At 70.7% G+C, this 57465-nt stretch carries 51 protein-coding genes and 1 riboswitch (1 of these 52 only partly in view); of the genes, 22 read left to right on the top strand and 29 right to left on the bottom strand.

The window, feature by feature from the left end; translation table 11 throughout:
• Positions 1–272, bottom strand: the 5' portion of a protein-coding gene (locus AB0H62_RS34175) for a hypothetical protein (RefSeq protein ID WP_360590681.1). The gene continues 160 nt to the left of window position 1, outside the view; 272 of the gene's 432 nt are visible here — the first part of the coding sequence; the start codon lies at positions 270–272; its stop codon lies off the left edge, out of view.
• A 194-nt stretch (positions 273–466) separates the two neighbouring features.
• Between AB0H62_RS34175 and AB0H62_RS34170 the strand changes: the two genes are divergently transcribed.
• Together AB0H62_RS34170 and AB0H62_RS34165 are read left to right on the top strand one after the other, a co-directional pair.
• Positions 467–1459 carry a hypothetical protein gene (locus tag AB0H62_RS34170; protein WP_360590914.1) on the top strand — a complete coding sequence of 331 codons (993 nt, stop codon included), beginning with the start codon at positions 467–469 and terminating at the stop codon, positions 1457–1459.
• A gap of 96 nt (positions 1460–1555) precedes the next feature.
• Positions 1556–1852, top strand: a complete 297-nt coding sequence (locus AB0H62_RS34165; protein ID WP_220244044.1) for a hypothetical protein — start codon at positions 1556–1558, stop codon at positions 1850–1852.
• A gap of 39 nt (positions 1853–1891) precedes the next feature.
• Here AB0H62_RS34165 and AB0H62_RS34160 read toward each other — a convergent pair whose 3' ends face one another.
• Both AB0H62_RS34160 and ahcY read right to left on the bottom strand, forming a co-directional pair.
• Complete coding sequence (locus AB0H62_RS34160; RefSeq protein ID WP_360590679.1) at positions 1892–2794, bottom strand: acetoacetate decarboxylase family protein; 903 nt, start codon at positions 2792–2794, stop codon at positions 1892–1894.
• A gap of 298 nt (positions 2795–3092) precedes the next feature.
• Complete coding sequence (ahcY, locus tag AB0H62_RS34155; RefSeq protein WP_360590677.1) at positions 3093–4565, bottom strand: adenosylhomocysteinase; 1473 nt, start codon at positions 4563–4565, stop codon at positions 3093–3095.
• Positions 4566–4663: 98 nt separating this feature from the next.
• Between ahcY and AB0H62_RS34150 the strand changes: the two genes are divergently transcribed.
• Positions 4664–6937 carry a hypothetical protein gene (locus tag AB0H62_RS34150; RefSeq protein ID WP_360590912.1) on the top strand — a complete coding sequence of 758 codons (2274 nt, stop codon included), beginning with the start codon at positions 4664–4666 and terminating at the stop codon, positions 6935–6937.
• A gap of 96 nt (positions 6938–7033) precedes the next feature.
• On the opposite strand, the gene AB0H62_RS34145 is transcribed toward AB0H62_RS34150, so the two are convergent.
• From AB0H62_RS34145 to AB0H62_RS34110, 8 genes are all read right to left on the bottom strand, one after another.
• On the bottom strand, positions 7034–7735 hold the full coding sequence (locus AB0H62_RS34145) for an LPXTG cell wall anchor domain-containing protein (protein WP_220244047.1): 702 nt from the start codon (positions 7733–7735) through the stop codon (positions 7034–7036).
• A gap of 335 nt (positions 7736–8070) precedes the next feature.
• The gene (locus tag AB0H62_RS34140; RefSeq protein WP_220244048.1) at positions 8071–9621 is read right to left on the bottom strand and encodes an amino acid permease; all 1551 of its coding nucleotides are present in this window, start codon (positions 9619–9621) and stop codon (positions 8071–8073) included.
• 82 nt (positions 9622–9703) lie between these two features.
• Entirely contained in the window at positions 9704–10618 is a 915-nt protein-coding gene (locus tag AB0H62_RS34135; protein ID WP_220244049.1) for a cation diffusion facilitator family transporter, read from the bottom strand.
• Between the two features lie 181 nt (positions 10619–10799).
• Complete coding sequence (manA, locus tag AB0H62_RS34130) at positions 10800–12032, bottom strand: mannose-6-phosphate isomerase, class I (RefSeq protein ID WP_220247101.1); 1233 nt, start codon at positions 12030–12032, stop codon at positions 10800–10802.
• A 107-nt stretch (positions 12033–12139) separates the two neighbouring features.
• Complete coding sequence (locus tag AB0H62_RS34125) at positions 12140–13234, bottom strand: SIS domain-containing protein (protein ID WP_220244050.1); 1095 nt, start codon at positions 13232–13234, stop codon at positions 12140–12142.
• The gene (locus AB0H62_RS34120; protein ID WP_360590673.1) at positions 13218–13454 is read right to left on the bottom strand and encodes a Trm112 family protein; all 237 of its coding nucleotides are present in this window, start codon (positions 13452–13454) and stop codon (positions 13218–13220) included. The genes AB0H62_RS34125 and AB0H62_RS34120 overlap by 17 nt, the downstream gene beginning before the upstream one ends.
• A gap of 86 nt (positions 13455–13540) precedes the next feature.
• Positions 13541–14896 carry a phosphomannomutase/phosphoglucomutase gene (locus AB0H62_RS34115; protein WP_354864517.1) on the bottom strand — a complete coding sequence of 452 codons (1356 nt, stop codon included), beginning with the start codon at positions 14894–14896 and terminating at the stop codon, positions 13541–13543.
• 75 nt (positions 14897–14971) lie between these two features.
• A complete protein-coding gene (locus tag AB0H62_RS34110; RefSeq protein WP_204093559.1) occupies positions 14972–15325 on the bottom strand; it encodes a DUF3499 domain-containing protein in 354 nt (117 codons plus the stop codon).
• Positions 15326–15440: 115 nt separating this feature from the next.
• Between AB0H62_RS34110 and AB0H62_RS34105 the strand changes: the two genes are divergently transcribed.
• Positions 15441–15869 (top strand): metallopeptidase family protein, encoded by a 429-nt coding sequence (locus AB0H62_RS34105; protein WP_220244053.1) that lies wholly within the window; start codon positions 15441–15443, stop codon positions 15867–15869.
• 80 nt (positions 15870–15949) lie between these two features.
• Here AB0H62_RS34105 and AB0H62_RS34100 read toward each other — a convergent pair whose 3' ends face one another.
• Positions 15950–19315 (bottom strand): glycosyltransferase family 2 protein, encoded by a 3366-nt coding sequence (locus AB0H62_RS34100; protein ID WP_220244054.1) that lies wholly within the window; start codon positions 19313–19315, stop codon positions 15950–15952.
• Positions 19316–19980: 665 nt separating this feature from the next.
• On the bottom strand, positions 19981–20238 hold the full coding sequence (locus AB0H62_RS34095) for a WhiB family transcriptional regulator (protein ID WP_220247102.1): 258 nt from the start codon (positions 20236–20238) through the stop codon (positions 19981–19983).
• 320 nt (positions 20239–20558) lie between these two features.
• Between AB0H62_RS34095 and AB0H62_RS34090 the strand changes: the two genes are divergently transcribed.
• Positions 20559–21317, top strand: coding sequence for a site-2 protease family protein (locus AB0H62_RS34090; RefSeq protein WP_220247103.1), 759 nt, complete (start codon positions 20559–20561; stop codon positions 21315–21317).
• Positions 21318–21353: 36 nt separating this feature from the next.
• Here AB0H62_RS34090 and AB0H62_RS34085 read toward each other — a convergent pair whose 3' ends face one another.
• Genes AB0H62_RS34085 through mshB form a run of 3 tightly spaced genes read right to left on the bottom strand, consistent with a single transcriptional unit; the run spans position 21354 to position 23371 of the window.
• A complete protein-coding gene (locus AB0H62_RS34085; protein WP_360590670.1) occupies positions 21354–22151 on the bottom strand; it encodes a hypothetical protein in 798 nt (265 codons plus the stop codon).
• Positions 22144–22509 carry a hypothetical protein gene (locus AB0H62_RS34080; protein ID WP_220247104.1) on the bottom strand — a complete coding sequence of 122 codons (366 nt, stop codon included), beginning with the start codon at positions 22507–22509 and terminating at the stop codon, positions 22144–22146. The genes AB0H62_RS34085 and AB0H62_RS34080 overlap by 8 nt, the downstream gene beginning before the upstream one ends.
• Before the next feature lie 34 nt (positions 22510–22543).
• The gene (gene mshB, locus AB0H62_RS34075) at positions 22544–23371 is read right to left on the bottom strand and encodes an N-acetyl-1-D-myo-inositol-2-amino-2-deoxy-alpha-D-glucopyranoside deacetylase (protein ID WP_220244056.1); all 828 of its coding nucleotides are present in this window, start codon (positions 23369–23371) and stop codon (positions 22544–22546) included.
• A 544-nt stretch (positions 23372–23915) separates the two neighbouring features.
• Between mshB and AB0H62_RS34070 the strand changes: the two genes are divergently transcribed.
• From AB0H62_RS34070 to AB0H62_RS34045, 6 genes are all read left to right on the top strand, one after another.
• Complete coding sequence (locus AB0H62_RS34070; protein WP_220244057.1) at positions 23916–25664, top strand: ABC transporter family substrate-binding protein; 1749 nt, start codon at positions 23916–23918, stop codon at positions 25662–25664.
• Positions 25665–25859: 195 nt separating this feature from the next.
• Complete coding sequence (locus AB0H62_RS34065) at positions 25860–26840, top strand: ABC transporter permease (RefSeq protein WP_360590667.1); 981 nt, start codon at positions 25860–25862, stop codon at positions 26838–26840.
• Positions 26833–27786, top strand: coding sequence for an ABC transporter permease (locus AB0H62_RS34060; protein WP_360590665.1), 954 nt, complete (start codon positions 26833–26835; stop codon positions 27784–27786). The genes AB0H62_RS34065 and AB0H62_RS34060 overlap by 8 nt, the downstream gene beginning before the upstream one ends.
• Complete coding sequence (locus AB0H62_RS34055; RefSeq protein WP_220244060.1) at positions 27783–28868, top strand: ABC transporter ATP-binding protein; 1086 nt, start codon at positions 27783–27785, stop codon at positions 28866–28868. The genes AB0H62_RS34060 and AB0H62_RS34055 overlap by 4 nt, the downstream gene beginning before the upstream one ends.
• On the top strand, positions 28868–29899 hold the full coding sequence (locus AB0H62_RS34050; protein WP_360590663.1) for an oligopeptide/dipeptide ABC transporter ATP-binding protein: 1032 nt from the start codon (positions 28868–28870) through the stop codon (positions 29897–29899). The genes AB0H62_RS34055 and AB0H62_RS34050 overlap by 1 nt, the downstream gene beginning before the upstream one ends.
• Positions 29900–29976: 77 nt before the next feature.
• The gene (locus tag AB0H62_RS34045) at positions 29977–30429 is read left to right on the top strand and encodes a tetratricopeptide repeat protein (RefSeq protein WP_360590661.1); all 453 of its coding nucleotides are present in this window, start codon (positions 29977–29979) and stop codon (positions 30427–30429) included.
• Positions 30430–30449: 20 nt separating this feature from the next.
• Here AB0H62_RS34045 and AB0H62_RS34040 read toward each other — a convergent pair whose 3' ends face one another.
• Positions 30450–32174, bottom strand: coding sequence for an ABC transporter family substrate-binding protein (locus AB0H62_RS34040; protein ID WP_220247105.1), 1725 nt, complete (start codon positions 32172–32174; stop codon positions 30450–30452).
• Between the two features lie 260 nt (positions 32175–32434).
• On the bottom strand, positions 32435–34363 hold the full coding sequence (gene typA, locus AB0H62_RS34035) for a translational GTPase TypA (RefSeq protein WP_220244062.1): 1929 nt from the start codon (positions 34361–34363) through the stop codon (positions 32435–32437).
• Positions 34364–34594: 231 nt separating this feature from the next.
• On the opposite strand from typA, the gene AB0H62_RS34030 reads away from it, so the two are divergent.
• Positions 34595–34762, top strand: a complete 168-nt coding sequence (locus AB0H62_RS34030; protein WP_220247896.1) for a hypothetical protein — start codon at positions 34595–34597, stop codon at positions 34760–34762.
• 127 nt (positions 34763–34889) lie between these two features.
• Here AB0H62_RS34030 and AB0H62_RS34025 read toward each other — a convergent pair whose 3' ends face one another.
• Complete coding sequence (locus tag AB0H62_RS34025) at positions 34890–35189, bottom strand: YciI family protein (protein ID WP_220244063.1); 300 nt, start codon at positions 35187–35189, stop codon at positions 34890–34892.
• A 207-nt stretch (positions 35190–35396) separates the two neighbouring features.
• On the opposite strand from AB0H62_RS34025, the gene trpS reads away from it, so the two are divergent.
• Positions 35397–36362 (top strand): tryptophan--tRNA ligase, encoded by a 966-nt coding sequence (gene trpS / locus AB0H62_RS34020; RefSeq protein WP_360590658.1) that lies wholly within the window; start codon positions 35397–35399, stop codon positions 36360–36362.
• Between the two features lie 61 nt (positions 36363–36423).
• Here trpS and AB0H62_RS34015 read toward each other — a convergent pair whose 3' ends face one another.
• Genes AB0H62_RS34015 through AB0H62_RS34005 form a run of 3 tightly spaced genes read right to left on the bottom strand, consistent with a single transcriptional unit; the run spans position 36424 to position 38878 of the window.
• Entirely contained in the window at positions 36424–36816 is a 393-nt protein-coding gene (locus AB0H62_RS34015) for a (deoxy)nucleoside triphosphate pyrophosphohydrolase (RefSeq protein ID WP_220244065.1), read from the bottom strand.
• A gap of 23 nt (positions 36817–36839) precedes the next feature.
• Complete coding sequence (locus AB0H62_RS34010; protein WP_220244066.1) at positions 36840–38171, bottom strand: ATP-binding protein; 1332 nt, start codon at positions 38169–38171, stop codon at positions 36840–36842.
• Positions 38168–38878, bottom strand: coding sequence for a response regulator transcription factor (locus tag AB0H62_RS34005; protein WP_220244067.1), 711 nt, complete (start codon positions 38876–38878; stop codon positions 38168–38170). The genes AB0H62_RS34010 and AB0H62_RS34005 overlap by 4 nt, the downstream gene beginning before the upstream one ends.
• 145 nt (positions 38879–39023) lie before the next feature.
• Here AB0H62_RS34005 and AB0H62_RS34000 point away from each other — a divergent pair, with 145 nt between their 5' ends.
• Genes AB0H62_RS34000 through AB0H62_RS33990 form a run of 3 tightly spaced genes read left to right on the top strand, consistent with a single transcriptional unit; the run spans position 39024 to position 42003 of the window.
• Positions 39024–40118, top strand: coding sequence for a sigma-E factor regulatory protein RseB domain-containing protein (locus AB0H62_RS34000; RefSeq protein ID WP_360590654.1), 1095 nt, complete (start codon positions 39024–39026; stop codon positions 40116–40118).
• A complete protein-coding gene (locus AB0H62_RS33995; RefSeq protein WP_220244069.1) occupies positions 40115–41128 on the top strand; it encodes an ABC transporter ATP-binding protein in 1014 nt (337 codons plus the stop codon). Before AB0H62_RS34000 ends, AB0H62_RS33995 begins: the two co-directional genes overlap by 4 nt.
• On the top strand, positions 41125–42003 hold the full coding sequence (locus AB0H62_RS33990; RefSeq protein WP_360590652.1) for an ABC transporter permease subunit: 879 nt from the start codon (positions 41125–41127) through the stop codon (positions 42001–42003). Before AB0H62_RS33995 ends, AB0H62_RS33990 begins: the two co-directional genes overlap by 4 nt.
• 12 nt (positions 42004–42015) lie before the next feature.
• Here AB0H62_RS33990 and AB0H62_RS33985 read toward each other — a convergent pair whose 3' ends face one another.
• From AB0H62_RS33985 to AB0H62_RS33975, 3 genes are read right to left on the bottom strand one after another with little or no spacing between them, the layout of a single operon-like run.
• Complete coding sequence (locus AB0H62_RS33985) at positions 42016–43026, bottom strand: ABC transporter ATP-binding protein (protein WP_220244071.1); 1011 nt, start codon at positions 43024–43026, stop codon at positions 42016–42018.
• The gene (locus tag AB0H62_RS33980; RefSeq protein ID WP_360590650.1) at positions 43027–44667 is read right to left on the bottom strand and encodes an iron ABC transporter permease; all 1641 of its coding nucleotides are present in this window, start codon (positions 44665–44667) and stop codon (positions 43027–43029) included.
• Positions 44643–45701, bottom strand: a complete 1059-nt coding sequence (locus AB0H62_RS33975) for a thiamine ABC transporter substrate-binding protein (protein ID WP_220244073.1) — start codon at positions 45699–45701, stop codon at positions 44643–44645. The genes AB0H62_RS33980 and AB0H62_RS33975 overlap by 25 nt, the downstream gene beginning before the upstream one ends.
• Before the next feature lie 23 nt (positions 45702–45724).
• Positions 45725–45838, bottom strand: a riboswitch (TPP riboswitch).
• Positions 45839–45871: 33 nt separating this feature from the next.
• Between AB0H62_RS33975 and AB0H62_RS33970 the strand changes: the two genes are divergently transcribed.
• Together AB0H62_RS33970 and AB0H62_RS33965 are read left to right on the top strand one after the other, a co-directional pair.
• Positions 45872–46159 (top strand): 4a-hydroxytetrahydrobiopterin dehydratase, encoded by a 288-nt coding sequence (locus AB0H62_RS33970; RefSeq protein ID WP_220244074.1) that lies wholly within the window; start codon positions 45872–45874, stop codon positions 46157–46159.
• Positions 46160–46576: 417 nt separating this feature from the next.
• Positions 46577–46984 carry a hypothetical protein gene (locus tag AB0H62_RS33965; protein ID WP_220244075.1) on the top strand — a complete coding sequence of 136 codons (408 nt, stop codon included), beginning with the start codon at positions 46577–46579 and terminating at the stop codon, positions 46982–46984.
• Between the two features lie 129 nt (positions 46985–47113).
• Here the strand turns inward: AB0H62_RS33965 and AB0H62_RS33960 are convergent, their stop codons facing one another.
• Together AB0H62_RS33960 and ychF are read right to left on the bottom strand one after the other, a co-directional pair.
• A complete protein-coding gene (locus AB0H62_RS33960; RefSeq protein ID WP_220244076.1) occupies positions 47114–47434 on the bottom strand; it encodes a hypothetical protein in 321 nt (106 codons plus the stop codon).
• 25 nt (positions 47435–47459) lie between these two features.
• Complete coding sequence (ychF, locus tag AB0H62_RS33955) at positions 47460–48542, bottom strand: redox-regulated ATPase YchF (protein ID WP_220244077.1); 1083 nt, start codon at positions 48540–48542, stop codon at positions 47460–47462.
• 102 nt (positions 48543–48644) lie between these two features.
• Between ychF and AB0H62_RS33950 the strand changes: the two genes are divergently transcribed.
• Complete coding sequence (locus AB0H62_RS33950) at positions 48645–50075, top strand: AlkA N-terminal domain-containing protein (protein WP_360590647.1); 1431 nt, start codon at positions 48645–48647, stop codon at positions 50073–50075.
• On the top strand, positions 50072–50572 hold the full coding sequence (locus AB0H62_RS33945) for a methylated-DNA--[protein]-cysteine S-methyltransferase (protein WP_360590645.1): 501 nt from the start codon (positions 50072–50074) through the stop codon (positions 50570–50572). The genes AB0H62_RS33950 and AB0H62_RS33945 overlap by 4 nt, the downstream gene beginning before the upstream one ends.
• Before the next feature lie 223 nt (positions 50573–50795).
• On the opposite strand, the gene AB0H62_RS33940 is transcribed toward AB0H62_RS33945, so the two are convergent.
• Positions 50796–53759, bottom strand: a complete 2964-nt coding sequence (locus AB0H62_RS33940; RefSeq protein WP_360590643.1) for an SMC family ATPase — start codon at positions 53757–53759, stop codon at positions 50796–50798.
• Positions 53756–54910 carry an exonuclease SbcCD subunit D C-terminal domain-containing protein gene (locus AB0H62_RS33935; RefSeq protein ID WP_360590641.1) on the bottom strand — a complete coding sequence of 385 codons (1155 nt, stop codon included), beginning with the start codon at positions 54908–54910 and terminating at the stop codon, positions 53756–53758. Before AB0H62_RS33935 ends, AB0H62_RS33940 begins: the two co-directional genes overlap by 4 nt.
• A 249-nt stretch (positions 54911–55159) precedes the next feature.
• Here AB0H62_RS33935 and rmuC point away from each other — a divergent pair, with 249 nt between their 5' ends.
• Both rmuC and AB0H62_RS33925 read left to right on the top strand, forming a co-directional pair.
• Positions 55160–56074 (top strand): DNA recombination protein RmuC, encoded by a 915-nt coding sequence (gene rmuC / locus AB0H62_RS33930; RefSeq protein ID WP_360590639.1) that lies wholly within the window; start codon positions 55160–55162, stop codon positions 56072–56074.
• A 767-nt stretch (positions 56075–56841) separates the two neighbouring features.
• A partial coding sequence (locus tag AB0H62_RS33925) for a DUF6542 domain-containing protein (RefSeq protein ID WP_360590637.1) occupies positions 56842–57465 on the top strand: 624 nt, incomplete at its 3' end.

Genomic DNA, 57465 nt, shown 5'->3' with positions numbered 1-57465 from the left:
TCACCGGAGGCCGACTGCGGAACGAGGTGGGCGTTGCCGACGCCGGAGGGCTGCGCCGCGCTCGCGCCCGGTGCCGACGTCAGCAACGCCATGCCGACGAGCACCACGAGGGCCAGGACCCGGCCTGTGGTGCGTACTCTCTCGATCCGGACCCGGCCACGGTGGACGGCCGCCCGGGTGGTGACGTGTAACTGCTCGGCGAACACCGGCATGGACCTCCCCACCCCCACGACGTGACCCTCGGTCGTCACAACGGTGAACAGTGCGGTCACGCGGAGCAAGATGCTCTTCCGGTGATCAACGCGTTCCGGGTCAGTCCTGGAACACGGAATGGGCACCCTTGCGTGGCCAACCACCCCGAACGGGGGTCGGAGCGGCTACCGTGCGCTGCTAACGTGAACGTTCCGCGGTGTTCACGGCCGGCGCACGCAGTGATCTCCACACTGGTCTGGTGAAGGGACAAGCGGTGTCTCGAGACGGGGAAGGCGCACTGATCATCGAACCTGTTCGCCGTGGCTCGGGCGATCTGCCCGCGGAGCTGGCCGACGCGTTGCGCACCGGCGAGTTCCACCACGCCCTGCGCACGGCCATCTCGCTCCGCGGACTGTCGCTGGCCCGCCTGCGCGCCCACCTGGCGCTGCGCGGCGTCCAGATTGGACAGTCGACGCTCAGCTACTGGCAGCGGGGGCTGCGCCAGCCCGAGGTACCCAAAGCGTTGCCGGCCGTGCGCGCTCTGGAGTCGGTGCTGCAGCTGCCGTCCGACTCGCTGGTGGTGCTGATCGGCCCGCGCACCTCCCGCCCGCGCGGCCACCAGGCCGCGGTGTCGTTCCACGACCTGCGCTCGGGCGACATGGGCTCGATCGTCGACCAGCTGCTCGCCGACCTGGGCGTGCTGCCCTCGTCGAACCACTCCAACGCCGACCTGGAACTGCTCTCGGTCCACGACCGCATCACGGTCGACGAGCGCCGCCGCCAGGTCAGCATCCGCACGCGCTTGGTCACGCGCGCACGGCGGCACGGCCCCGACCGCTACGTGACCGTGTACAACGGCGACCCCGGCTGCAAGATCGACGACGTCGAGCTGATCACCGCCGAGGGCTGCCGCGTCGGGCGGATCCGGCGCCACCCCGGCGGCGAGACGATGGCGACCGAGCTGCTCTTCGACCGCAAACTCGGCGAAGGTGACATCCACGTCTTCTGCTTCGAGGTGCGCGACGACTCCAGCGCGTTGTTCCCCGGCTACTACCGCATGCTGCGCGACCAGGCCGCGAGCTACCTGCTGCAGCTGCAGTTCGCGCCCACCGCGATGCCCGCGCGCTGCACCCGCCAGGTCCGCGCGCGCGACGACGCCCTGCCTGTCGAGGCCGAAGAGCTCCCGCTCGACACGGGCGGCGTGACGAGCGGCTATTTCCGCGACGCGGGACCGGGGCTGGCCGGCATCGCCGTCGAGTGGAACTGAGGCGACCGGTGAACAACGGGGCCCCCGACCTGCGTTGACGGGCCCCGGTGCCGCGCGCACGATGAGTTTTCGGGGCAGCCTCACCGGGAGCCGGATATGAGTTTCGTACAAGTCATCGAGTTCAAGACCTCACACCCGGACGAGCTGAACGAGCTCATGGACGAGTGGAAAACCGCGACGCAGGGCAGTCGCACGGCCACCCACGCGGTGGTGATGAGCGACCGCGACAACCCCGGGACGTACATGGAGTTCGTCGAGTTCCCGTCGTACGAAGAGGCGATGCGGAACTCGGAGCTGCCGGAGACCGCGAAGTTCGCCGAGCGGATCGGCAAGCTGTGCGACGGACCGCCGGTGTTCCACAACCTCGAGGTGATGCGGGACGAACGGCTCTGAGCGGCCGGGCGCCGCGCGGGCGACCCGGCCGCCACCGCGTCAGAGGACGATCAGATCCGTGACGCTGTAGGACAACGAGCCGCGGAAGCCCGCGCCGGTGCGCTGCGGCGCCAGGTCGGCCAGCTCCTCGGCCTGCGCCGGGAAGAACGACAGCTCACCGGTGCCGGTCCACGTACCGGCCACCTGCGGAGTGTCCAAAACGGACTGCGTCAGCTCGTGCACGGCGGGGTTCTGCTGCTGCCCGGCCGTGAGCCGCGGGAAGTAGCGCAGGTTCACGATCGGCCGCCCCAGCGCCGGGATGGTCGGCGCGGTCTTCTCGAGCGTCACGCGCGCTTCGGCCAGCTGCCGGCCGTTCGACGACAGCGTGGCACCGAACCGGCCGCCGGGGCCGACCACCGGGCCGGCCTGGCTCGGCACGCCGAACGCGCGGGTCTGGTGCACGGCCCCGATCTTCTTCGGGAAGCCCTGGATCCAGCCACGGGCCAGAGCCTCGTCGTTGTCCACGTAGATGAACGGGCACCACGCCACGGGCGAACCCTTGTGCACGGCGTCGAGCAGCACGAGGAACTCGCTGTACTGGCTGCGCACCGGGTCGAGGTACTCGTTGTCACTGGCGGAAAACTGCCAGTCGATGAACAGTGCGTAGCCGTGCCCGGAGCTCGTCGGGTCCGGGTCCAGACCGGTCGGCAGCGACGCGGCCGCCGCAGCCGGCGTGGTCCAGAACTCGACGCCGACCACGTCACCCACGTAGTGCCACGGCGGCGTCGGCGCGAGGTTGGCCACCCCGCGGGCGCTGAGCGGATAGCTGTAGCCCTTGAGCCGTTCGTTCACCGGCGTGGTCGTGGTCCCCTCGGCGAACGCGGGGGTGCTCATCGCCCCCGCCGCCACCGCGGCCAGCCCTCCGGCGAGTACCCCTCTTCGGCCCACTTCTCCTGCGGACAAGGCAGATCCCCTTCACTTCGACAATCCCCCGGCCGCCGTACGCGGCCGCTCCTCTTCGAAGGAACCACGGGAGGGCTCCGGACGGGTCCGGACGCGAAGAGGCCGGAGCCCAGGAGGCAGAACCGAAGCGGATCTTCGGGCACATCGGGCGTCGTGGACTTGTCATCGATCGGGGAACCGGAGTGCACTACGGGGTGGTCCGAACCAGCCGGGCGTCCACTATGGATGGCCGGCGCTCCCGGAACACCGAAGCGGCACCCGGAAACACTCCGGGCGCCGCTTCGGCTGTGCTGAACGCTCAGTAGCGGTAGTGATCCGCCTTGAACGGGCCTTCCACGTCCACGTCGATGTACTCCGCCTGCTCCTTGGTGAGCTTGGTCAGCTCGCCGCCCAGCGCCTGGAGATGGATGCGCGCCACCTTCTCGTCGAGCTTCTTGGGGAGGCGGAACACCTCCTTGTCGTACTCCTCGTGCTTGGTGAACAGCTCGATCTGCGCGATGACCTGGTTCGAGAAGCTGTTGGACATCACGAACGACGGGTGCCCGGTCGCGTTGCCGAGATTGAGCAGCCGGCCCTCGGACAGCACGATGATCGTGTTGCCGTTGGGGAACACCCACTCGTCGACCTGCGGCTTGATGTTGATCCGGTGGATGCCCGGGTAGCGCGCGAGGCCGGCCATGTCGAGCTCGTTGTCGAAGTGGCCGATGTTGCCGACGATCGCCTGGTGCTTCATCTTCGCCATGTGCTCGACCATCACCACGTTCTTGTTGCCGGTGGTGGTGATCACGATGTCGGCCTCGGGCAGGACGTTCTCCAGCGTCTTGACCTGGTAGCCGTCCATCGCCGCCTGCAGCGCGCAGATCGGGTCGATCTCGGTGACGATCACGCGCGCGCCCTGGCCGCGCAGCGACTCGGCCGCGCCCTTGCCGACGTCGCCGTAACCGCAGACCACGGCCACCTTGCCGCCGATGAGCACGTCGGTGCCGCGGTTGATGCCGTCGATCAGCGAGTGGCGGATGCCGTAGCGGTTGTCGAACTTCGACTTGGTCACGGCGTCGTTCACGTTGATCGCCGGGAAGAGCAGCTCACCCGCGGCGGCCAGCTGGTAGAGCCGCAGCACGCCGGTGGTGGTCTCCTCGGTGACGCCGCGGATGCCCGCGCCGATGGTGGTCCACTTGGAGTTGTCGGCAGCGACGGACGCGCGGACCAGCTCCAGGAAGACCTTCCACTCGTCCGAGTCGTCCTCGTCGGCGGGCGGCACGACGCCGGCCTTTTCGTACTCGGTGCCCTTGTGCACGAGCATGGTGGCGTCACCGCCGTCGTCGAGGATCATGTTCGGACCCTCGCCGTCCCAGGTGAGCATCTTCTCGGTGCACCACCAGTACTCCTCCAGCGACTCGCCCTTCCAGGCGAACACCGGTACGCCCTTGGGCTCCTCGGTGGTGCCGTGCGGGCCGACGACCACGGCGGCGGCCGCGTGGTCCTGCGTGGAGAAGATGTTGCACGAGGCCCAGCGGACCTCAGCACCCAGCGCCACCAGCGTCTCGATGAGGACAGCGGTCTGCACGGTCATGTGCAGCGACCCGGAGACCCGCGCGCCCCGCAGGGGGTAGACCTCGGCGTACTCACGGCGCAGCGACATCAGGCCCGGCATCTCGTGCTCGGCGAGGCGGATCTCCTTGCGGCCGAACTCGGCGGCCTCGAGGTCGGCGACGGCGAACTCGATGCCGCCCCGGGTGTCGTGCCGCTTGGCAACGCTTTCGGGGGTCATAGTGCGGTTCCTCCAAGGATTGATGGCATCTGAACAGTACCGTTGTCGGCTTGACGTGCCCCCGACCGGCTTAGGAGACCCTTACCGTGCCCGCCCCGCTGCCCGGCCCCGACACCCGCATCGTCGAGCTCAGGGTGGCCGGACTCGCGGGCACGAGCGGCGAGACGCTGCTGGACGCCGTGGCCACCGTCGACGTCGCCGGCGACGGGATCGGCAGGGTCGTGCGCCCGGCGGACCGGCTGCGGCGCCCGGCCCCCGGTCCGATGGTGCCCGCGCTGGGCCGGTCCATCCCACGCACGCTCGAAGGATACCTGTGGAGCCGCATGACCTCGGGCGGCGCCGCCAAGGCCACGTGGGCGCTGCTGTTCCCGTTCTCGCTGGCCAACGTCGCGTTCTGGATGCTGCCGCCGGTGCACCGCGCCCGGTGGCTCGGCGGGCTGTGCCGTGGGTTGCTGCGTGTGGTCGCCGTGCTGCTCACGATGCTGCTGATCGGGCAGGTCGCCGCGACCGCGCTCGACCTGTTCGCCACACAGTGCCTCGCGCCGGGCAGCGGTTGCCTGCTGTGGGTGCCGTCGTGGCTGCGCTCGGACCCGGCGCGGCTGACGATCGGCGTCGCCGTGCTGTTCGCGGTGATCCTCTTGCTGCACCGGATCTCGTCGTCGAACTGGCAGGTCAAGGCTCCTGAACCGCGCGCCCGGCGCGGCTCGCCGCTGCAGCTGCTCGCCGACCCGGAGGCACCCGGGATGTCCGCGACGCACACGGTCGCGGCCCTGGCCTGCGTCGCGTTGCTGCTGCTCGGCGGACCACTGAACGTGCCCGACGACGTGCCCCGGTTGATCGGCTGGATCTGCGGGCTGGGGCTGGTGGTCGCGGTGATCGTCGGCGCGGCGATCGGGAGCGACCCCGGACGCATCGCCCGGCGCACGCTGATGACCTTCGCCGCGGCGCTGGTGGTTTTCGCGGCCGTGCTCGCCGCGCCGCTGCCCGCGCATGGAGGCCTGCGCGGCACCGACGGCATGGTCGAAGGACTCGGCGCGGCGCTGGTCGCGATCACCGTCCTGTTCGCACTGGCCCTCGTGCCGATGGCGCTGCTCGCGCGAACGACCTGGAAGACGCGGCCGAAACGGCTGCGTCCGTGGCTCGGCGGCTGGGCGGCGGCTCCCGTCGTCACTCTCGCGGGCTTGCTCGGCGGTGGCTTCGGCGCCGGGCTGGGCATCGCCGTCCGGCGGCTGCTGGGCACGAGCGGGCTGCGGCTGCCCGACACCTACGAGCTGATCACCGTGCTGTGGGGCGCCGGGCTCGCGTTGATCGCGGTGCTCGCCGTGGCCGGATACGCGATCGCGGTGCCGCTGCGCCGGCGTCGCCGCGGGATCCCGGCGCTGGTCGAGCTGGTGCAGCCCGACGCGAAGCAGGAGGAGGTCGCAGCTCGCGCGTGGGCCCGATCTGCGTGGGAACGCCGGCACCTGCACCAGCTGGCGATGATCGTGGCCATCGGGCTCGGCGTCGCCGGGCTCGCGTTGCTGGTCGTGCGCTTCGGCTTCGACCTGCGGCCCGCGTGGTTCACACCGGTGTCGGCCGTCGGCGTGTTCGCGCTCGGCGCGTTCGCGGCGGGCCTGCTGCGGGTGGTCTACTCCGCTGCGCGCACACCGGAACGCAACCGGCACCTCGGCGCGCTGTCGGACCTCGTGTCGTTCTGGCCGCGCGCGGCGCACCCGACCGTGCCGCCGTGTTACGCGCTGAAGGTCGTGCCCGAACTGGCCGAACGCGTGAAGGAACACCTCACCGAACCGGGGACGCGCGTGGTCCTGTCCGGACAGAACCTCGGCAGCCTGCTCACCGTGCTCACGGCCGCGCGCCTGTTCACGGAGCTGACGCCCGAGGAACGCGACCGCGTCGGCCTGCTCACCGCGGGGTCGCCCCTGCAGTGGGGTTACCAGCGCGCGTTCCCCGCGGTGCTGCCGCAGGATTCGCTCGCGACGCTGTTCGGCGACCTCGACGGCCGCTGGCGCGCACTGTGCCGCGGCACGGACATCTTCGGCGGCGGCGTCACAACCTGGCGGCACAACGTCTCCGGCCGCCACCTCATCGGCGACGGGTACCTGCCCGAAGGCGGCTCGGGCGCGCTCGAAGCGACGCCCGAGGAGTCCGGCGTGCTCGTGCTCGGCGGCGACCACTGGCTGCCCGACCCGCTGCGCGCGCCCGACGGCCGCCACCGCTGGGCCCCGGGCGTACTCAAGCACACCGACTACCTGGCCGACGCCGAATGGGACCAGGCGCTGGCGATGGCCGCGGGGCTCGGCCGCCCGAACGGACGCTCGCGGCTGCTCGGCGAGCAGGGCTCACTGTTCGGCGACCTGCCGCGCCCGCGTTGAAAACCCTTGCCCCTGTAACAAAAAGACCGGAGGGGATCCCCACCCGTGGGCAAACGGGCGAGGATCCCCTCCGGCTTCAGGAACCCGAAAAGCAGATCAGTTGGCGCTGCGGCGACGGAACTTCAGCAGCGCGAGCAGGCCACCACCGACGACGAGCAGCGCCGCGGCGATGTAGAACAGCCACGCGTTGTCGAAGCCCGTGTTGGCGAGCTGGCCGCCGGTGCCACCGGTCTCGTTGCCGGCCGGGGCGGCGGCGACAGCGGTGGTGCTGGTCGGGGCCTCAGTCGGGGCGTGCGACGTGGTCGGGACCGACGAGGCCTCGGTCGGCTGTGTGGTCGGGGTCTCCGCCGGCTTGGTCGGCTGCGTCGTCTCCGGCGCGGTCTTGGTGCCGCAGGCGTACCAGCTGTCGATCTTCGGCTGGCTGCCGTTGTAGTTGTGCGGCGCGATGAGGTTGTTCCAGGGCAGGTCCTGGGTCAGGTTCTTCTTGCCCGGGACGTACACCGCGTAGCCGTCGTCGCCGCCGGCGACGACCAGCGCCTCGACCTTGACGCCTTCCTTGGTGGCGGTGATGTTGAGCGACTTGCTCTTCTCGCCGCCGGTGAACGTGAAGTCACCCTGGTCGAGCTTCTTGCCGCTGACACCCTTGATCTGGGAGCAGTCGGGGGCGTGGCCCTGGATCGGGTTCGCGCGGCCGTCGTCGGAGGTGCACGCGAGGGCGGACGTCGCGGTGCCCAGCAGGGCGAGTCCGGCCACCGCGGTGACCGTGAAACCCGCACGCAGTCTGGTGATGGTGGGCATTCAGAGAACTCCTGTACCGAACGGGGGATATACAGCGAAGATCAGTGCACTCCCAGTGAGGATCGAAACCACTTACCGTATGAATCACACACGAGTGATTAACCCGTCAGAGGGAAGCCGAAGCGGACGGTATCGCAAACGGCTCACCCGCTCACCCTGCGTTCGAGAGCGTGATCCAAACCGAGACGCGGAGGTGACCTTCTCGTGATCATTCTGACTTAGGTGACAACTCGGCAACCCCACGCAACCTTCGCGCGCCCCGGCGAATCCCCAGGTCAGGAGCGCGAAAAGGCCCGCCGCCCCGAGCGGGACGACGGGCCGTGACGAGCAGTGGTTCAGTCCTCTGTAGGCGCCGAAGATTCCGACGAAGCGGACTTCGCGGCCGGTTCCTCACCCGAGGCGATCCGCTTGCCGAGCAGCGAGTGGCGCCGGCTGTAGACGAAGTAGATGACGACCCCGAGGACCATCCAGACGATGAACCGCAGCCAGGTCAGCACCGTCAGATTCAGCATCAGCCACAGGCACGCGAGGATCGCCAGGATCGGGATCAGCGGCACCGCCGGCACGCGGAACGCGCGCGGCAGGTCCGGTCGCGTCCGGCGCAGCACCAGCACACCCGCGGACACGAGGATGAACGCGAACAGCGTGCCGACGTTCACCATCTCCTCGAGCTTGTCGGCCGGGAAGAACGTGGCCGCCACGGCCACCAGGCCGCCGACGAGCAGCGTCGCGCGCTTCGGGGTGCCGTGGCCGCCGGTATTGGCCAGCCCGCGCGGCATGAGGCCGTCGCGCGACATCGCGAAGATGATCCGCACCTGGCCGAGCATCAGCACCATCACCACGGTCGTGAGGCCCGCCAGCGCGCCGACGGAGATGATGTTCGCGGCCCAGTCGACGCCGTTGACGGAGAAGGCCGTGGCGAGCGTCTTGTGGCTGCCGTCGCCCGCCTCGGTCGCCAGGTCGGTGTAGGGCACCATGCCGACGACCACGAGCGACACGGCCACGTACAGCACCGTGACGATGGCCAGCGAGCCGAAGATGCCGCGCGGCACGGACTTCTGCGGGTTGCGCGTCTCCTCCGCGGTGGTGGCCACGATGTCGAACCCGATGAACGCGAAGAACACCAGCGACGCACCGGCCAGCAGACCGAAGATGCCGAACACGCTGCCGCCGCCACCCAGGATCACCGAGAACAGCGACTGGTCGACCCCACTGTCGCCCGGGCCGCCGGGCTTGGCCTCCGGGATGAACGGCGTGTAGTTCGCGCCCTTGATGTAGAAGACGCCGAGGATGATCACGAACAGCACCACGGCGACCTTGATCCCCGTGATCACCATGGAGAACCGCGAAGACAGCTTCGTACCGATGGCCAGCAGCGTCGTCAGCGCGACCACGACCACGAGCGCACCCCAGTCGATGGTGACCCAGCCGAGGTCGAACGTGGTCTTGGCGCCCTCGCCGAACAGGTAGCCGAGCACCGTCTCGAGGTAGACCGACCAGCCCTTCGACACGGCGGCCGCGCCGACGGCCAGCTCCAGGATCAGGTCCCAGCCGATGATCCACGCCATGAACTCGCCGAACGTGGCGTAGGAGAAGGTGTAGGCGCTGCCCGCGACCGGCACGGTCGAGGCGAACTCGGCGTAACACAGCGCCGCCAGCGCGCACGCGATCGCGGCGCACACGAACGCGACCGACACTGACGGGCCGGAGAAGTCACCCGCCGTACGCGCGGTGAGCGTGAAGATGCCCGCGCCGATGACGACCGCGACGCCGAACACGGTCAGATCCCAAGCGCCCAGGTTTCTTCGGAGCTTGGTATCGGGCTCGTCGGTGTCCGCCATGGACTGCTCGATCGACTTCGTGCGCCACAAACCGTGCCCGGGCACCGCGACCTCCTCGGATGACCTGCGTCAAAACTGGGTGAATCACCCTAACGCGGCATACCCGGAGTGGCGCGGTGGAAGTTGATCACCGCGCGTCGCGGTCGAGGTCCGGTTCGAGGTAGATGAGCGATGCGACGGGGACCTTCGCGCGCACGCGGGCCTCGGCGTCGTCGATGGCCAGTGCGACCTCGGACGTGTCCAGCCCGGGCACCAGCGCGAGCTTGGCGGCCACGAGCAGCTCGTCGGGGCCGAGGTACTGCGTGCGGATGTGGATCACGCGCTCGACCTTGCCGGCGGCCAGCTCGTCGACGATCTTCTCCAGATCGGTGTCGGTCGCGCCCTCGCCGATGAGCAGGCTTTTCATCTCGACGATGAGGATCACCGCGATCACGCCCAGCAGCAGGCCGATCATCACGGTCCCGATGCCGTCCCACACCGGGTGGCCGGTGAGCGTGGACAGGCCGACGCCGAGCAGTGCGAACACCAGACCGATGAGCGCGCCCGTGTCCTCCAGCAGCACGACCGGCAGCTCGGGTTCCTTGGCCTGGCGGATGAAACGCCACCAGCCGGCGTTGCCCTTGATCTTCCGCGACTCGCCGATGGCGGTGTAGAAGCTGTAGCCCTCCAGGCAGATCGCGACCAGCAGGATGATCACGGCCACGATCGGCGATTCCAGCGGCTCGGGCTCGATGATCTTGTGGATGCCCTCGTACAGCGCGAACGCGGAACCGAGCGTGAACAGCATCAGCGCGACGATGAACGAGTAGAAGTACCGCTCCCGGCCGAAACCGAAGGGGTGTTCCTTCGTGGCGCGCCGGCGCGACGTCTTCTGCCCGAGCAGCAGCAGGCCCTGGTTGGACGTGTCGGCCAGCGAGTGCACCGACTCCGCCAGCATCGACGACGAGCCCGTGACCAGGAACCCGACGAACTTCGCCACCGCGATCCCGGCGTTGGCCGCGAGCGCCGCGATGATCGCCTTGGTACCGCCACCTGCTGACACGGCGTGCTCCCCTGCCTGTTGCGCAATGGATTCCCGAAATGCCCGATCGGGAGCCTAGAGGACCGATCATCACGCCGTCGCTTCGGCCACGTGAACGTTTTGTGCTCGAACCCCGCGAACCGTGAAGGGCACCTTGCGGGACCCGGAGTCCCTCGAGGTGCCCTTCACGGAACGTCGGAACTCAGTCTTCGCAGGTCCCGGCGGTGGCGCGGAACAGCTGGGCCGGCCGGCCCGCGAGCGGGCGAACCGAGACGGCCGGGTCGGCCGCGGGGAGCCACACCGACTGGCCGCGCAGCAGCTCGACCTGCTCCCCGTCGTCGGCCGTCACAAGCAGGTCGCCGTCGGTGCAGAGCAGGATCTGCGGGCCGGTGCAGTCGACCACGAGCTCGGTGTCGTCGTCGGCCTCCCAGCGCACGCGCGAAAGCTCGAACTCCGGCGCGTCCGTGTGGTAGACGGCCATGCGCTGACCCGCGCATTCGCCTTGCTGCACCGGCATCTCGCCGCACGCGAAGTCGACCACACGCAGCAGCTCCGGCACGTCCACGTGCTTGGGCGTGAGGCCGCAGCGCAGGATGTTGTCGGAGTTGGCCAGGATCTCCACGGCGGTGCCGGACAGGTAGAGGTGCAGGTTGCCGGCCGGCAGGTAGATCGCCTCGCCCGCGCGCAGCGTGAGGCGGTTGAGCAGCAGCGCGGCCAGCACGCCGGCGTCACGCGGGTGCGCTTCGCCCAGCTCCAGGATGGTCCGGCACTCCACGCCGAACTCGCCGTGGTCGGCGATGTGGCGCACGCACGCGTCGAGGACCTCGGGCAGCAGCTCGTCGAGCGAGGCCTGCGGCAGCGTGATCCACGTGGTGAACAGCGCACGCAGCCCCGCCGGGTCCGGCTGGGCTTCGAGCAGTCCGGTGTACTTCGCCAGCCCCGGCGTCTCGACGGCCTTGAGCAGTTTCACCGTGCGCTGCGGGTCGCGGAACCCGGCCAGCGCGTGGAACTCCGTGAGCGCGCAGACGAGCTCGGGTTTCGCGGTCGGGTCCGGGTAGTTGCGGTTGGGCGCGTCGCGCGGGATGCCGAGGCGCTCCTCGCGTTCGTGCCCCTCGGCGGCCTGTGCGGCCGACGGGTGCGCCTGCATCGACAGCGGCTCCTCGGCCGCCAGGATCTTCAGCAGGAACGGCAGGCGGCCGCCCCAGCGCTTCGCGCAGCGTTCGCCGAGCTGGCCGACCGGATCGGCGTCCACGAGCTCCAGCAGGCTCCGTTCGGTGCCGTCCGGGGCGAGCACGCGGGACGGGTCGCCCGGGTGGGCACCCATCCACAGCTCGGCCTCGGGGTGCGGCGCCGGCACCGGACGTCCCTGCAGCTTCGGGATCGCGGTGCGCGATCCCCACGCGTAGGGCCGTACGGCGTTGCGCAACAGCTCCACTGTCACCTCAACTCCCAATCCTTCCCATCGGCCGGAGCCGATGTCGTGCAGGCGGTGCCGTCCCCACGGCGCCCGTCCGCACTTCCTCCCCCTGATCCCGTGAGCCGTCAAGCGGTGGCCGGCTCATACCTCCCGGCGCCACCGATGCGGCCCGCCGCGAGCCCGAGGTACACCGCGGCGAGCTCGAACCGCAGCGCGAGCACCGCGGCCCGGACGATCTCGTCCGCTTCGAACTCCTCCGCGGGGGCGATCACGTCCACGTCCGGGAGGAACTCCTCGGCCTGGAAGCGGGCCGCCTCGGCGGCGGGCCCGGTCCGCACCGAGAGCAACAGCACCCTCGTGGCGGTTCCACCGGGTGAGTCGTCCGGATCGGCGAAGATGTCACGCTCTTGGCCGCCCGATTGCACCAATCGGCGAAGAGCGGGCCGCGCGAGCGCCTGCCGGTAGTCCTCCGCGTCGCACACCATGCCCGCGTGAGCCCCGAAAGCGTGCGCCGCGTGCTCGGCGACGGCCACCGCCACGGGGTCGAGACCCCACAGCAGCGGCACGCGGTCGGCGACCCTCAGCGCGAGCGCCTTGGCCGGGTTCGCGAACGACTCGCGCGCGAGGTAGTCCTTCTCGGCCTCGAGGTCGAGCTGGTCGGCCAGCGTCCGGACGTCGGCCACCAGCAGGCCCAGCGCATTGGCCGTGAGCAGCCCGGCCGCGAGCCCGCGCGGGAACGCGAGCTCGGGCGGCACGAGGATGCGCGGCGCGAGCAGCACGCCCTTGCCGGCCACCGAAGCGGCGACGGGGCCCTCGGCCGGCGCGGAGAGCACCACCGTCGCGCCGAAGCGGGCCGCGCGCTCCAGCGACGCGGCCAGCTCGCGGTCACCGGCGTCGTCGGTGTGCGCGAAGACCACGTCGAGCGCACCGATCCACGACGGCACCGTCTCGGCCACCACCACCGGCACCGGGCACGCGGGCGCGAGCAGCGCAGCCAGCAGGCGCGTGAGCGTGCGGCTGACCCCGGGCCGGTCGATGAGCACCAGCGAACGCGGGCGCCCCAGGTCGAGCCGGTCGCTCAGCTCCAGCTCGGCCGCGGCCTCGGCGGTGGCCCGCACCTGCGCCCCGGCCATGGCGGCGGCACGCAGCAGCCCCCCGCTGTCGGCCTCGGCCAGGCGCGCGGGGTCGTCGAGCAGCGAATCGTCAAGCACTGTCGGCATGGCTGTCATCCGGCTCACCGGGAGTGTGGTCACCACTGAGTACCGCTTCGTCGAGAAGCAGCACGGGAATCCCGTCACGGACCGGGTACACCCGGCCGCACTCGGTACAGGTCAGCGCTTCGGCATCCGCGTCGCCCGGCGTGCCGGGACGCAGCGGTGCGTGATCCGGCGACGGGCACGCGAGGATCTCGAGCAGCTGGGCGTCAAGCGTGATGGCCATGGTTCCTCCATACCACGCGTAGGTGGGTCGCAACGGCACCTTCCGGACACAGTTCGCCTCGGTCGGTCCCCATCAGCGTGGCTTGCTCAGCCTCGGACAATTGCCAGTACATCGTCGGTCAGCGCCTCGACGGCGGCGCGGTCGGCGGCCTCGACGTTGAGCCGCAGCAGCGGCTCGGTGTTCGACGGGCGCAGGTTGAACCACGCGCCGCCCGGGAGCTGCACGGTCAGGCCGTCGAGCTCGTCGATCTCGACGCCCGACTTGTCCGCATACGCGTCCTTCACGGCGAGCATGCGCGCGACCTGGTCGGACACGGTCGAGTTGATCTCACCCGAGGCCGCGTAGCGCGAGAAGTCCTGCGTGAGCGCGGACAGCGGGCCGTCCTGCTCGCCCAGCGCCGCGAGCACGTGCAGCGCGGCCAGCATGCCGGTGTCGGCGCGCCAGAAGTCGCGGAAATAGTAGTGCGCCGAGTGCTCGCCGCCGAAGATCGCGCCGGTGCGGGCCATCTCCGCCTTGATGAACGAGTGGCCCACGCGCGTGCGCATGGGCTTGCCGCCGTGCTCGGAGACGATCTCCGGCACGCCCTTCGACGTGATCAGGTTGTGGATGACCGTGCCGCCCGGCTCCTTGGCCAGTTCGCGCACGGCGACCAGCGCCGTGATCGCGCTCGGCGAAACGGGCTCGCCGCGCTCGTCGACCACGAAGCAGCGGTCGGCGTCGCCGTCGAAGGCCACGCCGGCGTCGGCGCCGACCTCGCGGACCTTGGCCTGCAGGTCGACGATGTTGGCCGGGTCCAGCGGGTTGGCCTCGTGGTTCGGGAAGGTGCCGTCGAGCTCGAAGTACATCGGCACGATCTCGATCGGCAGCCCGGCGAAGACCGTGGGCACGGTGTGGCCGCCCATGCCGTTGCCGGCATCGACCACGATCTTCAGCGGCCGCGAGTGCGTGAGGTCGACGAGGTTGCGCAGGTAGGCGGCGTAGTCGCCCAGCACGTCGCGCTCGCTCACGCTGCCGGTCTTGCCCTCGAACTCGGGCACGCCCTGCTCGACGGTGTCGCGGATCTCCGTGAGCCCGGTGTCCTGCCCGACGGGGCTGGCGCCCGCGCGGCACATCTTGATGCCGTTGTACTTCGCGGGGTTGTGGCTGGCGGTGAACATCGCGCCCGGCATGTTCAGCGAGCCGGAGGCGAAGTACAGCTCGTCCGTGCTGCACAGGCCGATCGACACGACGTCGAGACCCTGCGAGGTCACGCCTTCGGCGAACGCCGCCGACAGCTGCGGGGACGAGTCACGCATGTCGTGGCCGATCACCACCGAGGGCGACTCGGCCTTGATGAGCAGCGCGAACGCGGCACCGAAGTCGCGTACCAGTGACGCGTCGAGCTGTTCGCCGACCACGCCGCGGATGTCGTAGGCCTTCACGATGCCCGAAAGATCTGGCACGCCGTCTCCCCGCCGTCAGTTTCTCGTCGCGGCGCCGGTCGCGCCGCGCGGAAAGCCTACCGGCGGGAGCGGTGCTCAGGCGCGCCCGGGGAGCACGCGGAGGTGGCCGCGCCTGCCGGACGGGCCCTCCGGCTCGGGCGGCGGCGCCGGCCGGTCCGAGCGGCCCGCCTCGCGGACGGCCTCGGCCAGCGCGGTCAGCTCGTCGGCCGACTGCTCAGGAGTGGCGAACGTGCCCTCGTGGCGCACGACTTCCCAGCCCTTCGGCACGGTCAGCCGCAGCGCGTGGGCCTCGCACAGGTCGTACGAATGCGGCTCAGAGGCGGTGGCGAGGGGACCGACGACGGCGGTGGAATCGCTGTACGCATACGTGAGCGTGGCGACAGCGGGCTCTGGACAACCCGTTCGCGAACATTTCCGTACGCTCCGCACGATCCAGAACGATAGCGCGTCGCCGCAAGGGGGCCCCGGCGACACGCGCGTGACCCCGGCGACCGCATAGACTTGCGCGGTGGCAACGGCTCGTGATTACCGACAGCGGCAGCGAATGCGGAGGGACCGGCACGGCCGGGGCCTGCGCGGAGCGCTCTACCCCGCGTCCCTGCCCGCCGCCGCGAGCCGGGCGGAGAAGTTCGACGCGCTCGTGCTCGACGCGCTCGAACCGATCGAAGCGCGCTGGCGCCACGAGCTGACCAAGCTCGACGTGGCGGTGGACGAGGTCCCCGAGGTCCGCCCGGACGGCCGCGCGCCGGCCGAAGGCGTGCTCCACGACGGCTCCGTGCCCTTGTCACGCCTGGTCCCGGCCGGGGTCGACCGAGCGGGGCTGCCGACTCGCGCGCGGATCGTGCTCTACCGGCGGCCGCTCGAGGCGCGCGCCAAGGACCCGGGTGAGCTGGCGGAGCTCGTGCACGACGTGCTGGTGGAGCAGGTCGCGGGCTACCTCGGCGTCGAACCGGACGTGATCGAAGGCGATTGAGTCGGTGGGGGCTGGTGCCCCGTCGTAGATGGTCCGGTTCCGCTGCCCGACCTCCCGGCTCTGCTGCACGGCGGCTCGGTTCAGGGGCGAGGGGCGCGGCGGCGTGAGGGCACCGCGGTGAGCGCAGTGAAGAGCACCGCGGCGAGCTGGGCGAGCAGCAGCAGGCCGCGCTCGGTGCCCGGGAACGCGAGCGAAACCTCCGATGACTGCGGCGGGATCGACACCGCGACCTGGTGACCCCACGCGGGCACGATCGGCACGGCCTTGCCGTTCACGCTCGCCGTCCAGCCGGCCTCCTGCTCGGCGGCCAGCACCAGCAGCCGGCCGGTCGGGCCGTCGGAGGCGCGCACGCGGACGTCGGGCAGCCGCGCGTCCACGGGTGAGACCCCGGGCGACGCGCCGGGCGCGCCGCCGCCTGTGACGGCCGCCTTGGCCAGCTCCGGGGAGATCAGCGTGACCTCACCGGCCTTCGGCAGGAGCCTCACCACGGGCCGGCCGTCGGACATCGGAGCCGCCGGCGCGACGAGTTCACCGGCGAGCGAGACGAGGGCCTGCGGATTGCTGCCGGGCGGGAGGATCACGTACTCGACGCCGGACACCGCGGCCGCCGCGACGGCTGATTTGACCGCGTTGGCGTCGCCCGTGAGCAGGTCGCGGCGCCAGTTCGCGAGCCGCTCGGGCGTGCCCGGGGTCGGGGCGAGCTGGTCGTCGCCGAAGACGGCGAGCCGGCCGCCGGTCTGCCGGGTGAGCTGACCCAGGTCGAGCACCGCGCGGCCGCTGCCGACGAGGTCGGCGGCCACCTCGGGCGCGAGGGCGGGGCGCGGCTGGGCGGTGAGCGGGCCGTTGTGGCCGGTGCCGACGGCGCTGACGCCCAACGCGATCAGCACCACCACCCCGGCGACACCCGCGACCTTGGGCAGCCACGGCGCGGGCACACTCGCCGAGCCGCCGCGTTGCCAGGTCGCGAGGACCGCCCACAGCAGCCCGGCGCCGACGACCAGCAGCGGCACGCCCGTGTAGCCGGTGGCGGCGGGACCGCCCTGCATCGGTGTCACCGGAACCTGCCGCACGAGCACCACCGCGGCGACACCGAGCACGGCGAGTGCGAGGCCGCCGGCCACCTGCTTCGTCGGCCGGACCACGAGCGCGACGAGCGTGGCCGCCAGCACCCCGACACCGATGGGCCACGCACCCGGGCCACCCGGCGTCAGCCCGGCCAGGTCCGCGCCGGACGCGGGCGCGGCGGGACCGCCGAGACCGTGCAGGAGCAGTTCGGGGTATTTGAGCAGCACCGTCGGCCACGGCAGGAGCAGCACGAGCGGCAGGATCACCACGATCCCGACCGACGCCGCGCGGCGCGCGAGCCCCGTCGGCGCCGGCAGGACCACGAAGCCGAGCAACAGGCCCACGAGCGCGAGGGCGTGCGCGAGCGGCGAGAACGCGCCGAGCACCGCGACGCCGAAGGCCGAGAGCGCCGACACGTGCAGCCAGCGTGTGCCGGGGCGCGTGAGCAACCGCGCGATCCCGGCGACGACGAGCGGCAGCACGAGGTGGACCACCACGACGTCGAGGCGCCCCTGCGCGACCGACGCGGTGGCGGCGGGCAGCAGCGCGTACGTCGCCGCGACGACCGCGCGCACCCAGCGGCGCACGGGCAGCTTGCGCGTGGCCGCGTACGCGCTCAGCGCGGCGAGCGGGATGTCGCCGATGAGCAGGATCGCCACGAGCGCGGCCGGGCCGCCCAGGGGCGCGAAGATCGCGCCGATGGTGCCGAGCACGGGCAGCGTCGCGGGGGCGGGCGCGCCGGTGCCGCCCGCGACCGCGTGCCACGGCGCGAGGTAGGTGGACCAGATATCGCCGAGACCGCCGACGGGCAGCAGCCCGCCGCCGGAGAGGTCCAGACCGAGGCGGCCGCGGTTGACCACGAAGGCCAGGGCCGTCAGCACCACGACGAGGACCACGGGCGGGGCGAAGATCGTCGCGGCCAGCACTCGGCGGCGGTTCACCTCGACGAAGACGAGTCCGGGTTCACGGGCCGGCGCCGGTCGCGGTGTGGGTGAGGGCTTCGGGCCGTCGCCGGGCTCGACGACGGTTTCCTCCGGCACTTCCTCGCGTTCCGGCGCTGTGTCTTGTTCCAGCGCTGTGTCTTGTTCCGGCGGCACGGCGACGGCCACGACCGTGCCCGTGCCCGGCCGGCGCAACCCCGAACCACGGGAACTCAAGCCGCGCAAGGCTCCTGCGGGCAAAGCTTCGGGTCCGACGGGCCGGCGATCGGCGGCGCCGAGCGCTTCCGGCGCGATCCAGGCCGGCTCCTCGGTGAGGCCTTCGGGGACCGTGCCGAGCGCGACGTCGCTCTCGACGCCACGGCGCACGAGCCCGACGACGCCGGCGCGTAGGGCGTTGCGCAGCCGCGTGTACCGGCCGACGAACAATCCCCGCACCGTGCCGGGACGCGGTGATTCCCGCCGGTTCGCCCGCGCTGCCCGGAGTTTTCCGCGGCCGCCCGTGAGGTAGGCGAGCGCGGAGAGTTCTGCGCGCGCTTCGGGAGCGCGCCTCAGGACGAAGAAAACGAGCACGCGCAGCAGCAGGAGCAGGGGCAGCCGGACGAGTCCGAACCAGAACGAGAACGGCGAGCAGTTCACGAGGAACACGCGCAGCCCGTGCGCGCGGTTCACGGCCGCGAGCGAGCGGCCCGCCGCGTCGGGCGCGCGCCGGCCGGTCGAGAGGGCGCGTGCGTGGCGGACGCGGGCCGCGGGCACCGAGAGCACGAGCGCGCCGGTGGCGTTGGCGCGCCAGCCGAAGTCGAGATCCTCGCGCAGCAAGGAGAAGTCCTCGTCGAAGCCGCCGAGGGCGTCCCAGAGTTCGCGCTGCACCAACGATCCCGCGCTCGGCACGGCGAGCACCTCACCGGGCTCGTCGCCGGGCGCGGCCATCTGCTGGCGGTGTCCGGACGCGTCCGTGGACAGCCCCGCCTCCACGATCAGGCGTGGCTCGGCCCAGTCGAGCCCGAGCGGCCCGAGCACCTTCGCCGACGGCGCCGCTTCGGCGGCCTGCAGGAGCTCCTCGAGGCAGTCGGGTTCGGGCGCGCAGTCGTCGTGCAGCAGCCACAGCCACGCACCCGGGTCGCCCCACCGTTCCACCGCGTGGGCCACGGCGGCCGCGATCGCCGCAGCGAAGCCAATTTCACTCGAAAGAGTGATGACGCCGGACAGCACCGGCTGCGAATCGGGCCCCGCCGCGACCCCGCCGGGCTCGGCCGCCTCGGCGAGCAGCTTCGCGGTCAAGTCGGTGGACCCGGTGTCGACCGCGAGCACGTGCCGCGGCCGGACCGTGCTGCGCCGCAAGGAAGAAAGCGCCAGCGGCAGCCACTCTTCGCCGTCGTGACAGACCACAATGGCCAGAACGGGCAGCGTCCTCACGAGCGACGGTGCGACGGTGCGGGTCAACAACCACTCCTGGTCAGGCTGCGGGCGGGTGCGGTCACCCTACGGCTTGACCCGCGCACGCGGCGCCGGACCCGCACCCACCTTTTCGCCGTCGCGGCGTCGAACGTTTCGCGCCGAACGCCGTGTGGATCACACTGACGTCTCCACCACACGCGTCCACGCCTCGGGACGCACCGACCACATGCGACACACGACGACGGCACAACTACCGTCGTCGCCCACTTCGATCCCCACCGCCAGGCTGGGATTGATCCGCGCCGAAACCCCGCCACAGCGGCAAGTTCCCCACGCACACTCCATTGACGCCTGGCTACCCACGCGGTTGCGCGCCCAAACCTCGAAGTTTCGCCGAAGATCGAAAACCGTGGTCGCGAACTTGCCCCACGTCGGGCGCAACCCGGCCACACGCGGGCGCCCGCCAGCCTAATCCGGTGCTATACCAGCAAAAACGCCACGAAAGCGAGAGGGCCCGTGCCGCGCACGGACCCACCTCACCCCTCGCAAAACCAGTCAAGCCCGCAGCACACGCCGAACTCGAAAGGCGACCACAGTCGGGGGTCCGGGGGCTTGCCCTCGGGCGGGGTCTGGGGGTTGCACCCCCAGAAGACACTGACGCGCGACGTGGTTCGCGCTTTCCGCGAACACACCGCACCCCCGAGCAAGCGTTAGATCGCTCGCTTTTTCAGCTTCCGCCGCTCGCGTTCGGACAGACCACCCCAGATGCCGAAGCGCTCGTCATGCGCCAGGGCGTACTCCAGGCACTCGTCCTTGACCTCGCAGCCGAGGCAGATCCGCTTGGCTTCGCGGGTCGAGCCGCCCTTCTCGGGGAAGAACGCCTCGGGGTCCGTCTGCGCGCACAAGGCGCGCTCCTGCCAATCCTGTTCCTCCTCGGTGGCATCGAAGAGGTCGGTCAGATCCCCCAGCTCCTGCTCAGGGTTCTCGCCCCAACCCACGACGTGCCCCCACTCCCTCTTTTCAGGCCTCGAGTCGGTCCTCGAGCCTTCCGCTTCCAACCGCACGTCCGCCTCCTCGCTCCTACGCACTCCCCAGGCTGGCGGTGGTGAAACGTCATCCGCTGTCCCCTCTCGACAGCGAATGACATCACTGTGATTACACCCGTGTAGTGCGGTCAGGTCAAGCGGAGTAGCGAGTTCGGGGGATACCTCTCGCGCGTTGCGCAAGGGGACACGCCGAAGACTTCACACCGGGCATACGGAAGACTGGTGGAGTGCAGAGATCAGCAGTGCGGCCCAGCCCGGTCTTCATCGGCATCCTCGCGGTCGCCGTCCTCGGCGGAATCCTGGCCGCGTACGGTGATTCACTGAGTCTGACGGGTGACAAGGACCCGCTCTACGTCACCGGTGTCGTACTCCTCGTGGCCGGCGGATGGATCGCTTCGCTGACCCTGCACGAGTTCGGCCACGCCTTCGTGGCCTATCGCGGCGGCGACGCCGGGGTCGCCCAGAAGGGCTACCTCACCCTGGACGTGCGGCGCTACACCGACCCCGTCCTGTCGATCCTGCTCCCGCTGATCTTCCTCCTCATCGGCGGCATCCCGTTGCCCGGCGGCGCGGTGTGGATCAACCGCGGCGCGCTGCGCAACCGCGCGACGTCGTCGTGGGTCTCGCTCGCCGGCCCGCTGTCGAACCTCGGGGTGGGCGCCGCGCTGTGCCTCGTGGTGGCGCTGGTGCCGATGTCGACCGGCCTGTTCTTCGGTCTGTCCTACCTGGCGCTGCTGCAGGTGATGACGTTCCTGATCAACATCCTGCCCATCCCCGGCCTCGACGGCTGGGGCGCGATCGAGCCGTACCTTTCACCGCAGGCGCGGGCGTTCGGCGCACGCGTGCGGCCGTGGGCGCCGCTGGTGCTCTTCGCGTTGTTCTTCGCGTTCCGCCCGCTGTCCGACGCGCTCTGGTACGTCGCGGGCCTGATCTTCGACGCGTTCGGCGGCAGCGGCCTGGCCGCGCAGTTCGGGCAGTCGGCGTTCCTCTTCTGGCGCTGACGGCCGCGGTCCGGCTCAGGGTTCAGGCGGTTGAGCTCAAGAAAAAGAAGCCCAGTGCGAGTTGGCCATCAGCCACCCGTGCGCGCGCTTCCAGATCTGCTTGAGCCCCCAGCGCTCGCCGAGGTAGTCGCCCGCCGCGCCGACCACCGGAACCAGCCCGAGCGCCCGGTGGTAGAAGCGGCCTCGCGGGCGCTTCTCCAGCTCGTCGGTGATCCCCCACAGTGACCGGCCGAGCCGCCACAGTGTCCCGGCGACGGCCTTCACCGTCACCTTGCCGTGGGCGCGTTCGGATTCCGTCAGTTCTTCGGTGAGCTGCGCGGCCGCACTGTCCTCTGCGGACTCGTCGGCCGGCTTGCCCGCGGCGAGCACCGGGTCGATGTCTCGTTCGAACAGCACCGACGCGATCAGCCGCACCCGGCTGCCGACGTCGGTCACGCCGTACTCCCCCGCGATGGCGCACAGCAGCAGCCCCTGTGACGCCGCGCCGAGCGTGTCCTGCACCGGCAGCCGGTCGGCGAGCGCGCCGCCAAGGCCCGGGATCGAGGTGAGCGCCGCCGTGAACCGGCCGACCCGGTTGACCCACCAGCCGCAGCGCTCGTCGATGTCCATGCGGGCCCACGCGGCGGTGCCGGGGACCTTCACCGACGTGAGCGCGCCGAGCACCTTCTCTTTGAAACCGTCGTCGCCGAACTCCTCGGCCGCCTCGGTCTTGCGGGCCCGCGCCCGCAGGCCGAACGGGTCCGACTCGCGCAGCGCGTCGAGCATCGGCGCGCAGGCCCGGACGAACGGACGCAGCACCGCCACGACCTGACGGTCCGAAATGGGCTCAGCCACGGAGCTTGCCCTTCGCCGAGGCCGCGCGGCCGAGCCCGCCGCCGAGCACGAGCGCCGCCGGCAGCGCGCTCGCGCCGAGCAGCAGGATCGCCCGCCAGTCCTGAACGAGCACGAGATCGCCGCCGGGTCCGGCCAAGCCGATGACGAACACCACGACCACCCACACCACGAGCGGCACCCACGACAACCCTGGGCGCACGAGCTTCGCGGTCGTCAGCACCAGCCACGGCGTGGTGACCACGCCGACGAGCACCGTCAGCGGCAGCGGCACCTCCCCAAGCGTGCCGACGCGCAGCGGCAGGAAGAACACTTCAATCAGCGCCAGCAGCAGCGCGTCCAGGCACAGCACCACCAGCATCAAGCGCTGATCGAGGCTCAGCGGGGCCGGCACGTCACAGCCCTCCGAACAGGTCGGTGTCCGCGCCGGCCGCGTCGCCGTGGGCGAGCACGAAGTGCTCGGCGGGCGGGATCGGCTGTGCGATGTCGTTGGTGAGGGCGAAGTGCACGATCTCTCCGTCGACGACCGTCAGCTGCGTCTCGTGGGCGCGCAGGGCCGCGATCTTCGCCGGGAGGTGGGCCGAGGTGTCGAGCACGGTCGTGACCTTCTCATCCGCGGTGCCGGGGAGCTCGTCGTCTTCGGGTACCCGGAAGGGTGAGCCGCCATTCGCGCGCAGCCGCGCGAGCCCCGCGTCGACCGCGGCCCGGGAGTGCACCACGTGGAAGACGCGCTCGACCGAGGCCGCGCGCGGTGCCGCCGCCATGGTGACGTCGTGGGCGCGGATGTGGTCGGGGTGGCCATAGCCGCCGAAGGAGTCGTAGGTGACCACGACCTGGGGTGCCACCTCGTCGAGCAGCTCGGCCAGCTGGGCGGCCTGCTCGTCGAGGCTGCCGCCGGCGAACGCGCGCGGGTGCTCGGCCGCCGGCGTGCCCGCCATGCCCGAGTCGCGCCAGCGGCCCATCCCGCCGAGGTACTCGTGGCGCGTCACGCCGAGGGCGGCGCAGGCGGCCGCGAGCTCGCCCGAGCGGTAGCCGCCGAGCTGGTCCGCGGCGTCCGAGGCCAGCAGCGCCAACCGCGGCGGCACGATCTCGCCTTCCTCGCCGAGAGTGCACGTGACCACCGAGACCTCGGCGCCCTCGGCGGCGTACCGGGCGATGGCGCCGCCGGTCGTGATGGTCTCGTCGTCGGGGTGCGCGTGGACGAGCAGGAGCTTTCGGATCACGGCACCAGGTTAATGAACTCCGGCCGCGGGGCCGGGGACCCGCCGTTCCCGATCCCGGAACGTTCCGCGGCAGGGGTTCCGCCCACCCCGCGGGACCGCCCCGGAAAGGGTGGGACACGCCCTCCGGCCCGCACTCCGGTAAACGGTCGCCACCGTTCACGAGATCAGGTTAATTCCTTGTCACTTCCGGTTTGTCACGGCTGTGTGACTAGTCCATTCGCGGGGTCCTCAAAGAGGATGGCGTCGGTTATTGTCCCCCGAGCCGAATGACCCACCGAGCCGTGGCCGTCCCCGGACGAGGACCGCGATGATCGAAGATTAGCTACCGTGAGTAGTCGATCAACCGCAGAACCCGTGGTGGAGATAGGCAAGACGAGATTGCTGTTCCATCACAATCTCACTCAGAGTGTCCGGATCGATAGTTTTGACGGCTGTCCACTGCCTAGGTTGCACGACTACGGTGAGCTAACTCGATTACATCGAAGCTCGCGGTCAGGAAGAGGTCGCCTCGCAAACCCGCGACGGCGTCGAGCAAGGAGAATGAATGTTAGTGACGACAAGGTCGCGCGCCGCGAAGCTCGGTGCCTTCGTCGCGGGTGCGGCCCTTCTGCTCTCCGCGTGTGGCGGTGGCGGCGGCGGCAACAGCGCGGTGCAGACCGGGCAGGCATTCGCCGACTGCGACAAGAACCCGAACAGCTGCAACTCGGTCCAGGCTGACCAGCTGCAGCAGGGCGGCGACGTCACGTACGCCATCGAGAAGAACATCCCGAACTGGAACGTGACCTCGGCCGAGGGCAACGTTTTCGAAACGGGCATGGTCACCAAGGGCATCCTGCCCTACACCTTCTACGCGACGCCGGACCTCAAGCCGGTCCTGAACAAGGACTTCGTGGAGTCCGCGGACGTCACCAGCACCAACCCGCAGGTGGTCGTCTACAAGCTCAACCCGAAGGCGTCCTGGGACGACGGCACGCCGCTGTCGGCCGACGACTTCATCTACAACTGGAAGGTCCAGAACGGCAAGGACTGCCCCGACTGCGCCCCGGCCTCGACCTCCGGTTACGACCAGGTCTCCTCGGTCGTCGGCTCGGACAACGGCAAGACGGTGACCGCCACCTTCTCCAAGCCGTTCACCGACTGGCGCCAGCTGTGGAGCTCTTCGGGCGCGATGTACCCGGCGCACCTGGCCGCCCAGCACGGTGACACCGCCACCCCGGCCGGCCTCGCCTCGTCGTACAAGTGGTTCGGCGACACCGTCCCGACCTGGTCCGGCGGCCCGTTCAAGATCTCGAAGTTCGTGAACAACCAGTCGGTGACCGAGGTTCCGAACGACAAGTACTGGGGCACCAAGCCGCTGCTGTCGAGCGTGATCTTCCGCGTCATCACCGACGCCACGCAGGAGCCGACCGCTCTGCAGAACAACGAGGTCCAGGTCATCTACCCGCAGCCGCAGGTCGACCTCGTGAACCAGGTCAAGAACATGCCGAACATCTCCTCCTACATCGGCCTCGGCCTGACCTGGGAGCACTTCGACTTCAACCTGAAGTCGCCGGGTCTCGACAACAAGGCGCTGCGTCAGGCGATGTTCACGGCGATCAACCGCAAGGACATGATCGCGAAGACGGTCGGCCAGTTCACCAACAAGGTCGAGCCGCTGAACAACCACAACTTCATGCCGCAGCAGTCGGGCTTCAAGGACGTCGTCTCGTCGACCGGCCAGGGCACCGGTGACATCGACAAGGCGAAGAAGCTGCTCACGGACGCCGGTTACAAGCTCAACGGCACGCAGCTGCAGGACCCGTCGGGCAAGAACGTCGGCCCGTACCGCATCCGCTACACCGTCGGCAACCAGATCCGCCAGGACGAGTGCGAGCTGTTCGCCGCGGCTGCCAAGCAGCTGGGCATCACCGTGAACGTCTCGCCGACCGACGACCTCGGTGACACCACCACCAAGGGCGACTACGACATCATCGTGTTCGCCTGGGTGTCCTCGCCGTTCCCGTTCGCGGGCGCCGTCCAGAACTGGGTCACCGGTCAGGGCAGCAACTACGGCAAGTACTCCAACCCGCAGGTCGACAGCCTGATCGCCGAGGCCAACGCCGAGACCGACCAGGCCAAGGCCACGGACCTGCTGAACCAGGCCGACCAGATCATGTCCGACGACGCGTACGTGCTTCCGCTGTACCAGAAGCCGACCTTCATCGCGTCGTCCGACAAGATCGGGAACATCCGCAACAACTCGACGCTCGACGCCCCGGTCTACAACATGGCGGAGTGGGGCCTCCGCAAGTGATCACCACCCGGTAGATTCGCGGGTAGATTCGCGCAGGACAACCGGTGAGGGGCCGGCACACAGCCGGCCCCTCACCGCATGTCCGAACCGTCAAGTCCGCTTCATCCCGAACTCCAGATTTGCCTCTCTCGTCGCCTCGGCCCTGCCACCACAAGCGGCGGGCCACGGCAGAACCACCAGAGCAGGAAGACCTCCATGCTTGCCTTCGCACTGCGCCGGCTCTTCGTCTCGGTGCCGATCCTCATCTTGTCGACGTTCCTCGTCTTCGTGATGGTGTCGCTCTCGGCCAACCCGTTGAGCTATCTGATCCAGAGAAACCCGCCCCCGCCCCCTCAGACGATCGAGCTCGAGCGGATCCGCCTGCACCTCGACCAGCCGATCTTCGAGCGGTACTGGCACTGGATCACCGGGGTCTTCAGCGGTGACTTCGGCCCGTCGGTGCAGTCGAACCTGAACATCGGCCACGAGGTCTTCGTCCGCTTCGGCGTGACCCTGCGCCTGATCGCGCTGGCCATGATCGTGGCCCTGATCCTCGCCGTGGTCATCGGCGTGATCAGCGCGGCCCGCCAGTACTCGAAGTTCGACTACACCGCGACCTTCTTCGGCTTCCTGTTCCTGTCGATGCCCTCGTTCTGGTTCGCCATCGTGCTGAAGCAGATCGGCATCGGGATCAACACCTCCGTGGGCGACCAGATCTTCTACACGATCGGCTCCTCGTCGGTGATCACACCCGACGGGTTCGGGGCACAGCTCGGCGACGTCGCCGGCCACCTGATCCTGCCGACCATCTCGCTCGCGCTGACGAGCTACGCGGCCTGGAGCCGCTTCCAGCGCGCGTCGATGCTCGAGGTCCTCAACTCCGACTACGTGCGCCTCGCCCGTGCGAAGGGTCTGCCCCGCTGGACGGTGACCCGCCGGCACGCGCTGCGCAACGCGCTCATCCCGCTGACGACAGTGACCGCGCTGGACGTCGGCGCGATCCTCGGCGGTGCCGTGGTGACCGAGACCGTGTTCCAATGGCAGGGCGCAGGCACGTTCCTGCTGAACGCCATCCGGCAGAGCGACGTCTACGCCGTGGAGGCGTGGCTGCTCATCGCCGCCACGTTCATCATCCTGCTCAACCTCATCGCCGACCTGCTCTACGGCCTGCTCGACCCGAGGATCCGCTATGCGTGACGAATCGACGACCGAAGAACTACCGACCGGCGCGGACTCCCGCCTCGACGTCGCGACAAAGCCCGACACGGTTCCCGAACGCGAGTTCACGGTCAAGGAGCGCAGCCAGGCTCAGGTTGTCTTCAAGCGCTTCCTGCAGCACCGGCTGGCGATGATCAGCCTCGTCGTGTTCATCCTGATCGTCCTGTTCGCCTACATCGGCCCGCTCGTGTGGAAGTTCACCCCTGGTTACATCTCCGAGGACAACTCCGCGCCGCCGTCGGGCACGCACCCGTTCGGCACCGACGCCGTCGGCCACGACACGCTGGCCCAGGTGATGCGCGGGACGCAGATCTCGCTGCAGATCTCCGTGCTCATCGCGATCTTCGCGACGATCGTCGGCACCATCTGGGGCTCGATCGCCGGGTACTACCGCGGCTGGATCGACACGGTCCTGATGCGCATCGCCGACCTGATCCTCACCCTGCCGCTGCTCGCAGTCGCCGCGGTGCTCGCCCACCAGGTCGGTGGCACGTGGTGGCTGATCGCGGTGGTCATCGCCGGCCTGTACTGGGCCTACGTCTCCCGTGTCGCCCGCGGTGTCGTGCTGTCGCTTCGCGAGAAGGAGTTCGTCGAAGCGTCGAAGGCGCTCGGCGCGAGTGACGCGCGGATCATCTTCCGGCACCTGGTGCCCAACGCCCTCGGCGCGATCATCGTGAACCTGACGATCCTGGTGTCGATCGGCATCCTGCTCGAGACCGCGCTGTCGTTCATCGGCTTCGGCGTGCAGCCGCCCGACACGTCACTCGGCCTGCTCGTCAGCAACGCGCAGACGGCTGTCGACACCCGCCCGTGGCTGTTCTACTTCCCGGGCGTGTTCATCATCCTGATCGCGCTGACGATCAACTTCATCGGGGACGGCCTGCGCGACGCGTTCGACCCCCAGCAGACGAAGGTGCGCGCATGACCGAGTACGACACCCGTGGCGGCGACCCCGTCCTCGTGGTGGAGGACCTGACCGTCCAGTTCCCGACCGACGACGGCGTGGTCAACGCCGTGCGCGGCGTGAGCTACCACCTGCAGCGCGGCGAGGTGCTCGGGATCGTCGGCGAGTCCGGCTCCGGCAAGTCCGTGACGTCGATGGCCGTGATGGGTCTCCTGCCGCGCACCGCCAGGATCTCCGGCTCCATCCGCTTCGGCGGCGTCGAGCTGCTGAAGGCCAGCGAGAAAGAGCTCAACAAGGTCCGCGGCAAGGGCATCGCGATGGTCTTCCAGGACCCGATGACCTCGCTGAACCCCGTGTACACCGTGGGCGACCAGATCGCCGAGGCGATCACCGCGCACCACAACGTGCGCAAGGACGTGGCCAAGAAGCAGGCGATCGACCTGCTCGACCTGGTCCGCATCCCGAACCCGAAGCAGCGCGCGGACGAGTACCCGCACCAGCTGTCCGGTGGTATGCGCCAGCGCGTGGTCATCGCGATCGCCATGGCCAACAACCCGGACGTCATCATCGCCGACGAGCCCACCACGGCGCTCGACGTGACCGTGCAGGCCCAGATCCTCGAAGCGCTGCAAGCGGCGCAGAAGGAGACGGGTGCGGCGATGGTGCTGATCACGCACGACCTCGGCGTGATCGCCGGCCAGGCCGACCGCGTGCACGTGATGTACGCCGGCAAGGTGGTCGAGTCCGGCACCGTCGACGAGATCTTCTACACACCGCGGATGCCGTACACGCTGGGCCTGCTGGGCAGCCTGCCCCGCCTCGACGTGAAGACCGAACGGCTCACGCCGATCACCGGCTCGCCGCCGGCCACGCAGAACATGCCGCCGGGCTGCCCGTTCAGCCCGCGGTGCCCGATCTCGCAGGACATCTGCGATAAAGAGGAACCGCCCCTGGTGGCGGGCCCCGGCTCGCAGTTCGCGGCCTGCCACTTCACCGAGCAGGTCATCGGCCGTGACCCGGCCGAGCTGTTCAGCCCCACCTCGGCCGACACGGCAGCCGTCCCGGTCACCGTCGACGCCGCGATCGACACGGAGACGATCTGATGAGCGAGACCACGGCGCCCCGGACGCCCGTCCTCTCCGCGCAGAACCTGGTCAAGCACTTCCCGATCCGCGGCGGCGGAGTCATCCGCCGCACGACGGGAGCGGTTCAGGCCGTGTCGGGCGTGTCGTTCGACATCTACCCGCACGAGACGCTCGCGCTCGTCGGCGAGTCGGGCTGCGGCAAGTCGACCACTGCCCGCATCGCGCTGGCCTTGCAGCCGCTGACCGACGGCAAGGTCACCTACGAAGGCCGCGACCTGGCGAAGATGTCGAAGCGCGAGCTGCAGCGCCTGCGCCGCGACATGCAGATCGTGTTCCAGGACCCGTACGCGTCGGTGGACCCGCGGCTGCCGGTGAACGAGATCATCGCCGAACCGCTGCGCATCCACGGCCTCTACGACAACGGCGGCCGCCAGCAGGTCCGCGACCTGATGAAGACCGTCGGTCTGCGCCCGGAGCACGGCAACCGGTTCCCGCACGAGTTCTCCGGCGGCCAGCGCCAGCGCATCGGCATCGCCCGCGCGCTCGCGCTCAAGCCGAAGGTGCTGGTGCTCGACGAACCGGTGTCGGCGCTTGACGTGTCGATCCAGGCCGGTGTGCTCAACCTGTTGAAGGACCTGCAGGCAGAGTTCGGGCTGTCGTACCTGTTCGTGTCCCACGACCTGTCCGTCGTGCGTCACGTGTCCGACCGCATCGCGGTGATGTATCTCGGCAAGATCGTGGAGACCGCGGCCTCCGAGGACCTCTTCACCAGCCCGACGCACCCGTACACCCAGGCGCTGATCTCGGCGATCCCGGTGCCGGACCCGCGCAAGGAACGCACCCGCCAGCGCATCGTCATCACCGGCGACGTGCCCAGCCCGGCCAATCCGCCCTCGGGCTGCCGTTTCCGCACCCGCTGCCCGAAGTTCGCCAACGAGATCGACGACGCGGGCCGCAAGAAGTGCAGCACCGAGGAGCCGCTGCTGGTCGACCACGGCCAGGGCCACCCGACGGCGTGCCACTTCGCGGAGAGCCTGCAGTTGATCTGAGCCCGTCTTGACGAGAAACGCCCCGGTGCCGCTTGCGCGCGCCGGGGCGTTTTCGTTGTGAGGCAAAGGAGTAACCCGTGATCACGGACCCCACGCTCACCCGGATCGGCGAGGCGGTGCGGCTCGGTCACAGCGGCGACCGGGAAGGCGCGCGCCGGGTGTTCGGCGAGATCTGGGCCGAAATCGGTGGTGTGCAAGGGGATCCGCTGCACCGGTGCACGCTCGCGCACTCGATGGCCGACGTGCAGGACGACGTCCGGCAGGAACTGCTCTGGGACGAGCGCGCGCTGGCGGCCGCCGGGCAGCTGACCGACGCCCGCATGGCGGAGGCCGGACTGACGCTGTCTGCGGCCGGGTTGTCTCCGTCGTTGCACCTCAACTTGGCCGAATGCCACCGCAAGCTCGGCGACCTCGACCGAGCCCGTGAGCACCTGCGCGAAGCGCAAGCGACGATCAGCGCGCTCGGCGACGACGAGTACGGGCAGCTGATCCGGCAAGGCCTCCAGCAGATCGCGGACCGGCTGCGCTGACCGGCGGCCGACAAGCGTGCTCAGCTCGTGCCGCGCGTCCAGTTCACCGCGGAGCCGAAGGGCCCCAGCATCGGCGGCCCCGGCGTCAGGCCCGAGATGCCCTTGCCGATGGCCAGGGTCTCGGCTTCCTGGAAGAGCGGGATCACCACGTTGGCCGACCAGAGATCGGGTTCCAGCGTCTTCAGCGCGTCCGCCAGCGTCGTCGAGCCGGTGAGGGCCGAGTCGATCGAGGCCTGGCGGCTTTCGTCGCACAGGCCGGCCGAGTTGGCGGGCACGATGGCCTTGGTCGGGTCCGGCGTGGCCTGGTCGGGGGCGCAGCCGAAGGTGGACGCGAGCACCGTGGCCGGGTCTCCGCCGACGGGCTGCCCGACCACGGCGATGTCGACGCCGACGTTGCCGTTGGCGTCGGGGCCGGCCTGCTGCTGGCCGTTGAGCACGGGCATGGCGAGCAGCGTCGAGAACAGGTCACGCGGCTCGGGGTTGATGGTGTTGACCTGCACGCCGCCCGCGATGAGCTCGTCCGAGAGCTCCTTCGCGATCGACGCGTAGGGCTCCTCTTCGCCCGGCGACGCGATGACCAGCGACAACGTCTTGGTGCCCTTGCGCCACACGCCGGCTTCCTTGGTGTAGCCGGCGGCCTTGAAGTAGCCCTCGGCCTTCGCCAAGTCCGGTGTGGCGGGCGGGCCGGCCGGGATCGTGGGCGCGTAGCCGGCGCCGGTGGGCGGGATGACCTGCGCGTCGGCCTTCAGCGCGGCGGCGGGGCCGCCCATGGCCCCCGCCGTGATGAGCTTGCCGCGGTCGAGCAGGGCCGCGACGCCCTGGCGTACCTGCTTGTCCGACAGCACCGCGCTCACGGGCCGCAGCAGGACGGTGGCCTCCATGGGCCGCGGCAGCGTCGTGAGCTTCACGGCGGAGCCGAGGTCGTTGAGCAGCTGCAGGCCGTTGGCGTCGGTGCGGGTGAGGGAGAACTGGTCGTTGCCGCTGCGCAGCGCGGTCGCGATGCCCGACGGGTCGGAGCGGCGCAGGATCAGCGTGTCGACGGCCGCGGGCTTGTCCCAATAGCGGTCGTTGCGCTGCAGCGTCACCTCGCCGCGGGCGGTGTCGATGGTCTTGATCGCGAACGGTCCCGCCACGGCCGGGAAGCTCGTCGCCAGCGCGGCCTGCCAGCCGCCCGGTGAGTCCTTGAGCAGGTGCTGCGGGAGCAGGTTGTCGAACAGCGTCTGCCAGGCCGGGTACGGCTTGCTGAAGGTGACCTCGACGCCCTTGCCACCGTCGCGCGACTCGATGTCGCTGATGAGCCGATAGCCGGCGGGCTCGATCACGCCGGGCTGCGACTTCATGGCGTCGGCGAGGTAGGTGAAGTCCTCGGTGGCGATCGGCGCGCCGTCGGACCAGGAGGCCTCGGGGCGGATCTCGTACTTCACCGTGAACGGCATCTGCGACACGACCTCGGCCGAGGTCATCAGCGTCTTGTCGAGCGTGCGCTTGCCGTCGTCGGACTGGCGGAACACCGAGGGCAGCAGCAGCTGCGACAGCGCCGAGGTGACCGTGGACGAGTCCGCGAGCGTGTGGGGGTTGTAGCCGCCCACCACGTCGTCGACGCCCACCACGATCTGCGACGCCGTGGGCTGCGCCGGGGTGCTCGACGTCGGCGCCGAGGTCACCACCGGAGGCGGTGGCGTGTTCGAGCACGCGGCGAGGAGCGCCCCCGCGAGCGCCAGCACCGGCGCCGCCTTGCGTCCCATCCGCACGCGTACCCTCCCGATTTCCCGCGGTCCGAGCCGACATGCTGCCACGCCGGAGGCTGCTCGGCACCGAGATTCCCACATCCGGCCGGACCGGCCGACACCGGAGTGGATACCGCCAACCGGTGGACGTGCGGGAACCCCGCCTGGTTCCCGTTCGTGATCAGCGGCGCGGCATCGTGACCGGCGCGCGACCCGCCCGTGAACGCCGAAGGGCGCCCCGCCCCGGCGAGGGGAGAGGCGCCCTTCGAGAAAAACCGTCAGCCGTTTTCGCGGCTCTTGGCGCGCGAACGCTCCTTGGCGCGGGTGCCGATGTCCAGCGTGACCTTGCGGACGCGGACGACCTCCGGCGCGACCTCGACGCACTCGTCGACCGAGCAGAACTCCAGGGCCTCTTCCAGGCCCATCTTGCGCGGGCGGGCCAGCGTCTCCATCACGTCGGCGGAGGACTGACGCATGTTGGTCAGCTTCTTCTCCTTGGTGATGTTGATGTCGAGGTCTTCGAAGCGCGGGTTCTCGCCCACAACCATGCCCTCGTATACCTCGGCGCCCGGCTCGACGAAGAAGGTGCCGCGGTCGGCCAGCTGGATCATCGCGTACGCGGTGACGGGGCCGGTGCGGTCGGCGACCAACGAGCCGCTGTGGCGGGTGCGGATCTCACCCGCCCACGGGAAGTAACCCTCGAACACGTGGTTCGCGATGCCGGTGCCGCGGGTCTCGGTGAGGAAGTCGGTGCGGAAGCCGATGAGGCCACGTGCCGGCAGCACGTACTCGAGCTTCAGGCGGCCGGAACCGTGCCCGCCCATGTGCTCCATGCGGCCCTTGCGCGAGGCCAGGAGCTGCGTGATCGCGCCGAGGTGCTCTTCCGGCGAGTCGATCGACAGGCGCTCGAACGGCTCGTGCAGCTTGCCGTCGATGACGCGGGTGACCACCTGCGGCTTGCCGACGGTGAGCTCGAAGCCCTCGCGCCGCATCTGCTCGACGAGGATGGCCAGCGCCAGCTCGCCACGACCCTGGACCTCCCAGGTGTCGGGGCGCTCGGTCGGCAGCACGCGGATCGAGACGTTACCGATCAGCTCCTGGTCAAGACGCGCCTTGACCAGGCGCGCGGTGACCTTGTCGCCGCCGTTGCGCCCCGCCAGCGGCGAGGTGTTCACGCCGATGGTCATCGAGATCGCGGGCTCGTCGACGGTGATCCGGGGCAGCGCCACCGGGGTCTCGGCGTCGGCCAGCGTGTCGCCGATCGTGATGTCGGGGATACCCGCGATGGCCACGAGCTCGCCGGCGCTGGCCTCGAGGGCGGGCACGCGGGTGAGCGCCTCGGTGACGAGCAGCTCGGAGATACGCACGTTCTGCACCGAGCCGTCCTCACGCATCCAGGCCACGGTCTGGCCCTTGCGCAGCTTGCCGGCGTGGATGCGGATCAGCGCGATGCGGCCGAGGAAGTTGGACGCGTCGAGGTTGGTGACCAGCGCCTGCAGCGGCGCGTCGAGGTCGGCCGCGGGCGGCGGAACGTGCTGGAGCAGCGTGTCGAACAGCGGGTCGAGGTTCTCGCTGTCGGGGACCTCACCGTCGGCGGGCTGCTCGAGGCCGGCCTTGCCGGCGCGCGCGGAGGCGTAGACGACGGGCAGGTCGAGGATCGCGTCGTGGTCGGCGTCCTCGATGTCGCTCGCGAGCTCGAGCAGCAGGTCGTGGGTCTCCTCGACGACCTCGGAGATGCGGGCGTCCGGCCGGTCGGTCTTGTTCACGACCAGGATCACCGGCAGGCCGGCCTCGAGGGTCTTGCGGAGCACGAAGCGGGTCTGCGGCAGCGGGCCCTCACTCGCGTCGACGAGCAGCACCACGCCGTCGACCATCGCCAGGCCGCGCTCGACCTCGCCGCCGAAGTCGGCGTGGCCCGGGGTGTCGATCACGTTGATCGTGACCTGGCCGTCGGGCGTTTGGCGGTGGATGGAGGTGTTCTTCGCGAGGATGGTGATGCCCTTTTCGCGTTCGAGCTCACCGGAGTCCATGACGCGGTCGACGAGCTCGGCGCGTTCGGCGAAGGCGCCGGACTGCCTGAGCATGGCGTCGACCAGGGTCGTCTTGCCGTGGTCGACGTGTGCGACGATGGCGACGTTGCGCAGGTCGGGCCGGGTCTTGCCGGACGCGCGGCCGGTTTCGACTGCGGTGGCGCTGGCTGCGGGCACGCGAAGACTCCTGAACTACGAAGGCGGGTGGGTGGCCGCGTCGCGGGCGGAGCGGTGACCTCTGCCAAAAACGGCTTCGCCACCTCAACCGGCATCGTGACCGGCTTTGGCCACACGCGGACTTCATAAGGATACCTGTTGCCGAAGTGTGAGGACCGCCACGCCCCATGATCGGTTAGGCTCACCTAACCTGAACCTCAGGAAGTGCCGCCGAGGACGTGGGAGCCCACCGTGGGCAAAAAGGACAAGAAGCAGCCGGACACCCCTGCTGGGGTCGTCCGCAAGCTGATGAAGGCCGGCAAGGTGAAGAAGAAGTGCTGCCGGTCGTCCTCGAGGTGCAAGAAGTGTCCGGTGCTCGCGTTGAAGAAGGCGAAAACGGACCTCGCGAAAGCGGCTTGAGCGCCACTTTCGCAGCGGCAAGTGTTCCGAGAGGCTTCACCCGCCGTTCGCGGCCCGGCTTCTCCCCGCGACGGCCCGTTCGCCCCGGTTCAGAGTGACCGAAATCTCCTGCCGCCGAACACCCTGATCAGTGCGCCACGGCCTCGTTGACCAGGCGCAACTCGGGTGCCGTCTTCGTCGGTGAGAACTCGATCACCTCGTAGTGCGCGAGGTGCTGCGTCGCGAAGGGGTCCGTGGCCAGGATGGCGTCGAGCTTCCCGCGAGCCATCGGGCGCGTGATGATGACGCCGCCCGTGCGCGGGTTTTGGCGGCCGGAGGCCAGGAAATGACCGTGGTCGTACTGCTTGCCGAGCCACTCGGCGTGGTCCGGCAGCGCCAGGTCGATCTCCTCGATGGGCGCGGTGTAGGTGAGCAAGACGACGAACATGTCTCGACGGTAAACCCGGTTCCGCGCCACGGCACCCGCAAGTGTTCTAAGGTGTTCACCATGTTCGCGCACAGCACCCAGTGGTGGCCGCCCTCCGGCGGCCCCGTTGCTCTGCGCTGAACTCCAGCGAAGGCCGCCCCGGTGGGCGGCCTTCTCGCTTGTCAGGCGGGTCTCCTCCCGGGGCACACACCCAGGAGAGGAACCCCAGTGGTCCAGTTATCCGGCATCACCCCGTCCGGCCACGTGCACCTCGGCAACCACCTAGGCGCGTTGCGCCGCTTCGCGTCCGACAGCGAGCCGGACGACCTGTTCTTCGTCTCCGATCTGCACGCGATGACCACCGCGCACAACCCCGCGAAGCTGCGCGCCCTGGCGACGGAGCAGCTGGCCGTGATGGTGGCGACAGGCGTGGACCCCGAGCGTGTGTTCGTGCAGTCCGACATCGCGAAGGAGCTGGGCGCGCTGACGTGGATCCTCGAGTGCACCTGCTCCTACGGCGAGGCCGCGCGGATGATCCAGTTCAAGGAGAAGGCGAAAGGCCAGGCCGGCGTCCGGCTGAGCCTGCTCACCTACCCCGTGCTGATGGCCGCGGACATCCTGCTGCAAGGCGCGTCCGACGTGCCGGTCGGCGAGGACCAGAGCCAGCACGTGGAGCTCGCCCGCGCGCTGGCCAAGCGGTTCAACTCGACCTACGGCGAGGTGTTCACCGTGCCGCGGGCCGTGCTGCCGCCCACAGGTGCGCGCGTGAAGGACCTGGCCGAGCCGACGCGCAAGATGTCCAAGTCCGCGCACGACGCCGCGGGCGTGGTCTTCGTGCTCGACGAGCCGGACCAGGTGCGCCGCAAGATCCGTCGCGCACGCACCGACGGCGGGTCCGTGCCGGCGTACGCGCCGGAAAGCCGGCCGGGCATCGCGAACCTGCTGGACATCCTCGCCGCCTGCACCGGCCGCGATCCGAACCGGCTGGCCGACGAGTACCCGTCCTACGGTGTGCTCAAGGACGCCGTCGCCGACGCCGTGATCGAAGAGCTGCGCCCGGTTCGTGAACGCACGATGGCCCTGCTCGCCGACACGGCGGAGCTCGAACGCGTCCGCAAGGCGGGCGCCATCCGCGCCGCCGAACGCGGCGACCACCGGCTGTCCTCGGCGCTTCGCCTCATCGGCGCCGACTGAAGAGCTCGGGCGGGTTTTCCTTGACTCCCAAGGGAAACCCGCCCCCGGCCGTGGGTGAAAGTCAGCCGATCAGCAGCGCGCGCAACGCCGGGATCAGCCCGCGATCCGCCGGCAGCCAGTCGACGTCGTCGAGCTCGTCCGGCCCGACCCAGCGCAAGGCCGTGTGCTCGACCGCCCGCGGTTCGTCGCCCGGGGAGATCAGCGCGGCGGAGTACACGCGCAGCACCTTCCCGCCCGGCAACGGCACCTCGTCGCCGACGCGCCCGCCCACCGTGACGGCGACGTCGAGCTCCTCCTGGCACTCGCGAGCCAGCGCGTACGAGTCGGTCTCACCTTCTTCGACGCGCCCGCCCGGCAACTCCCACTGTCCCGCGTGGTGCGGCGGCCACGCCCGCTGCTGGGTGAGCAACTTCCCGTCACGCACCAGCGCCGCCCCGACGATGACCCCGTCCATCGGCCCAGTGTCCCGCACGGCGTTCACCCGGTTGCCGCGGCCCGATCCGCACGCCACCTGACCTCGAAGCGCGCACCGCCGTCCGGCGACTCCCCCACGCGCACGCGCCCGCCCCGCCGGCGCACGGCCTCGGCGACCATCGCCAGGCCCAGGCCGGTTCCGCCGGACGAGCGGGCGCGGTCGTCGGCCACGCGGTAGAAGCGGTCGAACACCTTGGCGCGGTGCTCGGGCGCGATGCCGGGCCCGTCGTCGTCCACCACCACGCGCACGTCCGACCGCGAGGCGAGCACGGACACCACGATCTGGCCGGTGGCGTAGCGGCAGGCGTTGCGCAGGAGGTTGTCGAGCACCAGCTCCACCTCCGAGTGCGTCGCGAGCGCCCACGCCTGCGCGACGGCGGCGCTCACCCGCGCCTCGGGCGCGCCGGCCGGCAGCCGGTGCACGGCCGCCCGCACCTCCGTGACCAGCTCCACCGGCTCGGCGGGCGGCACCTCGCCGGCGTCGGAACGGGCCAGCGACAGCAGGCCGTCGAGCAGGGCCGACAGGCGTTCGGCCTCGGCGAGGATGTCCGTGAGCGTCTCCTGTGCCAGCTCCGGATCCGGGTTCGTCACGGCCACCTCGGCCTGCACGCGGATCGACGCGACGGGCGAACGCAGCTCGTGCGCCGCGTCGCCGGTGAAGCGGCGAAGCCGGCTACTCACTTCTTCTTGTCGGGCGAGCAACGCGTTGAACTCCTCGGCGAGCGCGCGCAGCTCGTCGTGCGAAGTCGGCAGCGGCAGCCGCGAACCCGGCGGTAACGAACGCACCAGGCCACGCATCCGGGCCACCGGCCGCAGCGCGAAGCGCACCAGCAGCCAGGTCGCGAGCCCCGCCACCACGGCGCCGACCAGCGCGACGATCACCAGCCACAACCCACCGGAGTGCACGGCCGCGGCGAACCCGACGAGGCCCGCGCCCGCGACGACCAGCCGCTGGCTGCCGTCCGGCCCGCTCACGACCTGGCCTCGCCAGCGGTCGCCGTCCGTCTGCACGGGCACGCCCGCCTTGAGCTGCCCGATCGCGTCGCCGCTCAACGGTGGCCGCGGCTGACCGTCGACCGGCGCGCCCGAGATGTCCAGCACCCGCACCGAAACCGGGTCCGCGCCCGCCGGCGGCCGGCCCGCCGCGACCGAGGCCGACGCGGGTCCGAGCGCGGCCGTGAGCTCGTGGTCCACGGAGTCGACGAGCAGCGGTTCGAGCCGGCTGGCGGCGAGCGTGGCGAGTCCGAGCAGGCAGGCCAGCGTGATCGTGGTGGCCAGCACCGTGATCCGGACCTGCAGCGAACGGCCCCGCCACCAGGACGGTGTGCCGATCACATGACCTCGTCCAGCTGCGCGTCGGACGCGAGGTAGCCGTGGCCGCGCACGGTCCGCAGCAGCGCGCCGGCGCCGACCGCGTCGAGCTTGCGCCGCACGTAACCGACGTAGACCTCGACGAGGTTGCGCGTCACGGCTTGCTCCTCGCCCCAGACCGCGCGCAGCAGCTCGTCCTTCGTGACGACCGTGCCGGCGCGGCTCACGAGCACCTCCAGCAGCCCGAACTCCCGCGGCGACAGCGGCACTTCGGTGCCGTCCCAGCGCACCTGCCGCAACGCGCGGTCCACCTCAAGCGAGCCGAGCCGCAGCGTGCCGCGCGAAGCGTCGGGCCCGGCGCGCCGCAGCACCGCGCGCACCTGCGCGACCAGCACGACGAACGAGAACGGCTTCACGAGGTAACCGTCGGCACCGAGGTCGAGCCCGTCGGCCTGGTCGATCTCGCCGTCCTTGGCGGACACGAGCAGTACCGGCGTCGTCACGTTCTCCGCGCGCAGCTGCTGCAGCACGCGGTAGCCCGACAGGCCGGGCAGCATGATGTCGAGCAGCACGACGTCGAACGCGCCGGTGCGCGCCAGCCGCAGCCCGGACGGCCCGTCGGCCGCCGTGACCACGTCCATGTCCTCCGCTCGCAGGCCGCGTTGCAGCGCCTTGAGCACGCCCGGCTCGTCGTCGACCACCAGCACCCGAGGTTTCACGAACTTCATCATGGCCGGTTTGCGCAGGTCGTGCGCGAGCTCTCAGCGCGATCTCAGCCGCGGAGGCCGAGCATTCAGGGGTATCTCAGCCTCGAGAGGGAAGCGTCGGTTCCGGGAGCCGAGCACACTGGGGCTCGGAAACACAGGGAGAGACGACATGGATCCGAAGAAGAAGGCCATCACCGCGGCCGTCGTCGGCACCGCTCTGGGGGTCGGGGGGCTCGTGGTGGTCGCGATGCCGGCTTCGGCCGGAGACGCGCCGAAGCTGCCGGCGATCAGCGCCGAGGACCTGGTGCAGTCGGTGATGACGGCCAACCCCGGTCCGTTCGACGGCACCGTCAGCGTGAGCAACGACCTCGGCCTGCCGGCCGTGGGCGGCGCGATCCCGGGGATGAGCGCGCTGAACGTCGACTCCGCGCACGTGTTCAGCGACGGCACCGGCAAGGCCAAGATCTCGCTGACCAACGGCGCTTCGCAGGAGACGATCGTCCGCGACGGCACCACCGTGTGGGACTACCACTCCAGCAACAACTCGGCCACGAAGACGACCATCCCGGCCGACGTCGCCACCCAGCACGACATGGGCGCGGGCGAGCTGGCCGACCCGGCCACGGCGACCAAGGAACTGCTGGCCAAGGTGCGTGAGAACAGCACCGTCTCCGTGGACGGCACGGCGAACGTCGCCGACCGGCCGGCCTACGAGCTGGTCTTCACCCCGAAGCCGACCGAACGCACGCTGCTGCGCGAAATCCGCGTGGCCGTGGACTCGCAGACGCGCATGCCGCTGCGGCTTTCCGTGCTGAGCAACGGAACCACGGCGCCGGCGCTGCAGGTGGCGTTCACCGACGTGAAGTTCGCGCCGCAGTCGGCCGACCTGTTCACCTTCACGCCGCCGCAGGGCGCCAAGGTCACGGAGAAGACCGCGAAGGTCGACGACCAGACCAAGGCGCTGGCCGACGAGGCCAAGCAGGACACCAAGCTCGTCGGTGACGGCTGGGACACCGTGATCACGGGCAAGGTGCCGGCCGATGCGCTGTCCGGCAAGAAGCCGGCCGGCGCCTCCGGGGCCGAGGGCCGAAACGCCGACCCGCAGCAGCTGCTCAGCCGCTTCGCCAAGCGCGTGAACGGCACCTGGGGCAGCGGCTACCTGTTCACCACCAAGGTCGGCGGCGCGGTGCTGACCGACGACGGGCGGTTCGCCGCCGGTGCGGTGCCGGAGCAGGTGCTGTACGAGGCGCTGGGCCAGAAGTGACCGACACGACCAGTGCGCTGGTAGCCGGGGCGGGCATCTCCCAGGAGGTGTCCGCCCCGGCGGTCCCGCTCGCCGCGCGCACGCGCGGGCTGCGCAAGGTCTACCGCGGCACGGTCGCGGTGGACCACGTCGACCTCGACGTGCCCGAAGGGGCCGTGCTCGGGATGCTCGGGCCCAACGGCTCGGGCAAGACGACCACGATCCGCATGCTGCTGGGCCTCGTGCGGCCCACCGAGGGCGAGGTCGAGCTGCTCGGCCGGCCGATGCCCGACGGCGCGCCGCACGCGCTGCCCGACGTCGGCGCGCTCGTGGAGGGCCCGGGCTTCCACCCGTTCCTCTCCGGGCGCGACAACCTGCTGCGCTTCGCGGCCGCCGAGCCGCGGCTGGCGTCGGGGGCGATCCCCGCGGCCGTGGACGGGGCGCTGGAACGCGTGGGCCTCACGGTCGCCGCGCGCCGCCGCTACAAGGGCTATTCGCTCGGCATGAAGCAACGGCTGGGGCTCGCCGCGGCGCTGCTCGTGCCGCGCCGGATGGTGATCCTCGACGAGCCGACCAACGGCCTCGACCCCGCCGGCACGCGCGAGATCCGCCGCATCATCAGCGAGCTGCACGCCGACGGCTGCACCGTGCTCGTGTCTTCGCACCTGCTCGCCGAGGTGGAGGCGACGTGCACCCACGTCGCCGTGCTGCAGTCGGGCACGGTCGTGGCTCAGGGCGAGCTGGCGGAGCTGCTGGAGTCGGGCAACGCGGCGCTGCTCGTGCGCACGCCCGACGCGGAACACGCGGTGGAAGTGTTGCGGGAGAACCGGATCGGGGCGCGGCTCACGCCCGACGGCGTCCGCGCGGACCTCACCGCCACGCCCGCGCCGCGGGTGCTGCAGGTGCTCGTGGGCGCCGGCGTCGAGGTGCACGAGGCGACTCGCGCGCGAACCGGGCTGGAGGACCTGTTCGCGCGGCTCACCGAAGGCTCTGACGGGTCGGTCGGCTCCGAATCCGAGGGGGAAGCATGACCACCGCGACACTCACGGCGCCCGTGAGCCGCACGGGCCACGACACGGTGCCGCTGCCGCGCCTCGTCGCGGCCGAGCTGCGCTGGATCTTCCGGCGCCCGCGCACGCTGGCCGTGCTCGGGCTGCTGGCCGTGGTGCCGATCGTGATCGGCATCGGCCTCACGCTCGTCGGCGACAGCGGGCCCGACGGCGGCCCGGCCGACGGCGACGCGGCACTGCTCGCGTCGGCCGTGAACAACGCGTTGGTGCTGCCCATCGCCGCGCTGACGATGACGCTGGCCCTGCTGCTGCCGCTGGCCTCGGCCATGGCCGGCGCCGACGCGCTCGCCGGCGAAGCCGCCCACGGCACGTTGCGCGCATGGCTCGTCGCGCCCGTCAGCCGCGGCCGGCTGCTGGTGGTGAAGGCCATCGGCGTGGCGGTCGTGTGCGTGGTCGCGGTGCTGGCCATGTGCGTCACGGGCGTGGTGACGGGGCTGATCATCAACGGCACCGGATCGCTGTTCACGCTGTCGGGCACGACGTTGTCGCTCGGGGCGGCGCTGGGCCGGATCCTGCTCGTGGCGGGCTGGATCGTGCTGCAGCTGTGGGCCGTCGGCGCGGTCGCGCTGGCCGTGTCGAGCTGGACGGAACACCCGATGCTCGTGGTCGCCTCTGTGCTGGCCGGCGACATCGTGTTCACGATCCTCGGGTTCCTGACTTCGCTCGACTGGCTGCACCCGTTCCTGCTCACGCGCAACTGGCCCGAGGCCCCGGCCGAAGTGCTGACCGACCCGATCTCGGGCTCGATGCTCACCGAAGGTGCGTTGCGGGCGGCTTGTTACATCATCGTGGGGCTGTCGCTGGCTTACGGCCGGCTCGCCACTCGAGACGGCTGAGTTCGAGGGGTTTCAGCCGACGATCGCGATCCCGTCCGGGTCCAGTGCGAGCCGGACGGGATCGCCCGCACGCAAGTCGGCCGTGACGGGGGCGACGGCATCCACGGTGTCCTTTTCGGACAGTCGCACGACCAGCCTGAGGTGCTCCCGGCGGTGCACCGCGGCCGTCACCTCGCCGGTCACTCCGGTTTCGGCCACCCGCAACGCATGTGGCCGCAAACCGAGCCGCACCGGACCGTCTTCGGGCTCCGGGAGCACGACGTCACCGAGATCGGTGTGCACGACCCCGCCCGCGGCCACCCCGTCGACGAACGACGTGGCGCCGAGGAACTTCGCGACGTCGTCGTCGGCCGGGTTGCGCCACACCGACCGCACGGCGCCCTCTTGCCGGATCTCGCCGGCGTCGAGCACGGCCACGCGGTCGGCGAGCGTGAACGCCTCTTCTTGATCATGTGTGACCAGCAGCGCGGTGATTTTGCTGCGCCGCAACAGGTCCGCGAGGTCGATGGCCAGCTGCTCACGCAGCCCCGCGTCGAGGCCGGAGAGCGGTTCGTCGAGCAGCAGCAGCCGCGGTTCGGGCGCGAGGGCGCGGGCCAGGGCCACGCGCTGGGCCTGGCCGCCCGACAGCTCGGTGACGCGCCGACGCTCGAATCCCTTGAGCCCCACCAGTTCCAGCAGCTCTTCGACGCGCGCTCGGTGTTTCGCTTTGGGGATCCCGTGCATGCGCAGGCCGAACGCGATGTTCGCGGCGACGTCGCGGTGCGGGAAGAGCTGGCCGTCCTGGAACACCAGCCCGAACCCGCGCCGGTGCACGGGCACGGTGGCGAGGTCGGTGCCGTCCCAGCTCACGGAACCGGACGTCATGGGCTCGAGGCCGGTGATGGCGCGCAGCAGCGTCGACTTGCCGGAACCGGACGGGCCGAGCAGGGCCAGCACCTCGCCGTCGGTGATGTCGAGGCGCGCGTCGCGCACCGCGGCGAACGAGCCGTAGTGGACCGTGAGATCCCGCACTGTGAGCGCCATCTAGAACTCCCCCACCGTGCCGTGCCCGCGAACCGAGCCGAACCGGTCGATCAGCGCGACGGCCGCCACCGTCACGATCATGAGCAGCGCGCACGCGGCGTACGCCATCTGGTTGTTGAGCTCGCCCGGGCGCGAGATGAGCGTCGCGACGGCCACGGGCAACGTCGGCGCGTCGGGCCGGGCGAGGAAGCTCGTGGCGCCGAACTCGCCGAGCGCCACCACGTAGCCGAACCCGGCAGCCGCGACGAGCGAACGCGCGGTGAGCGGCAGGTCGATCTCACGCCACACGCGCGCCGGGCTAGCCCCGAGCGTCGACGCGGCCTGGCGCAGCCGCACGTCGACGGCGCGCAGCACCGGCAGGATCATCCGCATGACCAGCGGGATGATCACCAGCGCCTGCGCGAGCGGAACGAGCAGCGGTGACGTGCGCAGGTCGCCGGGCAGCGCGTCGAGCGTCACGAGGTAACCGAAGCCGACCGTCACGGCGGAGACGCCGAGCGGCAGCATGAGGGCGGCGTCCATCGTCTCGCCCATGCCGCGGGCGAGGCGGCCGGGTGCGCGGCGCAGGGCGACAAGCACCACGCTGGCCAGCACGCCGACGGTCATCGCGAGCAGCGTCGCGTCGGTGGCCGCGGCGAGCGAGTTCTTGGCGGCGACCCAGCCGCTGACCTGCAGCGCGTCGTCCGTGCCGGTGCCGGCGAGGGCGCGGAACCCGGCGAGGCTCCACCCGTCCGGTGTGGACACCGACTCCACCAGCAGCGCGACGATCGGCGTCATCAGCAGTGCGATCACGACCGTGGCGGCACCGACCGTCCACCATTCGCCTTTTCTCGGCCGCCGGGGAGCGGACTGCTTGAGCTTCACGGCGTTCTCGCGGCGCTTTCGGGCGATCGCGCCGAGTGCGAGCGCGGCGAGGACGGCGGCGAACTGGATGAGCGACAGCGCGGCCGCTCCGGAGAGGTCCAGCAGGTCGACCGTGCGCAGGTAGATCTCGGTCTCGAGCGTGCGGTAGCGGCCGCCGCCGAGGATGAGCACCACGCCGAAACTGGTGGCGCAGAACAGGAACACGACCGCCGCGGCCGACGCGACGGCCGGACCGAGCGCGGGCAACGTCACCGTGCGGAAGGCCCGCCACGGCGAGGCACCCAACGCGCGGGCGGCCTCCGTCGCCCGCGGGTCGAGGTAGCTCCACAGCCCGGCGACGGTCCGGGCGACCACGGCGACGTTGAAAAACGCGTTGGCCAGGACCAGCGGCAACACGCCACCGTCGGGCCACAACGCGCGGAACGCGAGCCCGACGACCACCGTCGGCAGCACGAACGGCACCAGCACCAGCGTGCGCGCCAGCCCGACGCCCGGCAGCTTCACACGCGCGAGCACGTACGCCACCGGCAGCCCCGCGACCACGGCGACGACCGTCGAAGCGGCGGCGCTGACCAGCGTGAACGCGGCGAGCTGCCAAGTCTGCGCGTCGGCCAAGACCGTGTCGACGCCGCCCGCCGAGAAGCCGCGGCCGAGGATCGCGACGACCGGCCAGGCGAAAAACACGACCAGGAACGCGACGGGCAGCAGGCCGAGCAGCGCCAGGCCCGCCGTGCGCGCGGTCTGCACCTGCGTTACGCGCCCATGAGCGAGCGCCATTCACCGATCCACTTCTCACGGCCGGCCTGGATCTGGTCGGCGGGCAGAGTCGCGGGGTCCTGCGGCAGCGGCGCGGCCGCGGCCCAGCCGGCGGGCAGGTCGACGCCCTCGCGGGCCGGGTAGACGTACATGTTGGCCGCGACCGTCGACTGGAACTGCTGCGAGAGCAGGAAGTCGACCACCTTCTGGGCCTGCGGTACCTGCTTGGTGTTCGCGAGGACGCCGGCGTACTCGATCTGGCGGAAGCACGTGTCGAGCAGGGCCTTGGTGCGCGGCTTGCCGTCGTCGCCGATCTCGGCGGCCGGCGAGGACGCGTACGAGACCACGATCGGGCGCGGGCCTTTGCCCGAGGAGCCGGAGAAGTCCTTCGTGTAGGCCTCTTCCCAGCCGCTGTCGACCTTGACGCCGTTGGCCTTGAGCTTGGCCCAGTAGTCGTGCCAGCCCTGCTCGCCGTACTTCGCCACGGTGCCCAGCAGGAACGCCAGCCCGGGCGACGCCGTGGCGGGGCTCTCGGCGACGGTGAGGTCCTTGTACTTCGGGTCGGCGAGGTCGTCGTACGTCTTGGGTTCCGGCAGGTGCTTGCTCGCGAAGTACGCGGGGTCGATGTTGACGCAGACGTCGCCGACATCAACGGCACTCAGGCGGTGCTGTGGGTCCACCGAGTACCGCTGCGGCCCGCGGTCGGCCTCGGGGCTCGTGTACGCCTGGAAGACGCCTTCGTTCAGTGCTCGCGAGGCGAACGTGTTGTCCACGCCGAACGCGACGTCGCCGATCGGGTTCGCCTTGGTGAGCACCAGCTTGTTGGTGAGCTCCCCCGCGTCGCCCGACTTGAGGATCTTGAGCTTGATGCCGGACTGGCGCTGGAACGCGTCGAGCACGTCCTGCGGCGCGACGAACGAGTCGTGGGTGACGAGCGTGACCGTCGGGGTCTGCTGGGCGTCGCCGCCCGAGCTGCCGCCGGACAGCGAGCAGGCACTCGCCAGTGCCGTGACCGTGGCCAGGCCCAGCACCGTGCGTGCGGTCCGCGGAATCATCTGCCCTCCTGCACTTCGCCGTGAGCAAGGAGAGCAGGCCTCCCTGCGCCGGCATGATCCGGATTCAGGTGCGAACGGTCGCGGGTCTCGGGCACCCGCCTCTCAGCCCGGCGTACCGGACTCCCGTGGCAACCGTGCAGCGTAGCCCAAACGGGTTCACCATTGGACACATGGCGCAACTACTGAGCGACTCCGAGATTTCATCCGCCCTGACCACCGTCCCCGACTGGCAGCGCGACGGCGCCACGATCACCCGTTCGGTGACCCTGTCTTCCTTCCCGAACGCCGTGGCCTACGTCGTCCGCGTCGCCGAACTCGCCGAGGCCGCCGACCACCACCCGGACATCGACATCCGCTGGCGCACGGTGACCTTCCGCCTCTCCACCCATTCGGAAGGCGGCCTCACCTCGAAGGACTTCGCCCTCGCCGCTCAGATCGACGCCGCGCTCACCGTGTGACGCGCCCTACTGTCGCGACACCTTCCGCGGGCTGACACGTCCCCCTTTCGTACGTTCCACGAGGAGGGACCCCTTTTCATGACCCAGGCAATCGTCGTCGGCACCATCGCGTTCACCCTGATGGTGGCCTCCGCCGGCGCGGTCCTGTGGCGCACTTTCCGCGCCCACCGTGATCTCGACCACAGGCCGTAACACCACCCTTGATCAGCGCGCTATTCCAGCGGAATCCGCCCGCCCCGCCCCCGCTAGGACACGCGATGAACAACTCGCCCACCACCCTCTCGCCCACCCAGCGCGCCTGGATCACCCTGCTCGCCACGGCGTTCACGCTGGCGGTTCTGGTGGTGCTCGGCCTGCTGGGCTGAGCCTTCTTTTCACCCTTCGAAACACCGGACGGTTCGGTGCCGACGACTCGGCATGAACCGTTCGTCCGTCGCGTGCGCGGCAGCCGTGGTGTTCCTGGCTGCCGCGTCCTGCGCACGGCCCACTGACCCGCCGCCGGCGCCGGTGTCGACCTCGGCGCCTCCTGCCGCTCCGGTTTCGCCGACCTCGCTGTCACCTTCGCCGACCCCACCGGCGCCTACGACGGCCCCGCCGACGTCGACCTCCACGCCACGGACCACCCGGACATCGCCCAAACCCCGGATCCGCGACACCAGCCCCGGCTGCGGTCAACGAGCCGTCAACGCACGCAAGTTCAACCCCAGCTGCAAGGAATACCAGGGCTACCTCGACCCCGGCGGCCCCGGCCGCGGCAAAACCTCCGGCGAAACCCAGCGCGACTGGCTGTGCGAACAGGGCCTGCTGCCGAAGAACGAATGCTGAACCACTTCACCGTCGCGGGAACCACGACAACTGAAAAGACCTACGCCACTTCGACGTACTCGCAGTCACCCTGCCCACGACAACGCCTGAAGGTCTGCACCTCAAGCTCAGCCGTTGAACTCCACGAGATCACGGAAGCCGAGCATCGGCACGCTCCTTCATGCGCTTGAACGCGAGATCGGCAATGCGCAGGAGGCGTTCGTAATACGGCCGACCCGCTTCGGGGAACTCGGACAGCGAGTCCTGCAACCTGGCCTCGCAGTCCGCGAGAAAATCCCACTGCTGATCCGGCAGCGTGTGCCCGTCGGCCACCGCCTTCGAGAGGAAGTAGATGTTGGCGTCGATCATCACCGCGCAGACCGAGCCGTAGTCCGCGCCCCGACGGACCGCCGGAGAAGGAAATGGCGTCGCACGATGGTCTTCGAGTGCGGCAGCCAGTTCGTCGATCACCCGTCCAGATTACGGTCGGCGAAGCTCAGACGTTGAACCTGAACTCCACCACATCACCGTCCGCCATCAGATAATCCTTGCCCTCCATCCGCACCTTCCCCGCGGCGCGCGCGGCGGCCATCGAGCCCGCCTCCATCAAATCGGCGTACGACACGATCTCCGCCTTGATGAAGCCGCGCTCGAAGTCCGTGTGGATGACGCCCGCGGCTTGGGGGGCGGTGGCGCCCTTGGGGATCGTCCAGGCGCGGGATTCCTTGGGGCCGGCGGTGAGGTAGGTCTGCAGGCCGAGGGTGTGGAAGCCGGCGCGGGCGAGGGCGTTGAGGCCCGGCTCGGCCTGGCCGACGGACTCCAGCAGCTCGCGCACGGACTCCTCGTCGTCGAGCTCGAGCAGTTCGGATTCGACCTTCGCGTCGAGGAAGACGGCGTCGGCGGGAGCGACAAGCTTCTCCAGCTCGTCGCGGCGACCGGAGTCCGTCAGCACGCCCTCGTCGGCGTTGAAGACGTACAGGAACGGCTTCGTCGTCAGCAGGCTCAGCTCACGCAGCGCCTCGAAGTCCACTTCCTTCTGCGCCTGGAACAGCGTGCGGCCCGCGTCGAGGATTTCCTTGGCGCGCTGCGCGTTCTCGAGTGCCGGGCGCGCTTCCTTCTTGGTGCGCGCCTCCTTCTCGAGGCGTGGCAGGGCCTTGTCGAGCGTCTGCAGGTCGGCGAGGATCAGCTCGGTGTTGATGGTCTCGATGTCGCTCGACGGGTCGATGCGGCCGTCGACGTGGACCACGTCCGGGTCGTCGAACACGCGGATGACCTGGCAGATCGCGTTGGCCTCGCGGATGTTCGCGAGGAACTTGTTGCCCAGCCCGGCACCCTCGGACGCGCCCTTCACGATGCCCGCGATGTCCACAAAGGACACGACAGCCGGCACGATCTTCTCCGAGCTGTACATCTCCGCCAGCTTGTCGAGCCGCGGGTCCGGCAGCGGGACGACGCCGACGTTGGGCTCGATCGTCGCGAACGGGTAGTTCGCGGCGAGCACGTCGTTGCGCGTCAGCGCGTTGAACAGGGTGGACTTGCCGACGTTGGGCAGGCCGACGATACCGAGGGTCAGACTCACGACAGTTGAGTCTACGTGCCCGGCAAACGCCCCGGCCGACCCGGTAACGCCGTGTCGGATTCCCGCCAGCCAAGCCCCCGACCTGCTGGCACCATCGACCACATGGCCACCCAGACCGCCCCGCTCTGGCGCGACACCGAGCGCTGCTACCGGGCCGTCACCGCCCGCGACCAGCGGTTCGACGGCCAGTTCATCATGGCCGTGCGCACCACCGGCATCTACTGCCGCCCGTCGTGCCCGGCGATCACGCCGAAGGCCCGGAACGTGCGGTTCTTCCCCACGTCGGCCGCCGCCCAGGCGAGCGGCTTCCGCGCGTGCCGGCGCTGCCTGCCCGACGCCGTGCCGGGTTCGCCCGACTGGAACGTCCGCGCCGACCTGGCCGCCCGCGCCATGCGCCTGATCTCTGACGGCTTCGTCGAGCGCGAAGGCGTGCCCGGCCTGGCGCGGCGGCTCGGCTACTCGGACCGCCAGCTCGGCCGCGTCCTCACCGCCGAGCTGGGCGCCGGCCCGCTCGCGCTCGCCCGCGCCCACCGCGCCCACTCCGCGCGGCTGCTCATCGAGCTCTCGGCGCTGCCGCTGACCGACGTCGCGTTCGCCGCCGGGTTCTCCAGCATCCGGCAGTTCAACGAGACGATCCGCGAGGTCTTCGCGACGACGCCTTCGCAGCTTCGCGCGGCTTCACTGCGTCGCGGCCGCCGCGCCGAACCAACCGGCTCGACGCGGCTGAGCCTGCGCCTGCCGTTCCGCGCGCCGTTCGACGCACAGGGCGTGCTGCGTTACCACGCATCGCGTGCGTTGCCGGGCGTCGAGGCCGTCGAGGAGAGCGCCGACGGCATCACCGGCTACGGCCGCACGCTGCGGCTTTCCCACGGCCCCGGCCTGGTCTGGCTGAGCCCGCAACCCGACCACGTCCGCTGTGACCTGGCGCTGACCGACCTGCGCGACCTCGGCAGCGCGGTCTCCCGCGTCCGGCGGCTGCTCGACCTCGACGCGGATCCGGAGGCCGTCGCACGCGTTCTCGGCGCGGATCCGGTGCTCGCGCCGCTGGTCACGAAGGTGCCGGGCCTGCGCGTACCCGGCGCGGTCGACGGGCCGGAGCTGGTCCTGCGCGCCGCGCTCGGCTCGGCCGCCGCCTCCGTCGCCGCGCTCGGCCCCCGGGTGCCGCCCGGTGAGCCGCCGATGGACACCCTGACGACGCTGTTCCCCACGCCCGAGATCGTGGCCGCCGCCGAGGTGAAACCGCACGTCAAGGCGGTCGCCTCGGCATTGGCGGACGGCAGTCTCGACCCGCACGTCGGCCGGGATCCGGGTGAGCTGCGGGCGGAGCTGCTCTCGTTCGGCATCGACGCCGACTACGTCCTGATGCGCGTGCTCGGCGCCCCCGACGTCCTGCTCATCACCGACCCCGCCGTGCGCCGCTCCGCCGCCGCCTTCGGCCTCGACCTGCCCGGCGCGGCCCGCGGCTGGCGGCCGTGGAGTTCGTACGCCACCCGTTACCTGCAGGTCTTCGACCCCGAGGAGAACCGCTCGTGAGCACCGCCTTCTGGTCCACTGTGGACACCAAGATCGGCCCCTTCACCGCCGTGGTGGCAGGCGACGGCGCCGTCCTCGCCTCCGGCTGGACCGCCGACGTCGCCGAGCTGACCACGCTCATCTCCCCGTCCCTGTCCCCGGCCACGCTCACCCAGCGCCGCGACCTCGGCCCCGTCACCACGGCCGTGCGCCGCTACCACGCGGGCGAACTGGACGCCGTCGACGACATCAAGGTCCGCCAACGCTCCGGCGCCTTCCGCCAGCACGCGTGGGACATGCTGCGCAAGGTCCCGCCGGGCCGCGCGGTGAGCTACGCCGAGTACGCCACGCTCTCGGGCAGCCCCACGGCCGTCCGCGCCGCCGCGTCGGCCTGCGCCCGCAACGCCGCCGCTCTCTTCGTCCCCTGCCACCGCGTCGTCCGCACCGGCGGCGCGGTGGGCAACTTCCGCTGGGGCATGGACGCGAAGCGCTGGCTGCTCACGCACGAGGCCGCTTGACCTACGCCGGCGACCCACCAGCCATTCGCGACCACGGCAGCTGCCTGGGCTCGGAATGCGGCCGTTCGCTTGACCGGCTGGCACATCAGCACCTTCCGCCAGGCCCGGGCGCCAGGCGCCGCCTGCTCACGAGCGACTCTGCCTGAGCAGGCAGGCCGAACTTCCTCGTCCTCAGCCCCACGGCCCTCCGCGCCGCGGTGCGGAGGCCAACTCTCGCCCTGAGTTACGCCGTGCGGAGTTCGATCCGTGAGCCGGTGCGGGACTTGTGCACGCGCAGGCGGGTCGGGATGCGCTGGCGGAGTTCTTCGACGTGCGAGACGAGGCCGACGACCCGGCCGCCCGCGCGGAGCTCGTCGAGGATGTTCATCACGACGTCGAGGGTTTCGGCATCGAGGGTGCCGAAACCCTCGTCGACGAACAGGGTGTCGAGCAGCGTACCGCCGGTTTCGCCGGCGACGACGTCGGCCAGGCCGAGCGCCAGCGAGAGCGAAGCGAGGAACGATTCGCCGCCCGACAGGGTTTTCGCGGGGCGGACGGCGCCGGAGTAGTCGTCGAGCACGTCGAGGCCGAGGCCGCCGCGAGTGCCGCGTGCGCCGGCCGCGTCGGAGTGCACGAAGGAGTAGCGGCCCTGGCTCATGGTGCGCAGGCGGGCGGTGGCCGCGAGCGCGACTTCCTCCAGCCGGGCGGCGAGCACGTACGACCGCAGTGACATCTTGCGCGAGTTCTGGCCGCGGCCGTTGACCACTTCAGACAGTGCGCGCAGCTCGTCGTATTCCTTCTGGACGGGCTCGAACTCCGCGAGCGCCTTGCCCATCCGCGCGGCCAGCTTCTTCAGCTCGCCGTGCTGTGCCGCCACGGATTTCAGTGCCGCGAACGCCGTGTCCGCCCGTTCGCGCGCGGCCTTCGCCACTTCACCCAGTGGCGCGACCTCGACGACGTCGTCGGGCGAGATGCCGAACAGCTCGGGCTGCGCCAGCAGCTCGCGCGCCCCCGCGGCCGTCGCCTCGGCTTCGGAGAGACCTTGTTCGAGCTTCGAGACCTGCTCGTCGGAACGGACCGCGCCGCGCATCTCTTCCGACGTGGCGAAACCCTTGGCATGCAAGGAGATTTCGACCAGGCCGTGCTGCTCGGCGAGCCGGGACTCCGCACCGCCCACTGCCGTGCGCGCCTCCGCGACGGAATCCAACGCACCCGCCAACGTGAGCAGATGCCGCCGGCGCGCGGTGACGTCGGGGAACTCACCACGCCCTTCGAGCAGCCGCTTCGAGCGTTCGGCCAGCCGTTCCTCCAGCGCGCGGACCTCGGCCTGCGTCTCCGTGACGGCCTGGTCCGCCCGCCGCCGGTGCTCCGCCAGCTGGTCGGCTTCCTGCTCCAGCTTGACGACCTGCCGCGCGAGCTGGTCCTTCCGCGCGGACTGCTCGGACAACGCCCCCACGCCCGCGCGGGCCTCCGTCAGCTCCGCGGCCACGGACTCGGCCGTCCGCTCGCCCAGCCGCTCGCGCAACGCGTCCAGTCGCGCCTTCGCCTCCTCCAGCGCGGACACCACGCGCTGCCGCAGCGCGCCGGCCTTCTGCTCCGACTCCTCCGCGGCCCGTTCCTCGGCGGGGTCCACGAGCTCAGCCCCGTGCCGTGCCGGCGCCGGGTGCTCCGCCGACCCGCACACCGGGCACGGCGCGCCGTCGGCCAGGCTCGCGGCCAGCTCGGCGGCCATGCCCTCCAGCCGACGTTCCCGCAGGTCAAGCCGATGCTGACGAGCCGCCTGGTGCGCGTCCACGACCTCGCGCAGCTTGGCCTCACCGCGCCCGACCTTCGCGACGGCTTCCGGCAGCTCGGCGGCCGCGCGCGAAACGACAGTCAGCTCCTCGACCCGCGCCTTCGCACCGTCCAGCTTCGCCGCTGCTTCGGCCGCCGACGCGGCTTCGCCCCGCACAGCCGTGAGCCGCTCCGGCAGCTCCGCCAGCCGCGTCTGCAGCTTGGTCACCCGCTCGGCCGCCGCACCGGCCGCGGCCTTCCGCTCGTCTCGCCGCTCGGTGTCGACGCGTTGCTGCTCGGCCTCCGCGACCAGCTCGGCGAGCACACCCGCCTCCTCGCGCAGCGATCCGGCGCGCTCACGCAGGTCCGCCGACGCGAGGCCGACAGAGTCGAAACCCAGCCCCCCCAAGGCCCGCGTGTGATCGGCCTCGGCGAGCTGCGCGTCGCCCAGCTCTGAACTCCGCCGTTCCAGCAGCTCGACCTCGGGCACCACGGCCGACGCCCGCCGCGCCGCCGCGATCTCCTCGGTCCACTCCACGCGCTCGGCCGCCGTCTCGGCGATCTGCGCGAGGCGCGTGTGCGCGGTGCGAACGCGGCGGATGCGGTCGGCGTCCTCCTCGGCTTCCCGCAGCGTGGTCTCCGCCTTGGTCGCGGCCGAACGTGCTTGTGCCCCTTCGGTTTCCGCCGCTTCGGCGCGTGCGGCGACCTCCGCGAGCACGGCGTCGACCCACTCCGCCTGATCTTCTTCCGGCGGCTCCTGCTGCGCTTCCTGGGCGTAGCGCGCGACGAGCTCCCGCAGCTCCTGCTGCCGCTTTTCCACCGCCCGCCCCCGTTCGGCGCGCAGGTCTGCGAACCAGCGCTCGACGTCGGAGAACCGCTCGGTGCCGAAGAGGCGCTCCAGCAGCTTCTCGCGCTCGGTGGTGTCGGAGCGCAGGAATTTCGCGAACTCCCCCTGCGGCAACAACACGACCTGGAAGAACTGCGCGGCCGTCATCCCCAGCAGCCGTTCGACGGTGCGCGCGACCTCGTCGATCCGGATGACCCCGTCGGGCGGCAGCCCGGCGGGCGGCTCGCCGACCCAGGTCAGCGACACCTTCGCCTGCTGCGTGGTGAACCCGTCGCCGCGTTTCTTGGCGCGCTGGTACTCCGGGCTGCGCACGATCCGCAGCCGCTGGCGCTGCACCGTCAGCTCCAGCACGACCTCGGTGAGCTGCTCGGGCGCGGCGACGTCGCACCGCAGCCGCTTCACGTCGCCGCGCGCGCCCGGGACCACGCCGAACAGCGCGAAGGCGATGGCGTCGAGCAGCGTGGTCTTGCCGGCGCCAGTGTCGCCGTGCAGCAGGAAGAGGCCGTCCGCGCCGAGCGCGTCGAAATCGACCACCTCGCGGCCCGCGTACGGACCGAACGCCTCGACCTCCAGCAGGTGCAGCCTCACAGCTTCGCCACCGCCGCCCGGTTGGCCGCCTCGAGCGCGAGGAACACCAGCCGTTCCTCGGTTTCCGTGGGGAGCGCGCCGCGGCAGTCGTCGAGGAAGCTGCGGGCGATCTCGATGTCGGTGCGCCCGCGGACGGCGTCGGCGTACTTCAGCTGCGCGCCGGCGAGCCCGCCTTCCGGCTCCCAGTCGAGGTGCACGGCGTACGGAAAACGTTCGCGCAGGCGGCGCATCGCGTCGACCGGGCGCACGCGGTCGGTGACCGTGACCGAGAGGAAGTGGTCGCGCCATTCCTCGTGTTCCGGCGTGTCCAGCAGCTCCTGCAGCTCGCCGCGCAACATCGCGAGCGGGCGCGGCACGGGCAGTTCGTGGCGGCGGACCTCGGCGAGCCCGGCCGCGTCGAGGTCGACGAGCCAGACCGATTTCCGTTGGCGTGCTTCGGAAAACGAGTAGGCCAGCGGGCTGCCGGAGTAGCGAAGGTGCTCGGCGAGGGTCTGCGGGCCGTGGAGGTGGCCGAGTGCGACGTAGTCGACGCCGTCGAAGACGTCACCCGGAACCTGCTCGACGCCGCCGACGGCGATGGTGCGTTCGGATTCGCTGCTCGCGCCGCCCGTGACAAAGGCGTGGGCCAGCACTACGGACCGCGTTTTCGGCCGCGTGGCAAGGTCTTCGCGTACCCGGCGCATGGCTTCGGTGAGCACGCCGGTGTGGCCGCGCGCTTCAGGCACACCGAGGGCGTGGCGCGACGGCTCGGGTTCGAGGTACGGGATGCCGTAGATCGCGACGTCACCGTGTTCGTCGTTCAGCAGCACGGGTTCGGCGAGGCCGGCGATGGTGGCGCGCAGGTGCAGACCGCCGGCCGCCGCGAAGTCCGCGAAGGCGCCCAGCCGCGCCGCGGAGTCGTGGTTGCCGGGCGTGATCACGAGCTGCGCACCGGCCTGGCGGATGCGGCTCATGGCCTTGGTCGCGACTCGGACCGCTTCGGCCGAAGGGACCGCGCGGTCGTAGATGTCGCCTGCCACCACCACGACGTCGACGTGCTCGCTCGTCACGAGCTCGGCGAGGTGGGTGAGGACGGCCTCCTGCTCGGCGAGCAGGTCGGCGCCGTGGAACGTGCGGCCGACGTGCCAGTCGGAGGTGTGAAGGAGTCTCACGGCAACCACGGTAAGAGGCGATCACGACGAAACCGCGGAGACTCGCCGGAGAGCCACTCGAACGTGTGTACGAACCCTATCAGGGCCCTGGTGGACACGCCGACCACCGAACCGGTGAACACGCTGGTCAGCTACGCACCGCGACCGAGCGTGCCGGTTTTTGTCGGTGCGGTCCGCCATGATGTCCGCGTCGATCGGCACCGGCCGTTCCGACCGGTCCGGGTGATGTGGCAGGGAAAGGAGACTCGGGTGGAGACGGTGATCACGACCGCGGCCGTCGTGCTCGCGCTGCTCCTGTGCGTCGCGGTCGCGCTGCTGTGGCGGCTCTACGGCGACGGCATGCGCCGGGCCGACGCGGCGGCGCGACTCGTGGCGGCCGAGCGCGCGAAGAACGACCAGCAGCAGCTGGCGTTGCGGCGGTACGAGGTGGCGTTCGCGTCGATCAGCGGACGCGGCGAGCTCGGTGAGCAGGTGCTGGTCGAGACCGCGCGCGCGTTGGGGCTGCGCGAAGAACTGCACTTCACGCTGCAGACCGACCTGGCGGGCGGCGGCAGTGCGAAGCCGGACATGGTGCTGCGCGTGGGCGGCGGCCGAACTGTGCCCGTCGATGCGAAGGCCAGCATGGCGATCTGGGCCGAGGCCGTGGAGACCGACGATCCCGAGGAACGGCTCGACGCGTTGCGCGCCCACGTGCGCCAGATCCGTTCCCGCGCGGCCGAGCTCGCCGGCAAGGGTTACCAGCGCTGGGCCGACGCGATCTACGGCACGATCATGTTCGTTCCGTCCGACGCGGCCGTGGTCGCCGCGCTCGACACCGATCCGGAGCTGCTGCGCTGGCTGATCGACCGCCGAGTGTTCCTGTGTGGACCCACGGGGTTCGGGGTACTGGCGTCGGCCGCCCTGTTCGCGGCGAGCGACCGGGCGCTGGTGGAGGACGTCGAGCAGGTCCGCGCGGGGGCGGCGGCCGCGCACCGTTCGGCGGGGAACGCGGTCGAGGCGCTGAACCTGACGAGCACGCACCTGCAGCGGTTCCTCTCCGCGCGACGGCGGGAGCTGGAGGCGCTGGAGAGCTTCCGCGCGACGGTGGCACCCCTGACGGACGCGTCGGGGAGCCCTTCGCCGGTGCCGGAGGTACGGAAGGGGGACGAGCTGGCGGCTAGCTGAGGATGGTTCCTTCGCGGCCTTTCGCCGGGCAGCCCCTGCCGGATGGTGGCCGATGGTCTGCGGCTCTGGTGGTCACGCCCGCACGACCTGCAGCGCCCCGACGGACGCGGCCGGCAGCTCATCGCCGGGCCGTCAGTCGTAGCCGCTGGGCCACGGCAACTGGCGGCTGAGCCGGCGGCAAGACGAGGTGAGTGCCTGCTCAGTGCACGCCAGACAGCGTCTGGTGCGCGCGGCTGGTTGCCTGGCGGCTGGGCTCGCACGACCCGCGGCAGGCACCTACCAAGACGCGCCCGGCAGTGCGCCGGACGTACCAAGGGAGCCGAGGCGGCAGCAAGCCGAGACAGCGGCAGCCTGCCCGGCGTGGCTCATGGCCGCGGCAGCTGGGGCCGCACGACTCGTCACGGTGCGTGCCGGTCGTGGCCGGTTCGGGGTCGATGGGGCATTTGCGCTGCCCCGGGTTTGGTTCCGTCGCTGTGAGGCTTCCGGGGAGCGGGAACGTTCCGCGTCGACGACCGCCGCGGCGGGTGCGCGACGGGGCGGCTGGCGTCGAAGCGCCGACGGGACGGTGAGTCGGACCAGACCAGTGGGCTGTATCCGCAGGTCAGGTCACCAGACCACGGACCGGGTGCGGTCCGCGTCGCGACGGCCCGCGAGACACCACGTGTTCCGGCGGCCGGCAACTCACGTCACGCTGCCGGGTGGCTGGTCAGGGCGGTCTTCGGCAGTGGCAGCAAGATCGTGACAAGTAACGGCTACGGTGTTGCCTCGTGACCGCGATACGCGATCGCCAGAGCGATCCTGATGCCGAAGACGCCACCGTGCCCTGGGACGAGCGTCTCGTCGTCGGCGAGAGGCGCGGCCTGCCTTGGTGGGCAGCTGTCCTCGTGGGCTTCGGCCTGGCCGTGCTGGGCGCCATCATCGACGAGAAGACCAAGGGCAGCCTCGACTTTATTTTCAAGGCGGGCTACTTCGTGGGGGCCGTGCTCGCGGTGGGCGCGGTGCAAAGACGCGCTCTGTTCGGACCGATGGTGCAGCCGCCGCTGGTGCTGGCCGTCACGGTGCCCGGTGTGGTGCTCCTGACCGGCGGGTCCAGCTCGGGCAACGACACCCTGTCGAAGCTGCTCAACATCGGCACGCCGCTGATCAACGGCTTCCCGACGATGGCGATCACCACCGGTGTCACGCTGCTGTTCGGGTTCTTCCGCATCTTCCGCGAACGCGACCCCGACGCCGCCGTGAAGCTCAAGGACGGCAAGCCGCCCCGTGGCCGCGAAGACGGCGACGAGCCGCCCGCCCGCCCGCGCACCCGCCCGCCGGGCTCGGGTCGTCCCGCGAGCGCCGGCCAGGCGCCGCCGCCCGCCGGTGCGCGCCGCCCGCCTCGCGACCGCGAC

It is taken from the genome of Amycolatopsis sp. NPDC050768, from assembly GCF_040654155.1.
In the GTDB taxonomy this organism is placed as follows: domain Bacteria; phylum Actinomycetota; class Actinomycetes; order Mycobacteriales; family Pseudonocardiaceae; genus Amycolatopsis.
Note: the sequence above shows the minus strand (reverse complement) of the source record. Positions and strands in the feature narration are given on the sequence as shown.

Excerpts from the sequence above, each read along its gene's own strand:
- AB0H62_RS33985 (WP_220244071.1), bottom strand. The coding sequence starts at position 43,026 with ATGGCGCTCACAGTGCGGGATCTCACGGTCCACTACGGCTCGTTCGCC.
- AB0H62_RS34060 (WP_360590665.1), top strand. The coding sequence starts at position 26,833 with ATGCGTGACGAATCGACGACCGAAGAACTACCGACCGGCGCGGACTCC.
- AB0H62_RS34015 (WP_220244065.1), bottom strand. The coding sequence starts at position 36,816 with ATGGACGGGGTCATCGTCGGGGCGGCGCTGGTGCGTGACGGGAAGTTG.
- AB0H62_RS34145 (WP_220244047.1), bottom strand. The coding sequence starts at position 7,735 with ATGCCCACCATCACCAGACTGCGTGCGGGTTTCACGGTCACCGCGGTG.
- AB0H62_RS33950 (WP_360590647.1), top strand. The coding sequence starts at position 48,645 with ATGGCCACCCAGACCGCCCCGCTCTGGCGCGACACCGAGCGCTGCTAC.
- AB0H62_RS34070 (WP_220244057.1), top strand. The coding sequence starts at position 23,916 with ATGTTAGTGACGACAAGGTCGCGCGCCGCGAAGCTCGGTGCCTTCGTC.
- AB0H62_RS34050 (WP_360590663.1), top strand. The coding sequence starts at position 28,868 with ATGAGCGAGACCACGGCGCCCCGGACGCCCGTCCTCTCCGCGCAGAAC.
- AB0H62_RS34105 (WP_220244053.1), top strand. The coding sequence starts at position 15,441 with ATGCGGAGGGACCGGCACGGCCGGGGCCTGCGCGGAGCGCTCTACCCC.
- AB0H62_RS34005 (WP_220244067.1), bottom strand. The coding sequence starts at position 38,878 with ATGATGAAGTTCGTGAAACCTCGGGTGCTGGTGGTCGACGACGAGCCG.
- AB0H62_RS33965 (WP_220244075.1), top strand. The coding sequence starts at position 46,577 with ATGAACCGTTCGTCCGTCGCGTGCGCGGCAGCCGTGGTGTTCCTGGCT.
- AB0H62_RS34055 (WP_220244060.1), top strand. The coding sequence starts at position 27,783 with ATGACCGAGTACGACACCCGTGGCGGCGACCCCGTCCTCGTGGTGGAG.
- AB0H62_RS34065 (WP_360590667.1), top strand. The coding sequence starts at position 25,860 with ATGCTTGCCTTCGCACTGCGCCGGCTCTTCGTCTCGGTGCCGATCCTC.
- ahcY (WP_360590677.1), bottom strand. The coding sequence starts at position 4,565 with ATGACCCCCGAAAGCGTTGCCAAGCGGCACGACACCCGGGGCGGCATC.
- AB0H62_RS34040 (WP_220247105.1), bottom strand. The coding sequence starts at position 32,174 with ATGGGACGCAAGGCGGCGCCGGTGCTGGCGCTCGCGGGGGCGCTCCTC.
- AB0H62_RS33980 (WP_360590650.1), bottom strand. The coding sequence starts at position 44,667 with ATGGCGCTCGCTCATGGGCGCGTAACGCAGGTGCAGACCGCGCGCACG.
- AB0H62_RS34080 (WP_220247104.1), bottom strand. The coding sequence starts at position 22,509 with ATGCTGGTGGTGCTGTGCCTGGACGCGCTGCTGCTGGCGCTGATTGAA.
- AB0H62_RS34025 (WP_220244063.1), bottom strand. The coding sequence starts at position 35,189 with ATGTTCGTCGTCTTGCTCACCTACACCGCGCCCATCGAGGAGATCGAC.
- AB0H62_RS33970 (WP_220244074.1), top strand. The coding sequence starts at position 45,872 with ATGGCGCAACTACTGAGCGACTCCGAGATTTCATCCGCCCTGACCACC.
- AB0H62_RS34165 (WP_220244044.1), top strand. The coding sequence starts at position 1,556 with ATGAGTTTCGTACAAGTCATCGAGTTCAAGACCTCACACCCGGACGAG.
- AB0H62_RS34000 (WP_360590654.1), top strand. The coding sequence starts at position 39,024 with ATGGATCCGAAGAAGAAGGCCATCACCGCGGCCGTCGTCGGCACCGCT.
- AB0H62_RS34125 (WP_220244050.1), bottom strand. The coding sequence starts at position 13,234 with ATGCCGACAGTGCTTGACGATTCGCTGCTCGACGACCCCGCGCGCCTG.
- AB0H62_RS33975 (WP_220244073.1), bottom strand. The coding sequence starts at position 45,701 with ATGATTCCGCGGACCGCACGCACGGTGCTGGGCCTGGCCACGGTCACG.
- AB0H62_RS34120 (WP_360590673.1), bottom strand. The coding sequence starts at position 13,454 with ATGGCCATCACGCTTGACGCCCAGCTGCTCGAGATCCTCGCGTGCCCG.
- AB0H62_RS33990 (WP_360590652.1), top strand. The coding sequence starts at position 41,125 with ATGACCACCGCGACACTCACGGCGCCCGTGAGCCGCACGGGCCACGAC.